The 51,411-nt window shown below is 70.7% G+C and carries 37 protein-coding genes; 17 read left to right on the forward strand and 20 right to left on the reverse strand.

The window, feature by feature from the left end; translation table 11 throughout:
- Positions 1-340: 340 nt before the first annotated feature.
- Positions 341-649 carry a co-chaperone GroES gene (groES, locus tag ACZ5GT_RS34420; RefSeq protein WP_055493212.1) on the forward strand — a complete coding sequence of 103 codons (309 nt, stop codon included), beginning with the start codon at positions 341-343 and terminating at the stop codon, positions 647-649.
- A 116-nt stretch (positions 650-765) separates the two neighbouring features.
- On the forward strand, positions 766-2,388 hold the full coding sequence (gene groL / locus ACZ5GT_RS34425; RefSeq protein WP_469034299.1) for a chaperonin GroEL: 1,623 nt from the start codon (positions 766-768) through the stop codon (positions 2,386-2,388).
- Between the two features lie 74 nt (positions 2,389-2,462).
- On the opposite strand, the gene ACZ5GT_RS34430 is transcribed toward groL, so the two are convergent.
- The 6 genes from ACZ5GT_RS34430 to ACZ5GT_RS34455 all read right to left on the reverse strand — a co-directional run bounded on the left by ACZ5GT_RS34430 (position 2,463) and on the right by ACZ5GT_RS34455 (position 13,890).
- On the reverse strand, positions 2,463-4,673 hold the full coding sequence (locus ACZ5GT_RS34430) for a DEAD/DEAH box helicase (protein WP_469034301.1): 2,211 nt from the start codon (positions 4,671-4,673) through the stop codon (positions 2,463-2,465).
- The gene (brxD, locus tag ACZ5GT_RS34435) at positions 4,670-6,019 is read right to left on the reverse strand and encodes a BREX system ATP-binding protein BrxD (RefSeq protein WP_469034303.1); all 1,350 of its coding nucleotides are present in this window, start codon (positions 6,017-6,019) and stop codon (positions 4,670-4,672) included. Before brxD ends, ACZ5GT_RS34430 begins: the two co-directional genes overlap by 4 nt.
- Positions 6,016-8,745 carry a BREX-2 system phosphatase PglZ gene (pglZ, locus tag ACZ5GT_RS34440; RefSeq protein ID WP_469034305.1) on the reverse strand — a complete coding sequence of 910 codons (2,730 nt, stop codon included), beginning with the start codon at positions 8,743-8,745 and terminating at the stop codon, positions 6,016-6,018. Before pglZ ends, brxD begins: the two co-directional genes overlap by 4 nt.
- On the reverse strand, positions 8,745-12,656 hold the full coding sequence (locus ACZ5GT_RS34445) for a BREX-2 system ATPase PglY family protein (RefSeq protein WP_469034307.1): 3,912 nt from the start codon (positions 12,654-12,656) through the stop codon (positions 8,745-8,747). Before ACZ5GT_RS34445 ends, pglZ begins: the two co-directional genes overlap by 1 nt.
- Before the next feature lie 128 nt (positions 12,657-12,784).
- Positions 12,785-13,258, reverse strand: coding sequence for an ATP-binding protein (locus tag ACZ5GT_RS34450; RefSeq protein ID WP_469034309.1), 474 nt, complete (start codon positions 13,256-13,258; stop codon positions 12,785-12,787).
- 131 nt (positions 13,259-13,389) lie between these two features.
- The gene (locus ACZ5GT_RS34455) at positions 13,390-13,890 is read right to left on the reverse strand and encodes a class I SAM-dependent methyltransferase (protein ID WP_469034311.1); all 501 of its coding nucleotides are present in this window, start codon (positions 13,888-13,890) and stop codon (positions 13,390-13,392) included.
- A 317-nt stretch (positions 13,891-14,207) separates the two neighbouring features.
- Between ACZ5GT_RS34455 and ACZ5GT_RS34460 the strand changes: the two genes are divergently transcribed.
- Genes ACZ5GT_RS34460 through ACZ5GT_RS34475 form a run of 4 tightly spaced genes read left to right on the forward strand, consistent with a single transcriptional unit; the run spans position 14,208 to position 17,474 of the window.
- On the forward strand, positions 14,208-14,891 hold the full coding sequence (locus ACZ5GT_RS34460; protein WP_469034313.1) for an HIT family protein: 684 nt from the start codon (positions 14,208-14,210) through the stop codon (positions 14,889-14,891).
- Positions 14,892-14,911: 20 nt separating this feature from the next.
- Positions 14,912-15,601 (forward strand): (d)CMP kinase, encoded by a 690-nt coding sequence (locus tag ACZ5GT_RS34465; RefSeq protein ID WP_469034315.1) that lies wholly within the window; start codon positions 14,912-14,914, stop codon positions 15,599-15,601.
- Positions 15,598-16,710 (forward strand): thiamine-phosphate kinase, encoded by a 1,113-nt coding sequence (thiL, locus tag ACZ5GT_RS34470; protein WP_469034317.1) that lies wholly within the window; start codon positions 15,598-15,600, stop codon positions 16,708-16,710. The genes ACZ5GT_RS34465 and thiL overlap by 4 nt, the downstream gene beginning before the upstream one ends.
- Positions 16,707-17,474, forward strand: a complete 768-nt coding sequence (locus tag ACZ5GT_RS34475; protein WP_469034321.1) for a hypothetical protein — start codon at positions 16,707-16,709, stop codon at positions 17,472-17,474. The genes thiL and ACZ5GT_RS34475 overlap by 4 nt, the downstream gene beginning before the upstream one ends.
- 14 nt (positions 17,475-17,488) lie before the next feature.
- On the opposite strand, the gene ACZ5GT_RS34480 is transcribed toward ACZ5GT_RS34475, so the two are convergent.
- The 5 genes from ACZ5GT_RS34480 to ACZ5GT_RS34500 form a co-directional block, all read right to left on the reverse strand.
- Entirely contained in the window at positions 17,489-18,043 is a 555-nt protein-coding gene (locus ACZ5GT_RS34480) for an HIT family protein (protein WP_469034366.1), read from the reverse strand.
- Between the two features lie 661 nt (positions 18,044-18,704).
- On the reverse strand, positions 18,705-19,067 hold the full coding sequence (locus ACZ5GT_RS34485) for a hypothetical protein (RefSeq protein ID WP_469034323.1): 363 nt from the start codon (positions 19,065-19,067) through the stop codon (positions 18,705-18,707).
- A 109-nt stretch (positions 19,068-19,176) separates the two neighbouring features.
- Positions 19,177-19,491 (reverse strand): hypothetical protein, encoded by a 315-nt coding sequence (locus ACZ5GT_RS34490; protein ID WP_469034326.1) that lies wholly within the window; start codon positions 19,489-19,491, stop codon positions 19,177-19,179.
- A 119-nt stretch (positions 19,492-19,610) separates the two neighbouring features.
- Positions 19,611-20,057, reverse strand: coding sequence for a hypothetical protein (locus tag ACZ5GT_RS34495; RefSeq protein ID WP_469034329.1), 447 nt, complete (start codon positions 20,055-20,057; stop codon positions 19,611-19,613).
- 37 nt (positions 20,058-20,094) lie between these two features.
- Positions 20,095-21,198, reverse strand: a complete 1,104-nt coding sequence (locus ACZ5GT_RS34500; RefSeq protein WP_469034332.1) for a hypothetical protein — start codon at positions 21,196-21,198, stop codon at positions 20,095-20,097.
- Positions 21,199-21,467: 269 nt separating this feature from the next.
- Here ACZ5GT_RS34500 and ACZ5GT_RS34505 point away from each other — a divergent pair, with 269 nt between their 5' ends.
- Complete coding sequence (locus ACZ5GT_RS34505; protein ID WP_469034368.1) at positions 21,468-22,286, forward strand: helix-turn-helix domain-containing protein; 819 nt, start codon at positions 21,468-21,470, stop codon at positions 22,284-22,286.
- On the forward strand, positions 22,283-22,489 hold the full coding sequence (locus ACZ5GT_RS34510; RefSeq protein WP_469034334.1) for a DUF397 domain-containing protein: 207 nt from the start codon (positions 22,283-22,285) through the stop codon (positions 22,487-22,489). Before ACZ5GT_RS34505 ends, ACZ5GT_RS34510 begins: the two co-directional genes overlap by 4 nt.
- A 50-nt stretch (positions 22,490-22,539) precedes the next feature.
- Here the strand turns inward: ACZ5GT_RS34510 and pglX are convergent, their stop codons facing one another.
- Positions 22,540-26,319 carry a BREX-2 system adenine-specific DNA-methyltransferase PglX gene (pglX, locus tag ACZ5GT_RS34515; RefSeq protein WP_469034336.1) on the reverse strand — a complete coding sequence of 1,260 codons (3,780 nt, stop codon included), beginning with the start codon at positions 26,317-26,319 and terminating at the stop codon, positions 22,540-22,542.
- Positions 26,320-26,674: 355 nt separating this feature from the next.
- Here pglX and ACZ5GT_RS34520 point away from each other — a divergent pair, with 355 nt between their 5' ends.
- On the forward strand, positions 26,675-27,115 hold the full coding sequence (locus ACZ5GT_RS34520) for a hypothetical protein (RefSeq protein ID WP_360749087.1): 441 nt from the start codon (positions 26,675-26,677) through the stop codon (positions 27,113-27,115).
- A gap of 3 nt (positions 27,116-27,118) precedes the next feature.
- On the opposite strand, the gene ACZ5GT_RS34525 is transcribed toward ACZ5GT_RS34520, so the two are convergent.
- Positions 27,119-29,338 (reverse strand): tetratricopeptide repeat protein, encoded by a 2,220-nt coding sequence (locus ACZ5GT_RS34525; RefSeq protein ID WP_469034342.1) that lies wholly within the window; start codon positions 29,336-29,338, stop codon positions 27,119-27,121.
- A gap of 339 nt (positions 29,339-29,677) precedes the next feature.
- Here ACZ5GT_RS34525 and ACZ5GT_RS34530 point away from each other — a divergent pair, with 339 nt between their 5' ends.
- Together ACZ5GT_RS34530 and ACZ5GT_RS34535 are read left to right on the forward strand one after the other, a co-directional pair.
- Positions 29,678-32,578 carry a putative dsRNA-binding protein gene (locus ACZ5GT_RS34530; protein ID WP_469034344.1) on the forward strand — a complete coding sequence of 967 codons (2,901 nt, stop codon included), beginning with the start codon at positions 29,678-29,680 and terminating at the stop codon, positions 32,576-32,578.
- A 463-nt stretch (positions 32,579-33,041) separates the two neighbouring features.
- Positions 33,042-33,869, forward strand: a complete 828-nt coding sequence (locus ACZ5GT_RS34535) for a hypothetical protein (RefSeq protein WP_469034345.1) — start codon at positions 33,042-33,044, stop codon at positions 33,867-33,869.
- 1,074 nt (positions 33,870-34,943) lie between these two features.
- Here ACZ5GT_RS34535 and ACZ5GT_RS34540 read toward each other — a convergent pair.
- The 3 genes from ACZ5GT_RS34540 to pglW form a co-directional block, all read right to left on the reverse strand.
- Complete coding sequence (locus ACZ5GT_RS34540; protein WP_469034347.1) at positions 34,944-35,576, reverse strand: RloB family protein; 633 nt, start codon at positions 35,574-35,576, stop codon at positions 34,944-34,946.
- Positions 35,530-36,891 carry an AAA family ATPase gene (locus tag ACZ5GT_RS34545; protein ID WP_469034351.1) on the reverse strand — a complete coding sequence of 454 codons (1,362 nt, stop codon included), beginning with the start codon at positions 36,889-36,891 and terminating at the stop codon, positions 35,530-35,532. The genes ACZ5GT_RS34540 and ACZ5GT_RS34545 overlap by 47 nt, the downstream gene beginning before the upstream one ends.
- A gap of 97 nt (positions 36,892-36,988) precedes the next feature.
- A complete protein-coding gene (pglW, locus tag ACZ5GT_RS34550; RefSeq protein ID WP_469034354.1) occupies positions 36,989-41,401 on the reverse strand; it encodes a BREX system serine/threonine kinase PglW in 4,413 nt (1,470 codons plus the stop codon).
- Positions 41,402-41,632: 231 nt separating this feature from the next.
- Here pglW and ACZ5GT_RS34555 point away from each other — a divergent pair, with 231 nt between their 5' ends.
- On the forward strand, positions 41,633-42,520 hold the full coding sequence (locus ACZ5GT_RS34555; RefSeq protein ID WP_469034355.1) for an AraC family transcriptional regulator: 888 nt from the start codon (positions 41,633-41,635) through the stop codon (positions 42,518-42,520).
- A gap of 121 nt (positions 42,521-42,641) precedes the next feature.
- Here ACZ5GT_RS34555 and ACZ5GT_RS34560 read toward each other — a convergent pair whose 3' ends face one another.
- The 3 genes from ACZ5GT_RS34560 to ACZ5GT_RS34570 all read right to left on the reverse strand — a co-directional run bounded on the left by ACZ5GT_RS34560 (position 42,642) and on the right by ACZ5GT_RS34570 (position 44,982).
- On the reverse strand, positions 42,642-43,331 hold the full coding sequence (locus tag ACZ5GT_RS34560; protein WP_469034357.1) for an ester cyclase: 690 nt from the start codon (positions 43,329-43,331) through the stop codon (positions 42,642-42,644).
- Positions 43,332-43,442: 111 nt separating this feature from the next.
- Positions 43,443-44,216: an SDR family NAD(P)-dependent oxidoreductase gene (locus ACZ5GT_RS34565; protein ID WP_360749067.1), complete on the reverse strand. Its 774-nt coding sequence runs from the start codon at positions 44,214-44,216 to the stop codon at positions 43,443-43,445.
- Between the two features lie 97 nt (positions 44,217-44,313).
- Positions 44,314-44,982, reverse strand: coding sequence for an MOSC domain-containing protein (locus tag ACZ5GT_RS34570; protein WP_469034360.1), 669 nt, complete (start codon positions 44,980-44,982; stop codon positions 44,314-44,316).
- Between the two features lie 81 nt (positions 44,983-45,063).
- Here ACZ5GT_RS34570 and ACZ5GT_RS34575 point away from each other — a divergent pair, with 81 nt between their 5' ends.
- Positions 45,064-45,960: a LysR family transcriptional regulator gene (locus ACZ5GT_RS34575; RefSeq protein ID WP_351893961.1), complete on the forward strand. Its 897-nt coding sequence runs from the start codon at positions 45,064-45,066 to the stop codon at positions 45,958-45,960.
- A gap of 134 nt (positions 45,961-46,094) precedes the next feature.
- Here ACZ5GT_RS34575 and ACZ5GT_RS34580 read toward each other — a convergent pair whose 3' ends face one another.
- Positions 46,095-46,424 (reverse strand): WhiB family transcriptional regulator, encoded by a 330-nt coding sequence (locus ACZ5GT_RS34580; RefSeq protein WP_351893959.1) that lies wholly within the window; start codon positions 46,422-46,424, stop codon positions 46,095-46,097.
- A gap of 380 nt (positions 46,425-46,804) precedes the next feature.
- Between ACZ5GT_RS34580 and ACZ5GT_RS34585 the strand changes: the two genes are divergently transcribed.
- From ACZ5GT_RS34585 to ACZ5GT_RS34600, 4 genes are all read left to right on the forward strand, one after another.
- Complete coding sequence (locus ACZ5GT_RS34585; RefSeq protein WP_003948568.1) at positions 46,805-47,416, forward strand: response regulator transcription factor; 612 nt, start codon at positions 46,805-46,807, stop codon at positions 47,414-47,416.
- A gap of 377 nt (positions 47,417-47,793) precedes the next feature.
- Entirely contained in the window at positions 47,794-48,381 is a 588-nt protein-coding gene (locus ACZ5GT_RS34590) for a sigma-70 family RNA polymerase sigma factor (RefSeq protein WP_108013267.1), read from the forward strand.
- A gap of 173 nt (positions 48,382-48,554) precedes the next feature.
- On the forward strand, positions 48,555-50,057 hold the full coding sequence (gene guaB, locus ACZ5GT_RS34595; RefSeq protein WP_469034362.1) for an IMP dehydrogenase: 1,503 nt from the start codon (positions 48,555-48,557) through the stop codon (positions 50,055-50,057).
- A gap of 120 nt (positions 50,058-50,177) precedes the next feature.
- Entirely contained in the window at positions 50,178-51,302 is a 1,125-nt protein-coding gene (locus tag ACZ5GT_RS34600; RefSeq protein ID WP_469034364.1) for a GuaB3 family IMP dehydrogenase-related protein, read from the forward strand.
- Positions 51,303-51,411: the final 109 nt, after the last annotated feature.

Consider the following 51,411-nt stretch of genomic DNA (forward strand, 5'->3'; position numbering starts at 1 on the left):
CCCCCCCCCCCCCCCCCCCCCCCCCCCCCCCCCCCCCCCCCCCCCCCCCCCCCCCCCCCCCCCCCCCCCCCCCCCCCCCCCCCCCCCCCCCCGGCCCCGCAGGCGCCCCCACAGCCCCCCGCACGCCCCCCGCGCACCACGCAATCCCGGCCGACGCGCCGCCGTGATTGGCACTCCGCTTGACCGAGTGCTAATCGCGGTCATAGTCTCGGCTCTGGCACTCCCCCCTGGAGAGTGCCAACAACGCGACGGGCAGGTCCGGCACCCGCGACGACGGATCGACCTGGTCGCCACCTCAGACAGTTAACCCCGTGAGATCTCCGAAGGGGGAGGTCGGATCGTGACGACCGCCAGCTCCAAGGTTGCCATCAAGCCGCTCGAGGACCGCATTGTGGTCCAGCCGCTGGACGCCGAGCAGACCACGGCCTCTGGCCTGGTCATTCCGGACACCGCCAAGGAGAAGCCCCAGGAGGGCGTCGTCCTGGCCGTGGGCCCGGGCCGCTTCGAGAACGGCGAGCGTCTTCCGCTCGACGTCAAGACCGGCGACATCGTGCTGTACAGCAAGTACGGCGGCACCGAGGTGAAGTACAACGGCGAGGAGTACCTCGTCCTCTCGGCTCGCGACGTCCTCGCGATCATCGAGAAGTAGTCCCACCTCGAGCATTCCGCTCTTAGCTGCGCCCCTGGCCCCCGCGACCACACAAGAAGCCGGGCGCCCGGGGCGCAGTTTCTTTCACCTAGATTTCCGAGAGGGCTCACGCTGTCATGGCGAAGATCCTGAAGTTCGACGAGGACGCCCGTCGCGCCCTCGAGCGCGGCGTCAACAAGCTTGCCGACACGGTCAAGGTGACGATCGGCCCCAAGGGCCGCAACGTCGTCATCGACAAGAAGTTCGGCGCTCCCACCATCACCAACGACGGCGTCACCATCGCCCGCGAGGTCGAGATCGAGGACCCGTACGAGAACCTCGGCGCCCAGCTGGTGAAGGAGGTGGCGACCAAGACCAACGACATCGCGGGTGACGGCACCACCACCGCCACCGTGCTGGCCCAGGCCCTGGTCCGCGAGGGCCTGAAGAACGTGGCCGCCGGCGCCTCCCCCGCCGCCCTGAAGAAGGGCATCGACGCCGCCGTCGCCGCCGTCTCCGAGGACCTGCTGGCGTCGGCCCGCCCGATCGCGGAGAAGTCCGACATCGCCGCCGTCGCCGCGCTGTCCGCCCAGGACCAGCAGGTCGGCGAGCTCATCGCCGAGGCGATGGACAAGGTCGGCAAGGACGGCGTCATCACCGTCGAGGAGTCCAACACCTTCGGCCTGGAGCTGGACTTCACCGAGGGCATGGCCTTCGACAAGGGCTACCTGTCGCCGTACTTCGTCACCGACCAGGAGCGCATGGAGGCCGTCCTCGACGACCCCTACATCCTGATCACGCAGGGCAAGATCTCCGCGATCGCCGACCTGCTGCCGCTGCTGGAGAAGGTCATCCAGGCCAACTCCTCCAAGCCGCTGCTGATCATCGCCGAGGACGTCGAGGGCGAGGCCCTGTCGACCCTGGTGGTCAACAAGATCCGCGGCACCTTCAACGCGGTCGCGGTCAAGGCCCCCGGCTTCGGTGACCGCCGCAAGGCGATGCTGCAGGACATGGCGATCCTCACCGGCGCCACGGTCGTCTCCGAGGAGGTCGGCCTCAAGCTCGACCAGGTCGGCCTGGACGTGCTGGGCTCCGCCCGCCGCGTGACGGTCACCAAGGACGACACCACCCTCGTCGACGGCGCCGGCAAGTCCGAGGACGTCCACGGCCGCGTCGCCCAGATCAAGGCCGAGATCGAGACCACCGACTCCGACTGGGACCGCGAGAAGCTCCAGGAGCGCCTCGCCAAGCTGGCCGGCGGCGTGTGCGTGATCAAGGTCGGCGCCGCCACCGAGGTGGAGCTGAAGGAGAAGAAGCACCGTCTGGAGGACGCCATCTCCGCGACCCGCGCCGCGGTCGAGGAGGGCATCGTCTCCGGTGGTGGCTCCGCGCTGGTCCACGCCGCCAAGGTCCTCGAGGGCAACCTCGACAAGACCGGCGACGAGGCCACCGGCGTCTCCGTCGTCGCGCGCGCCGTGGTCGAGCCGCTGCGCTGGATCGCGGAGAACGCGGGCCTGGAGGGCTACGTCATCGTCTCCAAGGTCAAGGAGCTGGAGAAGGGCAACGGCTACAACGCCGCCACCGGCGAGTACGGCGACCTGGTCAAGGCCGGCGTCATCGACCCGGTGAAGGTCACCCGCTCCGCCCTGGAGAACGCCGCCTCCATCGCCTCCCTCCTCCTGACGACCGAGACCCTGGTCGTCGAGAAGAAGGAAGAGGAAGAGCCGGCCGCGGGCCACAGCCACGGCCACAGCCACTGAGCCGCATGCTCACAGGAAGGCCCTGCTCCGGTTGACCGGAGCAGGGCCTTCCCCCTTGTGCGCGGCGGATCCGATCAGCCGTCGGTGCGCACCAGGAACCTGACGTTCTCCGCGAGCAGCGCCCGCGCCCCGTATGTGTCCGCCAGACGGGCGGCGAGGGTGGCCTCCGCGAGCCGTGGGGGGAGCGCCTCCGCGAACTTCAGGCCCCGTACTGCGCGCAGGTCCACCTCGGGCAGCGTCACGCCGTTGCCGGCGTCCGCTGCGGCGGCCCGCCATGTCTGCGGGGTCACGTCGTCACGCAGCCTCACGAACCGGTCGTCGGTGACCCGGTGGGGCAGCACGACGGAGGGGAGGGAGGCGGCCAGTGTGGCGTTCGCCCGGTGTCCGCCCCAGGTCCACCACCGCACGTCGCCGTCCGCCCGGCGGGTGACGACCGTACCGGCCGGGTGCACCACGTCCCGGTGGGCGTCGCGTGCCTCGGCCAGTTTCGCCTGCGCGCGGCGGGTGAGGACGACGGGCGGGTCGGCGCCCAGCAGGACCTCCCGGTCGGCACGGGTCAGGGTGAACGACCGGACACGGTCCGGGCCGAAGCCGTTCCACCTGGCACGCCCGCCCTCGTCCACGGGCTCGACGAAGCAGCGCCTGCGGCGCCAGTCGATGTACGTCACCAGCCAGCTGCGGCCCGCCAGCAGCAGCTTCCGCGGTCCCTCGACCTCCTCGGTGAGCAGGTCCGGGTCGGTGCGGCCGATCTCGGTCCGCCCGCTGAGCACGGTGAACTCCGGTGGCGCGGTGAACGACGCCGTCAGGTTCATGAAGTGGCGGTGCCCGAAACGCCGTTCGGCCTCGGGCCCGATGAACAGCAGGCCGCCGTCCCGGTCCAGGTAACCCTGCTCCACCAGGTGATGCACGATGGGCTCGGCCGCCTTCCCGAAGGTGTCCAGTCCGCCCCACCACTCCTGCCACAGGTTCTCCCCGACCCGGTGTTCCTGCAGGCACAGGGCGAGCACCTGCTGGGCGACCAGGTGCCGCGGTTCGGGAGGCGGGGTCACCGGTTCCACCCAGCCGCGCGACCAGGCGAGCAGCAGGGCCGCCGCGGACAGCAGACCGGTATCGGTGAGGGCGAGGAAGAGGCAGTTGCGGCGGGTCCCGGGGCGACGGCCGGTACGGCCCAGGCGTTGCAGGAACGACGCGACGGTCTGCGGCGCGTCGAGCTGGATCACCCGGTCCAGGTCCCCGACGTCGATGCCGAGTTCCAGGGTGCTGGTGGACACGATCACACAGTCCCGGGCCTCAGCGAAGGCCTGTTCGGCACGCCGCCGTTCGTCCGCGGACAGCGAGGCGTGGGACAGGAACGTGGTGACGCCGCGCAGTCTGAGCTGCTCGCCCAGCTCCTCGACGGTACGGCGGCTCTCGCAGAACACCAGGCGCTTCTCGCCCCGGTGCAGGGCGGCGACGACCGTGGCCGCGTTGGCGACGGAGCCGACGTAGTCCAGCTCGATGTCGCCCGGCGGGGGAGCCGTGGCGGGCCGGGCTGCCGAGGGCCCGGCAGCCGAGGGCCCGGCAGCCGAGGGCCCGGCAGCCGAGGGCGGGGCCGCCGCGGTACCGGATTCGGGGAGCGCGACACCGGGTGCGACGACCTGCCCGGGCCGCCGGCCCCGCCCCGACCCCTGGAGCCAGTCCAGCAGCTCGTGCGGATTGCCGACAGTGGCCGACAGGCCCACCCTCTGCACCGGCCGCCCGACGATCCGCTGCAGCCGCTCCAGCACGGCGAGCAGATGCCAGCCGCGGTCGTCACCGGCGAAGGCGTGCACCTCGTCGACCACCACACTGTGCAGTCCGGAGAAGAACGTGCGGTGGTCCACGTGGGTGCTGACCAGCATCGCCTCCAGCGACTCCGGCGTGGTGAGGAGCAGGTCCGGCCGCTGGGCCAGGATGCGGCGGCGTCTGCTGGTCGCGATGTCGCCGTGCCACAGCTCCGCGGTGCGGCCCACCCAGCCCGCGTACGTCTCCAGCCTCGGGTGCAGGTTGTTCAGGAGCGCCTTCAGCGGAGTGACGTACAGGATGCCGGTGCCCTTCCAGCCGTGCCGCTGGGCCCGGGTGAGCAGGGGGAACGTGGCGGCCTCGGTCTTGCCTCCGGCGGTCGGGGCCAGCAGCACGGCGTCCTGCCCGGACAGCAGCGGCCCGATCGCCTCCTCCTGCAGCGGGCGCAGCGAGCGCCAGCCGAGCGTGTTGACGATGTGGTGGGTCAGGATCGGGTCGAGCAGGTCCAGCGCGTCGGCGCTCACGGCAGCTCCAGGTCCACGTCCCCGGCGCTCGCCGCGGCGTTGCGTTCCACCTCGTCGAGTTCCGTGGTGTTGACCGTGAGCGTGTAGTGGACGCGGGGGTCGAAGTCGTCGAACGTGTCGATCCGGTCGAGTACGTCGGCCACCAGTTTCCGCAGGTAGAGCCGGGGCGCGATGCCCGCCTTGCCGCCGAGCGAGCCGGTGACGGCGCGTGCCAGTTCGTCGAGGTAGGCGTCGTCGGCCCGTCCGGCGACGCGCTCGGGGTGGCGTGCGGTGGCCTCGTACACCGCGCGTACCTTGCGGCCCAGCTCGCCGAGCGAGGCGAGGTCGAAGCCGGGCAGGCGGAGCTGGACGGCCCGCGGGGAGTCGAAGCGCGGGTCCGTGGTGAAGTCCGTGGCCAGCCGCTGGGCCAGCGGTGCCAGGCGCTGCACACCCTGCTGACCGTCGTAGAAGGCGGGTGTGCCGGTGATCACGAGGAACAGGCCTGGGAACCGTCCGGCGTCGATCTCGTCGAGGAGCTGGCGCAGGGCGTTCAGGGACTTCTCCCGTACGTCGCCGCGCACCCGCTGCAGGGTCTCCACCTCGTCGAGGACGAGCAGCAGCCCGGGGTGCCCGCAGTCCCGCAGTACGGTCAGCAGGCCCTGCAGGAAGCCCAGCGCGGCGAAGTGGTCCAGGTCGCCCCGCACGCCGGCGGCCCGCTTGGCCGCCGCGGCCACGGACCGCTGTCCGCCCAGCCACGCGATCAGCGCCTCGGCGCGTGCCCCGTCGCCCGCCGCGACCGCCTCGCGGTAGCCGCGCAGGGCGGCGGAGAAGGCGGGGGTGGTGCGGGCCACGTCCGTCAGCCGCAGCTCCAGCAGGGCGTCCACGGCACGGGCGAGCCCGGCCTCGTCGTCCTCGTCCGCGTCCCCGGCGCCGATGACCTCTTCCTCCAGGGCGTAGAACCAGGAGTCGATCACCGCGCGCAGTGCGGAGGGCGGATGCGTGGACGTGGTCAGTCGTTCGGTGAGCCGGCGGTAGACGGTCTCCAGGCGGTGCAGCGGGGTCTCCGTCTCGGAGATCTGCACCTCGCTCACGGCCAGACCGCGCTTCTTGGCCCGTTCGGCGAGCCAGCGGGCGAAGAACGTCTTTCCGGAGCCGTACTCGCCGCGCAGCGCGTGGAAGGCGCTGCCGCCGCGGGCGACGGTGGACAGGTCGTCGTCCAGGGCATCGGCGAACCGGTCCAGACCGACGGCGAACAGGCCGAGCCCCTGCTGCGGCACGGTGCCGCGGCGCAGGGCGTCGACGACGTCCCGGGCGCGGGCGGCGCTGATCCCGGCGGCGCCGGGCGGGTGGGGAGCCGGAGTGCTCACGTCGGCGTGCCTTCCGCGAACTGCTGCCGGAGCAGCTCCCTGTCGAGGTGGACGGTGCGCCCGGACTCCACGAGCTGGAGCACCGGGTATCCGTCGATGTTGAGCAGACGTTCGAGCATGGTGACGAAGCGCTGGGGGTTGCGTTCCGACCGGCCGGTGGCCGACTGCGCGGCCGCGGCGACGGCGGCCGGCGACAGCTTGCCGCCCGCTTCGAGCAGCGCGTCGAGTGCCGCGGCCACGGCGGCGTTGCCGGGCGCGTTGCGCACGAACTCGCGCTGTGTCTCGTACGGCTTGCTGCGCACGGTCCGCTCGCCGAGTGTGCCGTGTCCGGGCTGCGGGAACAGCCCTTCGGACTGCGGTTGCCGCCTGCGGGTGTCCCTGCCGCGCGGTGCCGCGGCGGGCTGTGGCGGTTCGGCCGTCTCGCCGCCGCGCCACCATGCGGGGGTGGTGTTCTCGGCGGGCAGCGCCGTCCAGCCGGACGGGATCTCGCTGCCGGACGGGACGAACGCCAGGACCGGCACGGTGACCTCGGCGAGTGAGGCGCCTCCGTGGTAGCCGGCCTGGCGGGAGGTGTAGCGCAGGTCGTCACGCCAGGCGGCGGTGATCCGCCCGCTGCCCGCCCGCACGCGCGGTCCGGTCAGTTCCACTTCGCCGGGCTGGGCCGGTCCGGTGCGCCAGCGTGCTCCCTGCACGCCGTCGGCCGGTGTGGGGCCCGCCTCGCGCGGGCTGCGGTCGAGGACGTGCCCGTGGTCGGAGACGAGCAGGACCGGCCGGCCCGCGCCGCGGGCGGCGTCGAGCAGGTCGGCCAGTTTGGCGATGTCGGACGTGCCCCATCGGGCGCGTCCGTTGTCCCGCCCGTCGGCGAGCGCGTCGTCGATGGTGTTGAGGACGACCCCGACGACGGTGTCGTCGTCCTGGAGCGCGCCGAGCAGTTCGGGCGCGAGGCGGTGTCCGGCTGCTCCTTCGTAGCCTCCCTTGTGGAAGAGCCTGGCCGTCCGCCGCCGCTTCTTCCAGAAGGCGGTGAATCCGGCGCGCTCGACGTCCTGGCCGCCTTCGGTGGCGGTTCCGGCGAGCAGGGAGGCCCGGCTGATCCGGGTGACGGTCGGCAGCATGGCGACCGCGGCGAGCCGGCCGGGACGGCGCCCCGTGGGTGCCGTGGGGACGATCTCGGTCCAGTCCCGCCGGTCGAGCCCGGCGGCCAGTTCGGCGGCGACGTCCGCGCTCATCCCGTCCAGGACGAGGATCAGCGGCCGGCCGCCCTCCCGGGCGAGCGGAGCGGCGGCCTCCGTCAGCACGTCCTCGATCAGCAGCGCCCCGTTCGGTGCCTGCTGCGACGCGCTTTCGGCCCAGATGGCGAGGAGCCGGGCGAACCGTTCGTCGAGTTGTCGGCGCCGGTCCCGCACCCGGCCGATGAGCCGGTGGTAGGCCTCCCCGACCGTGCCGTCGCGTGAGGTGTCGCCCTCGGCGAGTATGCCGGTCGCCAGGTCCACCCAGCCGGTGGACTCCATGTGATGGCACACGCTCTGGCCGACCGACTCCAGCGGGGGAAGCGGGGTGTCGAGCCAGCGCAGCAGCCGGACGGCGGTGCGTGCCCGCTCGGTGGACTCCGCGTGGAGCCTGGTGAGCTGGTGGTCCGCGAGGTCGCGCAGCGCGGCCTCGGCGGCGGCTGGGCGGGCGTCGAGCGTGGTGGCGAGGGTCCGCAGCCGGGCCCGGTATCCGGAGGGCAGCAGCCGGTCGCCGGTGAGCAGACCGGTCAGGCGCGCGGTCTCGGCGAGCCGGTCGGCCTGCTCCAGCACGGCCAGCACCCGGGCGCGGGCGTCCGCCCCGGACGGGCCGCCGGCTTCCGCCTGCGCGATCCACCGGGTCAGCACTCCGGTGGCGGCGGCCGCGTACGGCGTCAGCGCGTCGAAGGAGCGCAGGGCTCCGCCGAAGAGGGTGCCCAGGGCGAACCCGGCGTCGGCGGCGGCCGGACAGGCGAGGGCCGCCGAGGCGAGCGCGCCCAGCGGCAGCGCGTCGGCGCCGCGGCCGTGGGCGGCCAGCGCGAGCAGGGTCGGCGCCGCGGGCCCGGCCACCTCCTCCAGCCAGACGGTGAGCCCGGCGCGCTCCTGCTCGGGCAGTTCGGCGAAGCGCCGCGGCCCGGCCGGGGTGCGGCTCCAGTCGAAGAGGGTGTCCGCGTCCAGGTCCGGGGAGTCGTCGGCGGCGTCGCCGAGTCCGACGCGGGCGGCGAGCAGGGCGCGTACGGCCCGGTCGCGGGTGAGGACGGAACCCGTCCGCGGCCAGCCGCCGGGCGGTTCCGCCTCCAGGAGCGCGTCGAGCAGCCACGTCTCGCGCACCATACGGGTGTCGAGGTCGCCGGCTCCGAAGAGCTGCTTGACGATGTCGGCCCGTTCGACGGCCAGCGGCCGGCGGCGGACCGCGTGTCCGCGCAGGTCCCAGCCGAGCTGGTCGGCGGGGACGGTGCCGGTGACGACGAGGACGCCGTCGCCGTCCGGGCCGGTCTCGGCGAGGTGGCGCCGCCAGGCGTCGGCGATGCCGAGCGGCGAGTCCTGGTCGGTGACGCGGACGCGGCGCGTGCTGCCGTCCACCTGCACGGTGAACTCGAGTTCCTCGTCGCTGCCCGCCCACACGGCGTCGACCAGGACGAGGCGGCGGTCCCCGGCCCCGGGCAGTTCCGTCTCCAGCAGCACTTCGACGGCGCGCCGCCCGGCGGCGGGCCGGGCCGCCATCAGCGGGCCTCCCCGGCGTTCTCGGCCCCCTCCGCGGACTCCACCGGCCGCCAGCTGATCTCCACGGCGGCGTCCGGGTGGGCGGTGAGGTAGGCGCGGATGTCGTCGCGGACACCGGCGAGTTCTCCGGCCAGCAGCTCCTCCAACGGCGTCGCACCGGCCGCGGCGACGACCCGGCGTCCCGACCTCGGAGCGCGCGGCGGTGTGCCGGAAGCGTCAGGCGCCTGGGCGGCGGCGGGGCCGGCCTGCGGCACCACCGTGCCGCCCGCCCCCGGCCGCGGGCCCGCGGGGTGGTGGGTCGCCACCTCCGGCTCGCTGACCCGCACGTGCTGCGCGCCCGGTGCGGGCTCCTGCCGGGGCGTGAACGCGGTCTCCACCGCCAGCGCCGCGTTGATGATCGCGTTGGCCTTCTCGCCCGCCTCGCCGAGCACCGGCACCAGCGACCGCTCGAACTCGGAGGCCCGGGCGGTGACGGCGATCTCGTCGAACAGCCGTCGGGCCCGGTCGCCCACGCCGTCCTCACGGCCGGTCAGGCCGCGTACGTTCGTCAGGGCGGGCCAGGCGGCGTCGTCCAGCGCCCGCAGCACCTCGCCGGCGCTGCCCATGGCGGTGTTGAGGTCCCGCTCGGTCGCGGTGAACGAGGCCGACGCCAGCTCGCGCACCAGCGCGGTCGCGTCGCTGCCGTGCCGCGTCAGCCGGGCGAGCAGGCCCGCGGCCTCCCGCAGGATCGCGGTACGCGGCGCGGTCTGCCCCTCAGCGTCCAGACCGAGCAGCGCGGCGTGCCGCTCCAGCGACGCCCGCACCCCGGCCACGTCCTTCTCCCAGGACTCCGCCCGGGCGCGGATGCCTTCGGCGAGCCGGTTGACGTTGCGCGCGTACATGGCCGGTTTGGCGGTGACGCCGAACAGCCGGGCCGCCCGGTCCCGGGCCACCGCGTACTCGTCCTCGCCGGGCAGCGGCTGGGACCGCAGCGACCAGCCGGGCCCGATCTCGTGCAGGGCGGGCGCCTCCCGCTCCGGGCCGCCCTGGTATACCCAGGCCCGGTCGTCGAGCAGCGCGTACGCGGCGATGAGGAGGTTCCCGGTGAGCTTGTCGAGCCCGCCGTGGCCGAGGTCCTTGGTGATCCAGGTGCGGATGTCCTCGACGGCGAGGTCGCCGCGCTGCTTGTGCGCGGACGCGGCCTGGTTGATGCGGGTGCGCCAGTCCTGCCGCATGACGAGGGGGCCGTCGTGGACGGTGCCGAGTTCCAGCGGCTCCACGATCCGCTTGACGGTCTTCAGGTGGTGGCTGTCGACGTTCTGGGCACGCCCGCCCTCGTCCATCGCCCGGGTGATCCACTCCAGGGCCGTGCGCAGCTCGCCGGCCGTCACCGCCTTGCGCTGCCCCTTGGGGTCCGGCCCGAAGTCGGGGTGCTTGGGGTAGAGCGCGGAGAACATGCCGTCGGCCAGGTGCTGCGCGTTCGCCTCGAAGCCCTTGCCGCCCTCCGTGCGGGGCTGCGCGAACTCCGGCTGGAGCGAGAGCACGTGCCGCCCGTCGGGGACTTCCGGGCCGGGGTTGGCGTCGGTGGGCCGGGCCAGCCCGTACACCTCGGCGAGCGCCCCGGTGAGCTGGTCGGTGAGCGTGTCACGGGCCACTTCGAGCTGCCGCCGGACCTTGGCCCGGTCGTCGGGCGGGAAGGTGCCGGTGTAGTCGGCGAGCCGGTCGCGCTCCAGCAGGAAGGTGATCCGCATGAGCCGGCCGAGCTGTGCCTTGCGCTGGTCGGAGAAGAAGTCGGTGAGCCATACGAGGGTCGGGGCGGTCAGCCCGTCCTTCTTCAGCTCTTCGACGCGGTGGAAGTCGTCGCTGGGGTAGTGGTCGCCGTCGTCGAAGGGGTAGTCGACGACGAACCGCACGTTGCCGGACGTGGCCGGGGTGAACTGCTCGTCGGGCAGGTCGGCGCGGTCTCGTACGTTGCCGAAGACGAACTCGGCGACGCGCCGGGTGCCCCGCCAGACGATCTCCTTCTCGGCGACGAACTGCCCGTCCCGCACGCCGATGGCGTCCCACAGCCGGTCGCGCAGCCACACCCGGCGCACGCCCGCCTTGTCCTCCTCGGCGACGGCGTCGAGCAGCGGCTCGATGTCGAGGTCGGACAGGTGCAGCGAGAACACGGGGTCGGCCTCGCCGTCGGAGCGCACCTCGGACGGGAACGCGGCCTGCAGGTCGCGCATGCGGCGCACGACGACGTCGCCGGCGGGCACGGTCCGGGAGCGCACCGAGCCGTGGTTGAGCGCGGCGAGCCGTGCTCCGGTCAGCCGCCGCAGCGCGGGCACGTCGGGGGCGAGCGCGCCCAGCAGCAGTGTCTTGACGAACCGGTCGTCGGCCTGGAAGTCGGTGTGCGTGTCGGAGCCGTACTTGTCCAGCAGGTGGGCGCGCGCCTTGGCGTGGAACTTCACCGCGGCCTCGGACTCGCGCTTCAGCTTGTCGGTGAAGGCGGCGCGGGTGCCGTCGACGAGGACGTCCCACAGGTCGCCCAGCGGGATGAGCCGGCCGACGGCGGCGCCGGCGTTGTGCTGCAGCAGTTGCTGGACGAGTTTGAGGCCGGTGCGTTCGCGCTGGAGCGCGCCGGACAGGGCGACGAGGACGTTGAGCAGCGCCGGGGACAGCGGGTACACGGCCCGGAAGTCGGACCAGTCGGCCTGGGTGGCGCCGCCGCCGTCCAGCAGGATGTCCTTGACCTGCTGGTTGGAGCGGTCGATGCCGGCGAAGGAGCTGTCCAGCACCGCCTCCTTGCCGGGCAGCGGCTTCAGCACCCGCTCCTTGATGATCTCCGGCAGGTTGCGGTCCTCCAGGTCGACGGTGTCGAATCGCTCGTTGAGGTATTCGAGGGCCTGTTCCATCGCCTTGACGTCGGCGCCGAGCACGTCGGAGCCGACGAGCTGGGACAGGTCGCGCTGACGCGAGATGAACGACACGATCGGCACGGGCCGGTCCGCGTCGCCCGACTCGATCAGCTTCACCAGCTTCTGGATCTCGCTGTTGACGAAGGTGCGGTCCCTCATGTGGGCCTGGAGCCACAGCACCAGCTCGTCGAGGAACAGCACCACGCCGTCGTAGTGCAGGGCGCGGGCGTGCCTGCTGATCGCGGCGAGCCCGGTCTCCAGCGGCACATACTTGGCCGCGTCACCGTGCGCGCTCTCCGCGTACGACCGCATCGGCCCGCTGAGCAGCGCGGACACCAGCCGTTCGCGCCGCTGGTCCCCGGCGGGCGCGGTGAAGGCGTCGTCCAGCTCGCCGGACGTCCAGGCCCCGCCCGCGCCGATCACCTGCAGCTCGTCGTCCTCGCCGTCGTCGGGGCCGCCGGGGTCGGCCGGGAGCAGCCGCACGAAGGCGTCGTCCCCGAGCTGCTCCCGCATGCGCCGGGCGTCCGCCAGCATGGCGTCGGAACGGAACACGATCGGGGTGGGCGCCTCCGGGTGCCGCTCGCGCACCGCCCGCACGTACCCGCCGAGCAGGGCCTCGTCCAGGTTCGCGGCGCCCACGAGGTGGTAGGGCACCATCAGGAACCGCTTCCCGCGCAGCCAGTCGTCGTGCTCGGCGACGACCTCCCGCAGCCGGGGCTTGGTCCGCACGGACGGGTCGTTGTTGAGGACGGCGTGCAGCACGGTGAGGAAGTGGCTCTTACCGGCGCCGAAGGAGCCGTGCAGGTAGGCGGCGTAGGAGGTGTTCTTGCGTACCGCGCCGCGCACCAGGTTCAGCGCCTTGCGGAACTGCTCCTGCAGCTGCGGGGTGACGACGTACTCCTCGACGCGCCCGGCGGCCCTGCCGGTGAACCCCTGGGACAGCTCGACCTTGAAGTCGCCGGCGTAGACGTCCTCCTTGATGTCGAGCACGTCTCTCAGTACGACCGTCTCGCCCGCGCCCCTGGCCATCGACTGCTCCCGCTCCCCGTGGTCCCCGTGTGTCCCTTGTACGTCCCATTCATCCTGCCAGGTCGCGGCGGGCGGCTGGGGCGGTCTGCGGGGAGTGGACCGGTGCGGGAGCGCGGGCCGGGCCGCCGCTACGGCGCGCCGGGCGCCGCCACCACCGCCCACACGGTCTTGCCCGGCGCACCGGGCCGCGGGGCGATGCCCCACTCCTCGGCCAGTGCGGCGACCAGCGCGAGACCGCGTCCGCCTTCGTCATCGGGCAGGCCGTCCCGGACGGGGGCGGGGTGCCGCTCCCCGCGGGCGTCGCTGACCTCGATGCGGATGCGGCCGGTGACGCGGAACCGCGTCAGACGCAGACTGGCGTCGCGTCCGGGCACGCGGCCGTGGGTCGCGGCGTTGTTGGCCAGTTCGGCGACGATCAGTTCCACGGAATCGTGCACGGCGGTCCGGTGGCGCCAGCCCCAGGCGTCCATCTGGCAGGAGGCGAGCCGGCGGGCGAGCCGGGCACCGCGTGGGGACGCGGTGAAGCGGAACGAGAGAACCGTCTGGTCGGCGAGCGGGAGCGGCAGCGTGGACCGCCGCTCCTGGCGGGGGGACGTGGTCATGTCCCGAAGATCCCGTGGTGAAACCCCCGCTCACCAGGTACGACACCCCCACGGTGGCGCTCTGTGGGGGCGACGGGAAGCTCTGCCGGGGTTGTCGGGGTTGCCCCCTGGCAGGCGCGCGCTTCGCCCGGTCAGAGCCTGGCCCGCAGTAGCAGCACGCTCCACGAGACCCCTGGGCGTCGCTGCAGGTCCGGCTGCTCGCGGACCATCAGTACGTCGAGTCCGGCCCGGCGCGCCAGCCGGATCGTCTCGGACAGGGGAACATCGAACATACGCCGCCCGGGTGGGACGGGACCGTGCCGAAGGGTGATGAGCACGCGCCCCGTCGGGGACAGCAGCGACCGGACGCGCGTCATGGCTGCCTCCCGGTCTCCGTGCTCCAGGTGCATCCATACGGCGACGATCAGCACGAGGTCGAAGGGTCCGTGCACGCCGGGGAGTCCGGGCAGTGCGCTGTCGATCCAGGTGAGGGGCGCGTCCGCGTGCAGTCGCTGTCCGATCTCGCGGAGTTCGGGCGTCGGTTCGACCGCCACCACGTCGTGGCCCAGTCCGGCGAGCGCCGCCGCGTCCCTGCCGGACCCCGAGCCCAGGTCGGCGACCCTGGCGGGAGGAGGCGGAAACAGGGGGAGCATCTCACCGTGGACATTTTGGAAGGAGATGCTTTCGTACTGGCGCGCGAGATCTTCGGCCGCGGCGCCATAGCCCGTCGTGCCCGCGGGGGAGAAGCGTCTACTCTGTTCTGGACCCGCTGGGTGGTTTCTCTCAGCCTCACGCATTACTCACCATCCATGCAGAAGACAGAGCCGAAAAGACGCAGACAATCCGACGTACATTGTTTCAGTCAACTTCGACGAGCGACAACCTTTTTACTTGTGTGCCCCTGCGGCATCCTGTAAAGTCCTCCCGACTTTATTCTCTCCTCGGCTGAGCCCTTGGACAAGGGGTAGGCATGGAAAGCGGACTCCGCTGTGTCGATTCGGAATTCTGCGAGGAAATCGCAGGTGCGCCGGACACCACTTTCTCGGCGATTTACGGGGGCGACCCGCCGAGCCGTGTCATCTGGGAAACCTCGCGGTTCCGCCTCATCGCCGACATGTCTCCCCTGTGCGCCGGTCATCTGCTGCTTCTCCCGGTCGAACATTATCTCAGCTTTGCCGAGTTCGTCGATGTGCGTCATGGTGAACTGGCGGCCGTGTTCTCGGTCTTAAAGTCCTTATATCGAAGTGCCTTCGGACCGCTTACGATACTTGAGCACGGATCCTCCGCCGCCATGCGGACACGCGCGTGCATTTCTCACGCGCATTGGCACATACTGCCCGTCGATGGTCATCACGTCGATTCTCTGATGGCTGCGGACGGGCTGCCCGCTGTTTCCCTCGCCGGCATCAAAGGCCTGGCGGCCCTGCGGGGTGAGCCGTATTTTCTCTGCGCCCATGAGGGCGAATACAAGGTGTACGACGGGCATACCCCCATGCGCAGCCAGTATCTGCGCTCCGTCGTCGGCCGTCTGCTGGACATCCCCGACCCGCTCTGGGACTACGCCCTGGTCGTCCGCAAGGAGCTGCTCCGCGAGACCATGACGATCACCAGGAGTTGGCGGGACGCCCTGCCGGCCGTGGGGACGTCATCCTGAGCACATGTGGAGGGCGGCACGTGCCGCGCATTTCGATTTCCATCGACGGACCCACGGCCAGTGGAAAAACCACTCTGGCCACACGTCTTGCCCAGTCCGTCGGACTGGCTTTCCTGGATACCGGACTCACTTATCGAAGCCTGGCCTATGCCCTCTCCCGGGAGCCGGCGGAGAGCCTGCGAACCCGGCTGCACTCCGCTCTGGAGCACCGGCCCGTCGTGTACGACAGGACCGGAGAACCGGTGCAGGACCACGCCATTCTCCTGCACGGCAAGGACATCACCGAGGGGATCTGGGATCAGTCCCTGGACAGCAGACTCAAGACGGTCGCGCAGGATTCCGCCTGGCGCGAGGAGATCCTGCGCATGCATCAGGCCATCGTCGAGAAGCACGGCGATGTCGTCGCCGTCGGCAGAGACGTGGCCATGACTCTCCTGCCGGCGGCGCGTCTGCGGATCTACCTGACCGCCAGTCTGGCCGTGCGCAGGGAACGGCGGCGTGCGCAGTACCGCGACCGGAGCGACCGCTCCACGGCGGTGGGCCCGCCCACGCAGCGCGACGAGGAGAACCGGGCCGCCGTCCGGTCGCTCCCCGACTCCATCGAGATCGACACGACGTATCTTCCCGCTTCGGCGGTGTCCACATGCGCCCTGAACAGGCTGAGGAACACCTCGGCGCCAGTACTCGGAGAAAGGTGCGATGAATCATGACCTCGCAGGAACCGGTCTACTCGGACGAGCCGACACGGGTGAAGCAACTGGTGAGTGAGTTCTTCAGCGGCCAGTCCGGAGCCGATGTGGGACCGGGCGGACTGGACGTGGTCCTGAGCATGGGCGCGGACGTGCGGGACGACTGCGCGGTGTACGACATCGGATCGCCGGTGACCCTGGTCGTGGGATCGGACTACATTCGCGGCCCGAAATTCATTCTCCATGAAATGGGCCTGTTATCGGACTTCGACATCGGCTATTACCTGGCCGCGGCCAATATCAGCGACATCGCCGCCATGGGCGCGACACCCATCGGCCTGCTCAGCGTCGTCCGCTACCCGCACGAGCTGGACGATGCGGGGTTCCGGGAGGTCATGGCCGGAATCCATCAGGCGTGTACCGATTCCGGAACCCTCAATGTGGGCGGCGACATCGGCAACGCCGAGCGCGTCATCCTCTCCGGAACCGCCCTGGGCGTCTGCCGGCCGGGCAAGGTACTCAAACGGAGCGGCGCCAGGCCGGGAGACCTCCTCTGTGTCACGGGCGCCTGCGGCCTGCTCGGAGCCGCGGTCGCGTATTTCCCGAAGCAGGACTCCTTCCTGCCCCGCAGGCTTCCTGCGGACGCGGCGCGGAGGCTCCTGGACAGTTGGCGAAGGCCTCGGGCCCGCGTCGCCGAGGGACGCGTCCTGTCCGAGAAGCCGTTCGCCACGTCGTGCCAGGACACCTCTGACGGGCTCAAGGCCACCATCGAGCAGATCATGCAGGCCAGCGGGGTGGGCTTCCGCGTCACGGAGCGGGACGTTCCCGTCGACCCGGCGGTGCGCATGGTCGCGGACCTCATGCGGGTCGATCCGCTGGCTCTGACGATGAGCGCCTCGTCCGACTTCCAGTTGGTCTTCACCCTTGCCCCGGATGATCTGGAGGCATGCCGCGCGGAGTTCACCGCCATGGGGCTGGAATTCTTCGTGATCGGCGAAGCCACCGACGACGGAGAGGCGTGGGCGGTGAGTGACGAGGGAACGCGCCCGTTGCCCGGGGTGGCGTGGAAGCACCAGAAGTCCGACGTCAGCCTGCTGGCCTCCGGCTCGTCCGACCCGCAGTCCAGATGAGAACGCTGACCGCCAAGTTCCTGGACCGATCGATACTGCTCGGGGCATCCCTGGCGCTGATAGCCCGGCAGTACGACCTGCCGAGCCAGCAGTTCTGGGCCGACGCGATGCTGAACCATCCGTACGTCGTCGTCACGCTCGTCTGCACGGTCGCCCTGTTCGGCGCCCTCACCCCCTTCCAGAGCTACGCGGACCGGCAGCGGGTGGGGCGCCGGGTCGTCGTCCGGCAGCAGGTGCTGGCGCACTTCGGCAAGATGCTGGCCGTGGCGCGAAACGCGCAGCCGCCCGTGGACACGGGTGACCTCGGGCTGCACGTGTGGCAGATCCAGCGGTCGCTTCGTCATCCGCTGCGGGGGTACCTGCGGCGCACCGTCACGTATCGCCTCGGAAGCACCCCGGCCACCAGGTCCTTCGCGCCGACCAAGGGGGTGGGCGTAGTGGGCCTCTGCTGGAAGCGGAACGAGGAGGTTTCCTTCGACGTGCGGGAACTGGCGGACCGGCTGACGGACCGACAGGAGTTCGAGCGGTACCGGGACGCCCGGGGCGCCGACGCGGTGATGGGCCTGACCTGGCCGGAGTTCCGGCGTGTCGCGCACCGCGGGGCGGTCTTCGCGAGCCCGATCAGGAGTCGCGGGGGTGACTTCATCGGATGCGTCAGCGTCGATGCCCGACACGGCCACGCCGCCATGGACGTGGATGACTTCTGGCACGAACTGAACTCGTTGTGCTCCCGTATCGGGCAGGACGACTTCGACGTCCTGTGATCCGGCCGTGGATCTCAGCGTCGGCCGGTATGAGCGTCGGTGAGCTGCCTCAGCCCGGGTTCCTCGTCGGGCTTGGCGGCCCAGAGGTCCGGCTCGCAGTTCGGGACCGCCTGCCGGATTCCGCCACGAGGATCAGCGACATCCCCGAAGCGCCGGGGGATCAGGTGGATGTGCAGGTGGTCGACGGTTCGTCCGGCCGCTCGCCCCTCGTTGACGCCGATGGTGAACCCGTCGAGGTCGCCGTGTTCCTCCGTGAGGCGTTCCCGCGTGGCGAGGATGAGGGCATAGGCGTCCTTGACCTCTCTGGGGGTCAGCTCGAAGAAGGACTCCACGTGGCGTTTGGGAACGACCTCCACATGGCCCGCGGTGGCCGGGAAGTTGTCATAGCGGACGTAGAACGTCTTGTTCTGCTGCAAGATTCTGTTCAGATCGGGTTGGTTCCGCCGGCAGAAAATGCATGCGGAATCTGTCTCCGCCGAACTGCGTCGAATCCAGTGGCTTAACCTTCTGAAGAGCGAGGGCAAAATTCCTTCGGTGTCCGACCGTTTCTGGTCCATCGCTCGCTCCATTCTCTCTGAGGTCGACTCCGTGTAGCCGCGCACGCACCATGATGTCGCGGCAGACGGGCTTGTGGGGTGTTGTTGGGAACTCTCGTCGCACAGCCCCGGGCGCCCCGTCCACAGTCATGCACTTCATCAAAAATCGGGCGATGGTGATGAGTTTGGGTGGACTGATGGTTAGCACCTCGAACGGTAGCGAAATCCTCGGCGGTACGCTAGCCGTCCTCCACGCCTGACACGGTGAGGCGTGGGTGCGAGCAGGCCGCACGCTCAGAAAGTCCTACCGGTGCGTTTCGGGGACCGGGAGCCGAGCCGGCGATCGCTGCGGTGCGGACCGGCTGGTTGCGGAGGCGACGGTATCGCACGAAAAGGGGTGGGATGGCCCGAGGAAGGGAACGTGCGGCGCCAGTTCACTCACAGGAGGCAACCGGTGCCGTTCGACGCCTGTTTGACGTGCGTCGGGCCTGCTCTGCGGCTACGGTTCCCTCTCCGGCCGGCAGGCATCCGATGTCATCATGGCGCGCACCGTGCCGGACGTGGCCGGTCCGCGACGGCTCGCGGAGAGCGGCGAGGCGACCGGACGGGAAGGGCGGGACGAACTCCGGCTCCGCGCGCAGGCCGGCCGGCGGGTGGCCGGCGTGCTGGAACCGGCGCTTGCCGAAGATGGCGGTCAGACAGGCGAAGGCTCGTCCGGGGATGGCCTCACGCCCAGGCAGGCAACCAGAGTCTCCATCGCAGGATCGGTGAAGATCTGGAAGTAGTAGCCGCCGTTCGGCCGGTCGTCGACGTATCCCGTCAGCAGGATTCCTCCCGGGTATGCGCGGAGGTTCTCGACAGCCGCGGCAAATCCAATGGAAGGCTGGCCGGTCTTCTGGAGCGTCCGCTCTCTGCGGGCGTAGAGGGAGACCAGGCGCATTTTCGGCGACTGGTCCGGCCACAGTTCGAATTCTGCGCCCTGCGTCAGGGCATCGGCGCACTGCTGCGCAACTTGGCCGCCCGTTCGGAGCAGGCGCTGCAAAGTCTTACGTTCCATGTGAACTCGCTGTCGGTGTTTCCGTCGTCGCGGCGTCCGGGGCCGGACAGCGACGAAGGCAGCGGTCAGGCATCATGCCCATCAGCTGAGAACGCCCGCCCCCTGGCCTTCAGGGCGTGCCAGGAAATTCCATCACGCATTCCCTGACCAGGTCGCAGAAATTCGAGAGATCCTGCTGGTCGGCCCCACGCTTCACGGCCCGTTCGATCTGCCACTCGGTGAACAGGGGAGCAAACCAGAGGAGCCTGACGAAATCCTGGTGCAGAGGCTCGCCTTCCGGGACCTCGATGGATTTCAGCAGATCGATGTACCGCTGGGCGAGCTCTGCGTCGAAGTCTCCTGCCCTGAGCTTCCCCAGCGGCCCTTGATCAGGATCCCATGCGAGGCCGAGCGCCTCCAGTACCTGGGGGTCGGAATGTTTCACTCCCGGACTCCAATGATCGCTTGTGAGGCAGTGACGGCACAGTGTCTCGTCGCCGACGGGCCGGAACGGCCCGGAACCCCGCGTCCGGCGTGCGCACCGCCCCTGCTGCTCCTGTCACCTCATACCCGGTCCTCCTCGCCGGCTTGGGCAAGGATCCGCCGCAGGACCGGCAGGTCGGCCGCCTCGTCGCGCCGCAGCCGCCCGCGTCCGTCCGCGTCGAGGTCGGCGGGCCGGACCACGACCAGCCGCAGCCCGTGGGCGGGTATCTCGGTCTCACGGCGCGCGTCGTACAGGGCGCGCTGCTCGCCCCGGTGGACACCGCTCACGGTGAGCCGGTCCGGCTTGTCGAAGTGCGGTACCGGCCGGTCGTGCTGGAGTTCCCGGTACTCGACCACCAGCCGGTGACCGGGCCAGTACGCGTCGACCGGCAGCCTGACCCGCCTGCCTCCGGCTCCCGGGTCCCCGAGCAGCCAGTCGAACCGGTGCTGTGTCAGGGCCGTTTCGCCGAGGACCCGGTTGCACAGGCCGATGACGTACGCCTCGTCGCTGTCGTCTCTCGCTCCCATGACGCGCATCCTGCCAGGGGCCTCTGACAACGGGGAGTCACGCGGGGACCGGGGGCAGCGGTGCGGGCAGTGCGCGTCGACTACGTTCGGCCGAAGGGGTGTTGAGGCAGTGACGGCACAGTGTCTCGTCACCTACCGGCCGGAACAGCGTCGGTTGCAGGTGGTCGCCGGCGCACTCACGGGTGCCCGTCAGGCGGGCGGAAAGGCGCGGGGACGGATGGGGGCCACGCTGTCCGGCGTCGGGGGTGTGCGGGGGTGACGCGACGGCTGCCGGTGCCGGTGCGGGCGGTGCCGGGGGCGGTACGTCGCGCAGGAGGTGCCGCAGCAGGCCGCCGGGACGGTGGACGGGGGTGCCGTCGTCGGGCAGGCCGCGCAGGATGTGCAGGCGGACGGCGGCGGGCGGGTGGCCGGCGGCCAGCCAGCGGGCGGTGAGATCCGTCAGCTCGGCGTGCATCGCGCGCGGGATGTGCCGCAGGTCGGGGGAGAGGGCGGGAAAGGCGTCGACCAGGGCGCGGGCCTCGTCGAGGTGGGGGAGCGGGGGATCGGGCTGGTGGTGGTCGTGGTCGTGGCCGTGGTCTACCGCCTCCTGGGCTTGCGGGGAGTCCGCGGCTTGCGGGGCTGGCGAGGGGTGCGGGGCTTCGGGGGCTTGGGCGGCATCGGGTGCGTCCTCGGGGGGTTCGGGGGGTTGGTGGGAGGTGTTCCCACGGGTGTTGCGGTAGGGAAGACCGTCGGTGAGCCGACCAGTCCGCTCACCGGCGATCGGGTTCGGGGCACTCGGTGCGACCTGCGGCGCTACGGGCATGCGGGCGAGGAGCTTGGCGGCTTCCCCGGGGCTCAACGGTACGTTGGAGACGAGCTGTTGGGTGACCCAGTGACCGCCGGGCCCCTGGACGCGCCGCTCGTGCACGAAGCCTTCGTCCTTGAGCTGGCGCTTGGCCCGGGTGAAGGCGCAGCCTCCGATGCGGGCGCGTTCGGCGGTCCGGGAGAGTGATTCGCGGGCGCCCTCGGGGAGGGAGAGCTGCCAGGTCAGGAGGCGGACGGCGTCGGAGGACAGCCGAGGGTGCCGGATGAGGTCGTGGGAGAACTGCGTGAAGGCGCGCGGGGGCGCGATAAAGTGCCGGTAAATCACGGTGGAGTCCACTTCCACTGGTGGTTCAGGCCCTCGCGGACGGTTGCAGCCGTCGCGGGGGCCGTTTTGTGTGGTGCGCTGAGGCGACCGTAGCGCACGCAAAGTGTTCGCGTGAGCGCTATCCGTGAAGAACGGTTCCTGCGGGGGCCTGTCACTCGTACGAGCCAACTTGTCCCTGTTCGGGCGCCCTTGACGCACGGGTGTTCCTAGCCTGCGGGAAGGGTGGACGGTCGGTCCGGCGGCGGGAGGCGAGGGACGTGGACGTGGGTGCGGACTCGGGCATGGGCGGCGCGGAGCCTGACTCCAGCGGGGATTTCCTGCGCTGCTTCGGCCGCCAGATGAAGCTGCTGCGGGAGGCGGCCGGGCTGACGCAGGCGCAGTTGGGCGAGCGGGTCGGGTACGGCGAGGCGCAGATCGCGGCGGTGGAGCAGGGGCGGCGCATTCCGAAGCCGGAGCTGATCGACGCGGTGGACCGGGCGGTGGGGGCGCGGGGTGTGCTGGCGGCGATGAAGGAGGAGGTGGCGAAGGCTCGGTATCCGTCGTTCTTCCGGCGGTACGTGCAACTGGAGGCGGAGGCGGTTGAGCTGCATGCCTACATGAACCATGTGGTCAAGGGGCTCTTGCAGATCGAGGATTACGCGCGGGCCGTCTTCCAGATGTGGCGTCCGTTGCTGAGCGAAGAGGCGATTGAGCAGGGCGTCGCCACGCGGATGGAACGACAGAGGTTCTTCGCGCGTCGGCCCGCGCCGCTCCTAAGCTTCGTCATTGACGAGCACGTGCTCAGGAGGCCCCTTGGCGGGCGAGAGGTTCAACGAGGCCAGTTAGAACAGCTCTTGCTCTACGGACACGAGCGCAACGTCGAGATGCAGGTCATGCCGCTGGACCGGGAAGAGCATGCCGGGCTGGCCGGACCGTTCACGTTGATCCACCTGGAGAATCAGCGCAGGATGGCGTACGTGGAAGTGCAGGGGCTGAGTTCCTTGCACACGGATCCGAAGAAGGTCAGTTCGCTGGAAGCGACGTACGGCGTTCTCCGAGCGCAGGCGTTGACCCCCCGTGAGTCACTGGCCTTCATCGAGAAGCTGTTGGGAGAGCTATGAAGGCAAGCAGCCCCGAGCCTGCCATCCAGCAACTGAGCTGGTTCAAGAGCAGCTACAGCGCGGGTGATGGCGGCGACTGCGTCGAGGTCGCGGACGTCGGCACTGCCGTACTGATCAGGGACTCCAAGCGGCCGGAGAAGGCGATTCTCTCCGTCAGCGTCGATGAGTGGACCGCGTTCGTGCGGATGGCCGCGCGCGGCTGATGTGTGGTGAGGGAGGGGCGGCCGGTTGGTACAGCCGCCCCTCCCTCATGTCACTCGCTCTTCTTCCGGCCCCGGGTCTTCTTCTCGGGGCGCCAGTTGGTCAGGTCGGAGTCGGACAGACCCCGGTCCGTGCGGCCGGAGTCGAGGGCGGCCTGGAACTCCTCGGCGGGGTTGCCTTCCCACTCCTCGTCGTACTCGCCGTACCACTGGTGTACCCAGGGCATGACCTCGCGCAGCCCGGCGAGCAGCGGGACGAATCGGGGGTCGTCCTTGGCCCAACCGCCGCTCTCGACGCGGTTGGTGAGGAGTCCGACGAGGGCTTCGGCCTGCTCGCGGTGGTTCCAGCCGGCCCAGCCGAGGAGGAGGGAGGGGTCGGAGTCGAGGGAGGCCCCGGGGTAGGAGATGAAGCGCTCCTTGGGCACGTCGAGCTTGCCGCGGTTCGACCAGTAGGAGTGCTTGAGGAAGTCCGCGCCGGTGTACTTGGGCGGCACGTTGATGTCGAGCCGCTTACCGGTCCGGTCCTCCTCGCGCTGCTTCTCCCAGACCTGCTCCCACTGGGCGCGCTTGCGCAGACCGGAATCCTTGTAGCGGAGGGCGGCCAGGTATGGCACGTGCTCGGGCTCGATGACGGCGGCCAGAACGGTGGCGAGGGAGGCGTCGCGCTTGCCGAGATGGTCGGTGGCGTAGAGCTGGGCGACTGCCTGCACGTCCGGGTCGTGGCGGATGGCGTCGGCGAGTTGGTTGACGGTGAGCGGACGCGGCACGGTGAACCCGTCCTGCTCCTCGAACCACAACTCCTCGCGCTCGGCGGCGTCGAGCAGCCAGTTCCGCAGAGCGACGGCCTCGCGCTTCTCCCAGGGCTCGGTGGACCAACGGCGCTTGTACTCGGGGCGCTCAATAAGCCGGATGTCCTTGTTCGCCTCGATGAGGTCGATCCGCGCCTGGACAACCTTGCGGTAGGCTTCGGGCCAGTGGGCCGGAATCTCCGTGGCGGGCGTGGAGCCGTGCCGCACGAACCACGCGGTCTCGGCCTCCCCGGCGGCAACCTTCCGCGCGAGCACGATCTCGAACGCCCGCTGTCCGAGGGCGACTTCGGGCGCTTCGGTGGTGGTTGTTCGCGTGACCTCTTCGGCCGTGAGTAGCCCGTAGGCCCCGTAGACGGTCCAGTCCAGCTCCTCTTGTAGCGCAATCATGCGGCCACGGATCTGCTCCTGCGCTTGGCGGGCTTCGTTGAGGGCTTCGCGGGTGGGGATGGCGGCGTGGGCGAGGACAGATAGCTCATGTCTGGCTGACTCCTGGGCCAGGGTATCGAGCTCGCGGGCAAGGGGAACGGGGAGCTGCTGCGGCAACGGGAATTTCTGGAGCTTCGTTGAGCTGAATTGATAAAAGCGCTCCCAATCCTCACTCGTGAATCCGCCGCCCTCGCCCCGAATTCCTTTGTCGTGACTCACCTGTTTCATCCAGAAGCAAGCAGCCGAGGAATTCAACAGTCCCAAGAGCTCCAGATGCTGTTCCTCGGTGGCCTCCTTCGGCAACTTGATGACCGGTGCGGTCTGCTTGAAGACCTTCCCGCCCCGATCCAGCACGAAGTGATTATGCGTGGCCACTTCACCGTAGGTGATTGATAGTTGCGTTTTGTATCGCTCGCCAACCCATCGGTACCAAGTCCACCACGGCTCATCCGACTCGGCGCGCGTCTGGCCGCCAAAGCCTGTTGTCGATCCGAGAACGGTGCGCATGGTCCACAAGTGGCGTCCCCAGGCGGAGTCGGAGTCATAGGGTACTGGCTCTTGTGATGCGCTATAAGGCACGAGAGCCGGTACTTCTGCAGCGATGCCCCAGTCGCGTACCACGTCTCCAGTGATCAGTCGTCGCCCAAGCGGAGTGGCGTCCGGCCGCTGCCTGAACCACGGTTCGGACAGGAAGAACACCTCATCCTGACCAGGGAAACTGGCAAATCCGATAGGGCGGTCAAGCGGATCGCCAAGGGTCCTTTGGTTCTTTCCAAGAATGGCCATGACATCCGAGGCTCCCCCGCCAGAAAGACTCCACGGGAACTCGGCGAACGCCGACCGGGATGCGTCCGTGACGCTCACCCACTCAGACTCGCTCCCCGGCCGACCAAGCTGCTCGGTGATCGCCGTCCACACCAGCCCCTTCGCCGCGTCCTCCGGCTGGCTGGGCTCACCCCGAACGCCGAGCACCGCGCGGATCCGATCAGCCTGCCGCGACTGGTGGTTGCGCCCGGCCAGTATCACCGTCGGCGTCCCGTGTCCTGGAATGAATGCGCCCGAGGTGTCGATCACGTGGGTGAGGGTGACCCCCTGGAAATCCCTCTTCTGGCCCGACTTGGGGTCCTTGTACAGCCGTCCCCCATGGAAGTACGCCTCAATGAGGACCTTGCCGAACTCCCGCTTCATGAACGAGTTCGAGGTGATCTGCCCGGTGAAGCCACCGTCCCGTTGGTCACCCTCCGCGCGGATCGCCAGTTCGAAGATCCGCTGGGCGAAGGGCACCGACAGCGCGTACTTTCCGGCGCAGGAGAAGTAGGCGTACCGGTAGTTCTGGTTCTCCTGGCTGTCCTTGACGGTGATGTACGGCGGATTTCCCACCACCACGTGGTACGACCCCCGCCCGAGCAGGTCCACCTCCCGGGCGTACAGGTCCACGTCCTCCGTGCGGTAGTAGAAGGGCTCGTTCTCCGCGAACAGGGTGTCCAGCGCCTCCGTCACCGTCTCCGCGCCCCGCCCGTGCAGCAGTGAGTCCGCGACCGCCACCCGGATCGGCAGTTCGGGCGCCGCGCTCAACTCCCGTACGCCGCACGCCTCCAGCGCGGCCACCAGAAGCCGGAAGCGGGCGATGGCCACCGCGAACGGGTTCTTGTCGGCGCCGTGGACGGACTCCAGGGCGCGCCGGACGAGTACCCACTGCTCGGTGCCGGGCTCGGCGTCCCGCCACTTGGCCAGCAGGCGCCGGAAGAGGCCCAGCAGGAAGTGCCCGGAGCCGCACGCCGGGTCGATGGAGCGCAGCCCCCGCACGACCTCCGTGCCGTCCGGGCCGTCCGCCCACAGCTCGCCGCCCCAGCCGTCGGGCCGGTGCTTCCAGGCGGGGGTGAGGCCGAACTCCTCCACGGCCGGTTCCAGCGTCAGGTCGAGGATGAACTCCTCGACGAACACCGGGGTCTGGAGCAGCGCGTAGGTCTTCCGGGCGTGCTCGGACAGGTCCTGGTAGAGGTCGCCCAGGAACCGGGTGTCCAGCGCGGGGTCGGTGAAGTCGTGGACGATCTCGCCGTCGGCGCCGCGCTGCCGCCAGAACGCCAGCAGGGCGGACGCGGCCTCGTAGGAGGGCTCCACCTCGTACAGCGGATTGTGCGCGCGGTCGAACAGGCCGGCGGCCGTCGGGTGCGCGGCGGCGAGCGCGTCGAAGGCCTCGAAGAGCCAGTCGCGGTCGTTCTTCTGCGGGTGGCGGCGGAAGAAGTCGTCGTGCCGGTCCTGCGCCTCCGCCAGCCGCTCGCCGGGACCGGCCAGCCACGGGTCGGGGATCAGGCCGTTGTCCTCGGCGAAGCGCACGAACACACACGCCAGCACCCACGCGGCGGCGATCTGCACGACCCGCTCGTCCCGCCACGTCTCGTACATCGCGGCCGTACGCTCCGCGGCGAGGGCCCGGTCGTACTCGGCGCGCAGCGCGGCCCGGAACTCCGGCTCGCTGTCGGTGCGCTCCCGCAGGTCGTCCTCCAGCAGGCGGGCCTGCGCCTGGAGGTCCTTCAGCAGCCGCACCCGGTCCAGTGCGGCCCCCGGCCCCCGCGTCCCCTCCGCCGTCACCGCCACAGCCGTACCTCTCATCCTGCTCGCCGGCCCCGCGACCACCGCGGACGCGCACCGATTCACCTGCGAACCCCCCGGGCCCACCGCCCCATCCTGCCAGGCGGGACCGCGCCGCCTCACCGATCGCTTCCGCCGCATCCGCTCACGATGCGTTCACCTGCGGTCACGCCTGCCGGACGATCACCCGGCATCACCCGTCCCGGCGGTGCGGTGCCCTGGCCGGACAGGCGTGGGTCATGCGACGAGCACCGGCGACTTCCGCGCTGCGGTGGAGTTGTCCGGTTCGCTCCCGGCCGGCCGGGGAATGGCCCTAGCGTGTGGGTGGGGTCCGGACGGATGACAGGGGTGGGGGAGCGCGATGGAGCCGATTTCGATGGTCCTGCTGGCGGCGCTGGCCGGCGGTGCGGGGGGCGAGGCGGGCAAGCAGGCGTGGTCCGGGCTGAGAGAGCTGGTGCGCCGCCCGTTCCACCGTGCCGACGACGCGCCCGCGGCCTCGTCCGGAGAAGCGGAACTGGCGGCGCTGGAAGAGGCACCCGGACCGGAGCCGGCGAACGCGCTCAGCACCGCCCTGGCGGTCCGGGCGGCCCTGGACGCGCAGTTCCGCACCGCCCTCCAGCAGTGGCACGAGCAGGGCAAGCTGGTCCGGATCGGCGACAGCGAGGAGAACAACATCATCAGCGGCGGCACCTTCCATGCCCCGGTGCTGCAGGCCCGGCACATCTCCGGGACCTCCTTCACCACCGCACCGCCCCCGCCGCCGCCCTCCACCCCGCCCGGTACGGCGGCCCCGCAGGACTGACCGTCACGCTCCCGGACGCCGGCGGAACCGCCCGAAACGCCGCCACCGGCTGCCGGTCCCGGCCGGGGCATGTGGTGGGGTGCCGGGCGGCGGCAGGGCCCGCGCGCCGTGCGCCGGGGCCATCCGGGCCGCCTCCTCCGTCAGGCCGAGGGCCGTGTACGCCGTGACCAGGTTGTCGACGACCTCGGCCCGGAGGCCGTCGTCCCCCACCTCCTCGGCCAGGCCGACGGCCTCACGCAGGACCTCGACGGCCCGGTCCCGGTAGCCGAGGCTCCACGTCGCGCAACCGTAGACGTTCAGTGTCGAGGCCAGCCGCACCAGGTTCTCGTGCTTGCGGAAGTGCTCGCTCGCCCGGTTGAGATGGACCAGGGCCATCGCCGGGTCGCCGAGAGCGAACAGGGCCGAGCCCTGGCACAGCAGCGCCTCCGCCTCGGAGATCTCGTCCCTGAGCGGAATCCAGAAGCATCTCGCGGCCTCCGCGCTGAACTTCGCGGCCTCCTCGAACCGCCCCAGCCGCAGCAGAACGTCACCGAGGTCCTTCAGGGCGTGCGCCCTGCTGGTCATTGCCCCGCCGCCCTCCTCCTCCAGCCGGTCCACGGCGCTGCGGAGGATCTCGACGGCTTCCGTGTACCGGCCCTGGCGGGCGAGTGCCGTGCCGAGGTGGCTGAGCGCGGCGTTCTCGCGGAACCTCTCACGCACCTTCCGGAAGCACTTCACCGCGCGGCGCGCCGCGTCGGCCGCTTCCTCCAGGCGGCCCTCCTCCTGGAGGGCGAGGCCGAGGAGGTCCCAGGCCATGCCCGTCAGCTCCACCTCGCCGAGGCCCTTCCCGGCCACCACCGCCCTCTCCAGAAGAGCGGTCCACTGGCTAAGGACACGGCGCAGTCGCAGGTAGCCGCCCAGTACGACGGGCAGCGTGACCGAGAGCCCGTAGTGTCCGTCCGCCTGGGCCCGGGCCGTCGCGGCCAGCAGGTTGGCGTACTCGTCGTCCAGCCACTTGATGCCGGCGCTCGTGTTCCCCAGGAAGCGGGTCAGCGGGCCGTCGTTGCTCATCGCGACGAGGTCGTTGAGGTTGAGTGCGGCGGCAGCGGCCGTCTCCACGTAGTAGGCGTTCAGCCGCTGCTCCGCCTCGGCGAGTTCCCCGGCCGCGTCGGCCGCCGCCCGCTCCTCGGCGAACAGGCGGACCAGGTCGTGGAAGCCCCAGCGGCCCCACCGCGGAGCCTCGATCAGGTGCGCCCGGGCCAGCGACTCGAGCAGCCGGTCGGCCACCACGTCCGCCAGCCGGCCGGCTGCCTCGGTGGAGATGTCCGGACCCGGGTTGAGCGCCAACAACCGGAACAGCCGAGCCTGTTCGGGAGGCAGCCGCTGGTAGGAGAGGTCGAAGGCGGCCCGGACGGTGCGCTCGTCCCGCGACAGGGCGTCGAGGCGGCGATGCGCCTCGGCCAGTTCGGCGGCGAACTCGGACAGCGGCTTGACGGGGAGGTCGGCCAGCAGGGCCGCCGAGATCCTCAGCGCGAGCGGCAGGTGGCCGCACAGGTCGGCCGTCCGCTCGGCGGAGGCGCGGTCGCCGTCCACCCTCCCGTCGTCCCGGCCGAGCACCCGCCGCACGAGCTCGACCGCCGAGTCCGTGTCGAGGGGACGCAGCACCATCCTGGCCTCGCCGAGCACCAGTTTGTGGCGCGAGGTCACCAGCGCGGCGTGGTAGTCGTCGGCGGGCAGCAGCGGTTCGGCCTGCTCCTCGCCCGACGTGTCGTCCACCACGACGAGCAGACGCCGTTCCTGCTCGGCGTAGGCCGCCAGCACCGAGCGGTAGAGCCTGGTCAGCTCCTGCTCGTCGTTCGGGATGTGCTCGGGCGGTATCGCCAGCGCGCGCAGCACCTGGGCGAGGGCCTGCTGGGGCGAGAGCCGGTTGCGCTCGTCGTAACTGTGCAGCTCGACGAAGAGCACTCCACCGGGGAACCGGCCCTCGTCCTTCCACGCCCGCCAGGCGGCCTCCACGGCCAGCGCGGTCTTGCCGACTCCGGGCATCCCGACGACCGTCACCACCGGGGACCGCTCCAGGTCTCCGACGACCGTGGCGAGTTCGTCGCCCCGGCCGGAGAACACCCGGCCGCGCCTGGGCAGCCCGCTCAGCGCGGGGGTGATCTCCCGCGGGAGGGTGATCTCCACCCGCTGCCCCATCACGACCGCGCCGAAGAATATTCCGCCGCTGATGTGGTTCCCCACTCGGATCCCCCCTGTCCCCCAGCCACGCTAGGGCAGCGTGAGGGCAGCGCACGACCGTTTCGGCGAGGGCCGCGGGCGGTCGGCACAGCGGCAGGACGCGGCAGCGCGATGAGCGCGCGAGGCCGGTCCGCCGAGTCTCGCTGAAACCTCCCCGAACCGGTCGGCAGAGACATACGCTGACCTGGGGATTCCGCCGGCCTGGCTGAGGCTTGGATCTGTACGGCGGAACGGAGGGGAACAGCGGGCCGGGGGACAGCCCGTCCGTGCGAGGCCGGGGAGCGGGCAGAAGCCGCCCGTCGGCACGCCGGACGCGCCGTGCGGCCCGGGACCGGGAGGGGCATGAACCGCTGGGTCGGCATCGTGTCGCTGCGGGACACCGCGGCGCCGACGCCCGTACACCGGATCGCGCTGGCCATCGAGGCCGCGCGGAAACGCACGTCGTACAGCCTCGGCGGCCGGCAGGTGCCGTACGAGCGGATGCGCGCCGCGCTGCGGCGGGTCGGCCAGCGCTACGCGGCCGACTCGCAGTGGGACAGGTGGTCGTACTGCATCGACCTGGCCGGCGACTTCTTCGACGGTGGCGGGCACGTCGGCGAACTGCCCCGCTGGCTGACCGGCGAACTGCGGGCCGTACTCGACGCCGACGACGTACCGGCCGGCAGACGCGCCCGGCAGCACAAGCCAGAGGCCACGCGGGCCGGGAGTCGCAGATCCGGGTCGTCACGGCCGCCCAAGAAGGCCAAGCCCGCCGCACCCGCCCGCACGGCGCCCGCCCGCCCCGACCGCACGGGGCACCGGCCGGCGCCGGAGCCGCCGCCGCGGCCGTACATCCGCGTCCAGCGGCCGCGCGCCGTACGGGATGTCGTCCCCGCACCGCTGACGCAGCCGCCCGCAGCTCTGGTGGGCACGTTCGGGGACGTGGTGTGTGCCGCGATCAGGGACGCCGCAGGGGAGTGGGACGCCGGGCCGGAGACGGTGGCCTGGCTCGGGCTGGCGGCATCGCACCGCAGCCACCTCTACGAGAGCGGGCTGGCCGAGACCGCCGTGACACAGCACGTCCTGGCCATGCTGGACAAGCTCGGCCGGAGCACCCTCGACGTGATCCTCGTCGACGCCTACGTCGCGGATCACGAACCGGAGAAGGTCGGTGTCCAGTCGAGCGAGCACCACCGGCGCTCGGCGGCCGCCCGGAGGGCCCTCGGCACATGGGCGGCCGGGCGCGGCCTCGTCCGCATGGGGGCCGGCGAGGCCCAGCAGCCGGCACCCTCCGTCGCGGAAAGCATCGCCAAGCAGATCCTCGGCGTGCTCAGCCTCACCGGCGCACACGACACCGCCCGGCGGCTGGTCGATACCGTCTGCGCCGGTATCGACAGCGCTCCAGGCGACGTCGGCGGCGCGGACCCCACCACCGCCGCACAGACCCTCTTCGACCGGGACGGGCTCACCTACGACTACACCGAGCAGGGACCCGACCACAACAAGACGTTCGTCGCCACCGCCCGGCTCCGCGACGGCCGCACCGCACACGGCAGCGGGCCGTCGAAGAAGGCCGCGCGGGCCGCGGCCGCCCGCGCCCTCCTGCGCGGCCATCCGCAGGCGGCAGCGCCCCGCGGCGGGCAGGCCGCCACCCCACGGATCGCCGTGCCGCCGCAGCCTTACCGCAACGCCCCGCTGAGGTACCGGGACGCCTTCGCCGACCTGACGGCCATGTTCGAACTCGACGGCCGGCGCGCCGCGGGACTGCTCGCCCAGGCCCTCACCCACGCGTCGTACGTCTACGAGAACCAGGAGGAGGTCGCCGCCCACCGGCAGCGCGACAACCACCTGCTCGCCCACCACGGCTCCGTGGTCCTCAACCACCTGGCCCGGCACACCAGGACACGCCAGGTCCTGGCCCGGGGACTCGTGCCCGACGAGGACGAGGCCCGCATCCACACCCCCGCCAACGAGGACACCACCCGGCTCGGCACCGCCCTCGTTCTGAGCGAGGCCGTACTCACCGGCCGTGGGGAGACCGGGCAGCGACCCGGCACCGTCGCCGACGCCGCCCAGGCCGTCGTCGCCACCGCCTGGCGGATCCACGGACCACGACTGCTGCACCGCAGACCCGCCCTGCTCGACGACTGGCTCGCCGGGCTCCAGCACCAGCACGACCCGGTCACGGCCCTCAACCAGCTCATGGTCGCCTTCGGGATGACGTACGTCTTCGAACACGAACTCACCGGCCCGGACCACCTGCAGACCTTCACCTCCACCCTCGTACTGCACGACGCACGGGGCCGCGTCCACCGGTGGACCGCCCAGCCGGACAGACCCTGCTCCAAGTCGGACGCGGACAAGGTGACCGCCCGCGACGTCCTCGACATCCTCTCCGCGCCGGCCGAGGACCTCGTCGACACGCTTCTCCCGGCCGAACGGGACCTGCTGCGCTACCTGCTGCGCGCCCAGTTCGACGGACTCGGGCCGACGAACGCCCGCCAGCGCGCCCGGATGGCCGGCGGCGGCCTGCTCGGCACCGACCTGCTCGCGACCGGAGACCTCGACGCCTTCCGCGCCTGGGCCGCACGCGTCGGCTCTCTGCTCGGCCCCGCGGACACCGCCGTACCCGACACGCTGCGCGAGCTGTACCGGCAGATCGTCCACGACACGCGCTCCGGTCCCAGCTCCCTCCTGCGCCGCATGGCAGCCGACCAGGGAACCGACCACACGGCGACGGTCCGTCGCAACGCGGCCGAGACGGTACGACGTGCCGCCCGCACCCGCCCGTGGGGTGCCTCCGTCCGGGACGTCGTTCAGGACTGGTGGCGTGACCAGGCGCCACGGACCGGGGTCACGGTCCGGGACGACATGCGTCAGGAGAGCTTCCTGCCCCTCGCGGCCCAACTCGCCGCGCTGCGCGAAACACTGGGCTGGTGCGGTGAGGCGGCCGAGGCGGCGAACACTCCGATCGACGTCGAACTGACCATCCAGGACGGCACCCTGCACACCTGGATCGGTCTGCACGGCGTGGACGCCAGGACGACCTGCGACGACTTCGCCCGCCTCCTGTCCCGCACCCTGCCCTGCACCGACTGCCTCGTCGACGACGACCACGTGCTGCTGAGGCTGCACGGCAGGCCCGACACGGAGTCCCTGCCACCGCTCGCGGAAGCCGGCGTGGACGCCTACCTGAGCGGGGGCGAAACCCGCCGGCCACCCGCCACGGCGCTTCGGGAAGAACCAGAGGAAGAGGCCACGTGACCGGCCTCCGCAACGGTGTTCCCTTGTCGAAGACGGTGTGGCACAGCGGGCCGGGCAGATCGTTGCGGCCGTTGTAGCAGAGGGCGACCATTCCGGCGGTTGTCGAGTACGCAACGGTGCGGTGGATCATCACACCGTTGATTGGCCCCAGGGACCCACGAGGTTGGGGTGCGCGTCTTCCACGACCGCATCTCCTCTACCTCAAGACCCGCCCCCTTCAAGGTAGTCAATGCGGCAGAAGCGGTCAGCGGGGTTGCCATGGAAGGTTCCTCATTCTCCCCCGCGCCGTGCGCATAAGACTACGGCGCCGCCCTGTTCCCAAATTAAGGAAATTAATCCCCATAACCCCACCTAGGCCGCTACGATGCTCTGTTGAGCGTCCTGCTTGTTTAGCAGTCAAGCGCTGTCCGCGCTTACTTGGTCATCAAGCAACCGGTGTGACCACAGGATCGACGGAGGGCATGTGAAGAACTGGATGAAGAGGTACTGGACGAAAGCACTCCTCTTGCTGTTTTCCAGCTTCCTTGGTGCCGCCGTATTTGCCACATCGGTAAAGGCGGGAGAAGACGACTATGACAATAAAGAACTTATGTTGCAACTCGGCAGTGTCGCCGCCTTTGTTGTCGTCCTTGTCACAGCCGCCGACGCGGCACTCAACGAGCGAGAGAAAGAGAAAGCTCGCCAACAAGTAGCTCGCGCCGCGCGCACGCTGGGCGTCACCTACAACAACACCCTCCTTCCTCTATCAACGGCTCTGGGGGAATTGGCGCAACAATATTCTGCTGCCTTCTCCAGCTCGGGAGCGCCAATACCCCCAGCGCTGGCAATGACTCAAGCTGCCCAATGGACGACGGTACGAACAGCTGTTCTGACTGGTGCAGCAGTGCTTACGGCTGACCCAGATTCTAGCTCTGGCCTTCCCAGGGCTCGCTGCTCGTATTACCGGCTTAAAGACCCGACCAAGCACGAGTTTGAACTGGAGGACTGGGCCGGCGCGTCGCCGGGCCCTCGGACGGATATTGACGGAGCTGCAGGATCCCATCTACTGCACGACATTCTGGAAACGAAAACTCCTTTTCATGTGGGTGCGGCCACCGGGTTGGTAAGTCGAATCGACCCGTTCAGCCCCAAATACAAGTCCGTTATCGCCGTAGCGGTCGCCGCTGGCAGTCGAGAATTTGGCGTACTCATCGTTGATGCCCCCCAGGCCACTGATCTCATTGTGGAACACGTCGTACTGATGCAGTCAGTGGCCGGGCTGCTCGCCGCAACCCTCGCCCTCGCGAAGTGAAGGGATCGCTTAAATGGCTGGTCGCCCCCCAGGCCCGACCCCTCCGGATCCAATCCCGCCAGACCCGGCTCCTCCGGACCCAGTTCCTCCGCCCCGAATGTCTCGCTGGCGACGCCTACGCATTATGGCAGTTGCCATTATTTCGCTTGTGCCGGAATTGCTTCGACAAGTGCGGCGAGCCCGGCAACCACACCCCCCGCCCCGCCCTCGCCATAACCGAGAAATCGTCCTGGCGTTGGAGACTGCGCACCGATACGAGCGGATGGGGCGTGAAGATTTTGAAGCACGCGTAGCGGAGGAAAGCGGAACGTATGGTTGGGAAAACCTGTGCATTTCGGTGATAGCGTTGGGAGGGGTGAGCTCGGCCATCCTGGTGCGCCGCGCTGGGTATATTTCGTACAGTTTCTATCTGTTCGGAATTTCGGTGCTCTGTGTTCTTTGGGTAGCGGTTCGATGGAATATTCGCAGGCGCCGAAACCGCAATCCCTGATAATGCCTTTTGTTGTCCCATCTGTGCGACCGCTGCGGCCACCACAATCTCCACGATCATAGGAGCAATCCGGGCGGTAATTGCTGGGCAGCGCAGAGCGCGAGCTTCGGTGCGCTCCTTCTCTTTCGCTTCGCGGATCTCCTCCAGGTCCTGCTCGACCGCGCGGGGCCGGATCTCGTCTGCGCGCCGGTCGGCGGCGTACGGTCCTTGGTGGCTATCTCCGCCAACCGGGCCGTGAACTCGCGGCAGGATTCGAACCTGCGCACACGGCTCCGGAGGTCACTTGGTAGTCGGGCAACACGGCAGCTCACGGCCCTGCATCTGGCAGACCAGGCGGGACAAGTCGAGGCTGATCCAGGATGCGGGCGGGAAAGGAGCCGCGCGAGACCAGCGGCAACTGCCCGTTCGGTCCGGAGATCTTGAGCTGCCTGCCCTGGTGAGCCGCGACCTTGACGGTCGAGGAGCCGGCGGAGGTGAGCGGGATTAGCTGAGCCAGCTCGTCCCGCGCGATCCCGGTGACCACCTCGTTGCCGCAGACAGAACGGCGACTGCCCTCCCTCTCCGGTCAACAGTGCGTTGATGAATCAATCCTGCCGATGCGCCGGAACGATCTCCCGGACCAGCCGCCACATCCCGCTCGACGGATTCGTCTTGGGCTCCTCGCCCTTCTTCGCGAGCTTCCTCGCCCGCTCGACGGCGTCCCGCCACCCCGCGCGGTAGCGGCGGAAGTCGAACTCGCGGGCCGCCTTGCTGTAACCGGGGTGGTGGGCGATCAGGTGGCGCTCGGCCTGCGGGTATCCGGCGATCTCCGCGAAGTGGTCGCGGTGGTGGAGCAGGAGCCACAGTTCGAAGCAGGGATTGGAGAGGGCCACCTCGACGCCTTCGTCGGCGGCCAGCCGCAGGGCCTCGTCCAGGTGGGCGAACTCGTCGACGTCCAGGACGCACCACGCCTGGTGGTAGTGGTCACCGGCCCGGTCGCGTTCGCCCACGGTGTGCCGCACCACCGACACCGGGTCCTGGTCACAGATCTTGATCTTCACGTCGACGGCGCGGTTGTCCACGGACGCCAACAGGCCGCGTAAGTAAGCCGGTTCCGTGTTCTTCGCGCCGCAGACCACCAGGACCGGCGGCAGTGGGTCCCGGTGTGCGGGCCTGCGCCGGAGTGTGGACTCACGCCTCGGGGTCTTCCGCCCGTCCGGTTTCGGCTGTCTCGCCACCCGCTCCCCCTCGCCCGGCAATCGCCAACGCGAAACTATCGTCGATCACCGGCACCGCGCCGTAACTTCCGCTCAGATAGCGCCGCTCCCGGTTCTCCTCCGAGCGTGGCCGGAAATCGGACAGCGGGTAGAGCGAGGTCTCCCCGAACTCGTTCTTCGACGCGAACCAGATCTGGTCACGCTTGAGGATGTCCTCACCCGCCTTCCGGCCGAGCAGGCTCGCGTCATGGCTGGTGAAAAGAAGCTGAGCCCCGTGCGGATTGCGTTCCGGGTCCTGGAAGAGACCGACGAGGAAGGCGCTCAGCCGGGGGTGCAGACTGCTGTCGAGCTCGTCGACGACGAAGGTACCGCCGCTGCGCGTCACGCGTTCCAGGGCGAGAGCGTATTCCACGATCACTCTTGTGCCGAGGGACTCGGCGGAGAGAGGCAGCTCGAATGACCCGCTCCTGCCCGTGTGCTGTAGCCAGAGCTCGTGATGCCTTACGGAACGAGGTCTGGGCGGTGCGTCGTAGATCGGCTCGCCTGTCTTGATGTCCAGGGAGAGTTGCCAGGATCCCGCATCCGCCAGGACACCCTTGTCCACCACTTCGATCCGGAAGTCCTCGATGCCGAGGTCGGCAGCGCGCAGCAGATCCCGGAGATGCGGAACCTGTCTGCCGATGTTCAACCGCTGGGCCAGATGCCTGGCAAGCCAGTGCGGGTCACGAAAGGCCGTACCAGTCGCGGGGCCGCCAAATACCAAGTCGCGGCGGAACCATTGATACACGGGTTCGACCGCTGTGAGGGCTGCTTTGGCGCGCGCAGCCATGGAAATGAAGAGCGCGTTCGGCGCCGTCACCTCCGCCACGGTGTGCAGTGCCTTGGCGTCGCGTTGCGAGCTGCCGACGCGGAACGCCTCGCCGTCCCGTTCGAACACCACCCGTTTGCGGCCCTCGGGGTAGGCGTACAGCCACTCGCTGCGGACGCTCTCGTCATCGACCTCGAAGCCGTAGGCGTAACGGACTCCGAGCACGTTGAGATCGGCGACGTACCAGGAACACTCCGAGGGCGCCACGGTGTCGAGCAAGAAGGGCTGCCTGCGCATGCCCTCGCCGTCCTCCGCCATGAGTGGAGACCGCCTGACCATGTTCGCCATGTACCGCAGCGCGTCCACCACGTTCGACTTGCCCGCCGCGTTGGACCCGAAGATGCCCGCCACCGGCACCGCCTGCCAGGACGTCCCCGGAGGCCGGTCGCCGTCATACACCGGATGGAGCTGCCATTCCAGCTCGTCCCTGATCGACCTGTGGTTTGACACCCGGAAGTTGAGAAGCATGCGCACCCCCTTCCGAAAGCATCCTGCCAGGCTAGTCTCACCCGATTCTGTGCAAGTGAATCGCCGGTAAAGACACTTGGCAAGCTGAATCGGGCAATCAGGAGGGTGAACCGGCCGGCTGCAGGCTCTTCAGGAAGAGTCCGTCCAGCACCTCCCACTCGCTGGCCCGGTCCACCACCTCCACCGTGCGGCCGTCCAGCGTGGGCGTGGCCCGCGCGTCCTCGGCCGGCAGCAGCAGCCACAGGCCGTGCGGGGTGTCCGCGGGCCGCCGCGCCGACTGCTGCAGAGCCGCCAGCAGTTCCCTGCCGCCCGCCTCCCAGTACCGGGCGATCAGCCCGGCCTCGTGGACCAGCAGGACGGTGCGCGGCCCGGACCGCTCCGCGAGGTCCAGCACCCGCTGGCGGACCCGCTCGGCCGCCAGCCGCGTGTACGAGGCGAGCGCCGCGCCCAGCGTGCCGGTCGCCGCGTACTTGGCGTCCGCCTTCAGCAGCGCCTGCCAGCGCACCGACTGCTCCTCGGCCAGTTCCTTCAAGGCGTCCAGGAACAGCCCGCCCAGCGACACGGCGGTGACCTCGTACCGCTCCGCCAACGCCGGCGCGACCCCTGGCAGCTCCGCCCCCCTCAACGTGAGCGCCAGGAACCCACCCCGCCGCCGCGCGTCCGCCAGCCGGGCGGACAGCACCTCGCGCGGGTCCCGGCCCTCCGCGATGCTGCCCTGCGCGGCGGCGTACAGCGAGCCGGTGCTGGTCAGCACCGAGGAAGACAACGCCGGCTGGCTGGCCGTGCCGTCCTTCGGCCGCTGCGGGACGAAACGCCGCCGCTCCTGATCGTGGACCAGCGGGAACCCGGCCTCGGTCAGCGCCTCGCCCAGCTCGACGTATGTCGTCTCGTCCAGCACGGCCAGGCCCGGGAACCTCGCCCGGACCCGGGACAGCAGGTCCGCGGTGGTGATCCCGGTCTCCGGGCGGACCCCCGCCGGCGCCTGCGAGATGCGCAGGGCACGCGCCAGCGACAGACCGAGCGGGAACAGCTCCAGCCGCGGGGACACCGCGACGTCCTGCGCCATCGAGGCGGCCAGCTCCACCAGCCGGGTGTCGGCGAGCGGAGGCATGCCGTCCGGGGCGGGCACCGCGCGCAGCTCCCGCAGCACCGTCGTCCGGCCGGGCAACGGATCACGCCCGGCCAGTTCGGCCGCCCGCAGGCCCAACTCGGCCGCGTAGTCGGCGAGTTCCGCAGGCGTCGGCTCGTCGGCGCCCGGCTGGTCCTCCAGCGCGACGACGACCCGGCCGACCCGGCGCTGCACGGCAAGGCGGGGCGGCGGCTCCCCTTCCGTGCCGGGCTGCGCTTCGTCGGGACGTTTGCGGATCTCCGTCTCGACGGCCGCCCGCACCACCGCCAGCGCCTTGGCCTGGGCCTCGGCCGGATCCTCGGTTCCGGCGCCGTGCCGGGCCCGCAACTCCGACGCCAGTTCCTCGGCCGTCGAGACCCGGTCCCGGTCGGTCAGGATCGCCACCAGTTCGTCGCGGACCTTGCCCAGCCATGGCAGTCCTGCCCACTGCTCGACCGCGACCTGCACGTTCTGTGACACGGTCGGCTGGCTGATGCCCAGCGTCTGCGCTATCGCACTCTGCGCCGGCCACGGCTCCAGCGCCTCGCCGGTCTCCAGCGCACCCGGGAGCTGAAGCGTCGCACGGACGACGTCGGAGCGGGGCCGCGTACGGCGCTTGCCCTCCGGCGGCGTCAGACGCGCCGCCAAGGTGTCGACGGACTCCAGCACCTCCTCCGGAGCGTCCGGAGCGAGCGTCAGCGGCCTCTGCACGGTCGCGCGCCGGCGCAGCGCCTGCGTCCACTGCCGGTGGCGGCGGTTCAGCTCCTTGCGGATCGCGTTGCCGGCGCCGCGTGCCCGCGCGATGTGGTGCGGCGGAATATTGAGCAACTGCTCGACCGTGTGGGCCTTGAGGCTCTCGGCCACCGCTACGGCCCGCGGGGAAAGGCCCGCGGCTGCGAGCGGAGTCTCCAGGCCCGCGGCCTCGGCGGCCTGCTCCCGTGCTTCCTCCAGATCCTCCGCGCTCATGCCGACCGTCGCGGGAGTGGTGGCCGGGCGCGCCGCGTCCGCGGTGCGGAAGACCTGCCGCCACGCCTCCTGCAACTGCCGCAGGCTGTCGTAGCGTTGCTCCACGTCCCGGTGCAGGGCCCGTTCGAAGAAGCCCTTCAGGCCCTCGCTGAGAGCGGAGGGGAACAGCTCGGCCGACACGTGCAGCTCCGCGTCGGGCACCATGCGCGGATCGCCCTGGCCGTCGCCCCACACCGGCCGCTCCCCGGACGCCATCTCGTGCAGGGTGACGGCGGCGGCGTACCACTCGGCGTGGTCGTCGTACCGCGAGCGGCCGGCGCTGCCGAGGAACGGATCCAGATACGCCCGCGTGCCCGCGTGCAGGTCCTGGTCCGGGGCGTCGGCCAGGGAGAAGTCGAACAGCATGAGCTGCCAGGAGCCGTCGCTGCGCTTGAACAGGCCCAGGTTGTCGGGCTTGACGTCCCGGTGCCGCACCCCGCGCGCCGCCAGCGTGTCCAGGGCGTCGAACAGGTCGTTGCCGAAGCGCTCCAACTGGTCGTAGCCGAGCGGGCCCTGGTCGCGCAGCCGCGAGCCCAGACTGACCGGCTCACGGTCGTCGGCCGCGCGGTAGCCACCCGCGTACTCGATCTCCAGGATGGTGTGGCCCGCGAGTTCGCGCGGCTCGGCGAGCAGCTTCACGATGCGCCCGCCGCCCACCTCCTTCAGCGCCTTCGCCTCCGCCAGGAGCCGGGCGTCCTTTTCCTGGTCCAGCGCGACCTTGAAGACACGCAGGGAGTCGTCGCCACCGTCGTCGGCGGTGCGGCGGACCAGCAGGGCGCGGGCCGTCGCACCGGTGCCGAGCACGCGGATCACCGTCCAGGCGCCGTCCAGGGGCTGCCCCGGCTGCACCGTGAGGGGATCGGCCTCCGGCCGGCCGGACGGCTGCGGAGCCGCCGCGTCCGTCTCCGCGGCGGCCAGCAGGTCCAGGAACTCGTCGACCGACGCCGGACGGTCCCGCACGTCGGCGGCCGTGGCCCGGAACACCAGGGCGTCCAGGGCGGCCGACACGGAGTCCGAGACGGCATAAGGGTGCAGCCCTTTGTCGCCCTGCAGCCGCTCCAGGAGGGAACTGCGGCGATCGGCGGGCGGTCGGCCGGTGAGCAGCAGGTAGGTGAGCGCACCCAGACCGAACACGTCCAGGTCGACGGGATCGGCGAACTCCTGGTCGGTCTCCGGCGCCAGGTACACCTGCGCCGTGTCCGCGATGAGACCCGTGTCCAGGGGCGTGTCACCCAGCGAATGGAGAGTGGTCTCGAAGTCACGGGCCGCGGTCTGCCAGTCGGCGATGCGCAGTACCGGGTCACTGCCGTCCTCGCGGGCCGTGACGTAGACCGACCGCGCCGACAGTGCCCGGTGGTAGAGGGACCGGTTGTGCGCGTAGCGCACGGCCTCGGCGAGCTGACGGACCAGATCGAGGCGGACCAGCGGGGTGAGCAGGCCGCCGTACGCGTCGAGGTAGGCGTCCAGTCGCAGGTCGGATTCCCGGTGGCGGAACAGGATGGCCGGTCCGCCCTGGTGCTCGCGGATCTGCACCGCCTGCACGATGCCGCGATGGTTGATGCCCTGCAGCACCTGGTACTCGCGGCGGGCCGCACGGTCCAGCTTCGCCCGTTGTTCGTCCGACGCGGCGGCACCGGCCAGGTATATACGGACACGGCCGCTCTCCTGAACCAGACCGTCGTCCCGCACGGCCAGCCGGTCCTCCCAGCCGGGACCAGCGTCCAGGGCCCGGGGGGCGAGCTTCCAGTCGTCGCCGAAACGCAGGTGGGCCGTCGAGTGGCTGATGCCCATCCGCTGCATGAGCTGTTCCAGGCGCTGGCTGATCACCGGTGTGATCCGCCAGCTCTCCCGCTCCGGCGGACGGCCCAGCAGGTCGTCCCAGACCTTCGGCAGACCGCTCGCCCCGTCGTTGCGGCCGTAGACGGAGGTGCGCTGGAACTCGTCCAGTTCGCTCACCAGCGCCGGGTCGTGAAGGAAGACGGCGGGCTTGATGAAGGGGACCTGCCGCGGATCCATGCCGAGCGCGCGGGCCGCCCGTTCGAGCTGACCCTTCAGCTCCTTGGCCTTCAGGTCGGTCAGGTGCAGCGGATTGCGGAGGGTGCGTACCCGGTCGCCGTGGAACTGCCAGGTGTCACCGTGATTGACGACGCGGCCGGGATGCCCCTTCAGTTCCAGCAGGTACAGCCCACCGGGAACGGCGATCAGGACGTCGCACTCGTTGATGCGCCCGGAAGCCCCCGTGAACTGGAAGGTCGCCCACGCACGATACGGCTCTGTCTTCGGCATCAGCGCCCGGAGGTGATCCAGGCCCTCCTGCTCCCACCGGAAGCCCGATCGCCGTGGTTGGAACCAGCGCTCTCGCGGAGCAGGAGCCGTCGGCTTGGGGACAGCGTGCACCGAGCACCTCCGGACGGAAACGGCACTGAACAGCAAGGGGGCCCCGGCCAGAGACACACGGGGCCGACTCCATTGGGACAGACCGAGAATCCTAGTCGGCGCCTCCGACAATCCGACCATGCCGGCCGTGGACGGAGGCCTGCGGCACCCGACCGGAGCGGGCACAGGATGTCGGGTGCGGCAGGGTCGGTCCTTCCTAACGTCGGTGATCGAAAGGGAAGGAGGCCGGAGTTGCTGGATCGGCTGAACCAGGCGATGGAGTACGTCGAGGATCACCTCGACGGGCCCATAGAGGCGTCCGTGTTGGCCCGGATCACGGTCACGTCCGAGTACCACTTCAGGCGGCTGTTCTCGTCGTTGGCGGGGATGCCGCTGTCGGAGTACGTCCGACGCCGGCGGCTCACCGTCGCGGGGGCGGAGGTGCTGGCCGGGGAACCGACCTTGCTGGAGATCGCCGTCCGCTACGGCTACAGCTCGGGGGAGGCATTCGCCCGGGCGTTCCGCGCCGTGCACGGCGTCGGTCCGGGCGAGGCCAGGCGTACCGGCGCGGCCCTGAACTCGCAGCCCCGGCTGTCCTTCCGCCTCACCGTCGAAGGGAACAGCACCATGCGATACCGCATCGTGGAGAAGGAAGCATTCCGGGTCGTCGGCAAGAAGGCCCGGGTCCCGTTGATCTACCACGGCGCCAACCCGCACATCGCCGAGCACATCCGGAGCATCCCGCCGGAGACGATGCAGCGGATCGCCGGTCTCTCGGACCAGGACCCGGAAGGCGTGGTATCGGCGACCGTGCGCCTGTCGGACGGCTTCGAGGAGGGCAGCGAACTCGACTACTACCACGCCGTGGTGACGACGGCAGCCGAGCTGCCCGAGGACCTCGACGTGCTGGACTGCCCCGCTGGCACCTGGGCCGTGTTCGAGAACACCGGGCCGTTCCCGCAGGCGCTGCAGCAGATGTGGGGTGACGTCGCCGCCCAGTGGATGCCGTCCAACCCGTACGAGTACCGTCCGGGACCGGAGATCCTGCGCGCCCGCCCGACTCGGCACGACCCGGAGCAGTCCGACGCGCAGCTGTGGATCCCGGTGACCCGCACCACGGTCAAGCCGACGATCAGCTGATCGGAAAGAAACGGCCTGGTCGGCGCCGAAACCGACCGACCGCCTCTGTCGGCCCGGGACCGGATGACGCCCCCGCTCCGGCTGCAGCAATGCACCGGGCGGGGGCGTCCCCCTTCGCGGGCTACTCCCCGAGTACCCCCAACTGCTCCAGCAGTCCCGCACGGTCGTAACTCCACCAGCTCTCGCGGATCCGTCCGTCCCGGAACCGGTGCCACGTCGTGCCGGTCATGGCGACCTGCTGACCGGTGGCCGTGATCCCCAGGAACTCGCCCTGGTGGGTGCCGTGCCAGGACCAGCGCGTGCACACCCGGTCGCCCTGCGCGATCTGGTCCTCGACCGTGAAGGAGAACTCGAAGGCCCGGCGCCACCCGGCGTACTCCTCGCGCGCCGCCCCCAGCCCGGTCTCCCGCGGGTTCGCGGGATCGTGGCCGGCGTAGTCGTCCGTGAACCGCCCGAACAACGTCTCCGCGTCGGCCCGCCCGGCCTCGGCGAAGAACCGCCGCGCCGTCGCGAGGTCGAGTTGCTCGTCCCGGACGACGTCCAGGCCGGTGAACGTCGGCACGTCCTCGCAGAGGGCGACCATCTCCCGGAAGATCCGGCCGGTCTCCGGGAGCCCCGAGCTCCGCATCGCCTCCTCGTACGACGGGAACTCCACGATCTCGACGAAGTGCGACGCGTCCGACCGGTCCTTGCCGATCAGCGCGTGCGTCGCGGTCCGCTCGCCCCCGGTCTTCTCGACCCAGGCGTCCATCAGCCGGTTCATCTCGTCGAACCGGCTGGTCCGGCAGTCGATGAGCTGTACGAAGGTCATGGTGCCGCCTCCGGCCCCCTGGGTCCGGCCCGGTCGGACAGCACCATTCTTCCCACCGGTCGCCGTGGTCGCTACCGGACGGTCGCTACTGGGGGCCGTACCCGCGCCCGGTCACTGGGGGCCGTACTTCCGACCGGTCTTGGAGGAGATTCCGCCCAGCAGCGCCCGGGGCGTCACCTTCACCAGGCCCATCAGTGCCTTGTAACGCGGATCGGGGATCGACAGCGACTTCCCGTGCGCCAGGTCCGCCAGCGCCGCCGCGACGAGTTTGTCCGCGTCCAGCCACATCCAGTTCGGGATGTTGTCCGTGCCCATCCCGGCCCGCTGGTGGAACTCCGTGCGCACGAACCCGGGGCACAGCGCCATCAGCCGTACGCCGCTGCCCGCCAGGTCCTTCGCCGCACCCTGCGTGAACTGCACGACCCACGCCTTCGACGCCCCGTACGTCCCGCGCGGCACGAAGGCGGCCACCGAGGCGACGTTGACCACGCCGCCGCGCCCCCGCTCCCGCATCGCCTCCGCCGCCGCCGACGTCAGCCGCAGCACCGCCTCGCAGTGCACCTTCAGCATCCTCAGCTCGTCCGCCATCGACACGTCGAGATAGCGGCCCTTGTTGCCGAAGCCGGCGTTGTTGACCAGCAGGTCGACGGGGTTCTTGCGGTCGGACAGCCGGGCGGCCACCGCCTCGATGCCGTCGTCCGTGGCGAGGTCCGCGGTCAGGACCTCCGCCTCGATGCCGTGCCGGTCGTGCAGTTCGGTCGCCTGCTCGCGCAGCCGCTCGGTGTCGCGCGCCACGAGCACCAGGTCGTGCCCGTCGGCCGCCAGCCGACGTGCGAACGCGGCGCCGATGCCCGCGGTCGCTCCAGTGATCAGAGCCGTTGTCATGGCCCAAGCGTAGTTACCCGGACCGCGCGAGTCCGCTGTCTGCACAGGTCCCGGCGGTGGTGAAGCACCCGCGAAGAGGGCGATCACTGATGGCTCGTCAGGTCTGCTGCCGCGCGGTGTACGCCCGCGCCGCCTCCACCGACTCCGGGTGCAGCGCGTCCGCGGCCGCCAACAGCCTTGGCAGCAGAGCCCGTTCCGTCGTCACCGCGCGGAACTGCAGGGCCACCGTCACGTCGTGTCCGGGCCGGTGCGCGATCTCGACCGGGTCGCCGGCGCGGATCTCGCCGGGCTGTATCACCCGCAGATACGCCCCCGGCGCACCCTTGAGTGTGAACCGCTTCACCCACCCCTTCTCACCCAAATGGCCCTGAAAGGTGCGGCACGGTATCCGCCCGCAGGTCACCTCCAGCACCACCTCCGGTCCGACCTGCCAGCGCTCGCCGATCAGCGCGCCGGACACGTCGAGCCCCAGCGTGGTGAGGTTCTCGCCGAACGCGCCGTTCGCCAGCGGCCGCCCCAGCTCGCGCTCCCAGTCGTCGAGGTCCTCGCGCGCCACCGCGTACACCGCCTGGTGGTCGCCGCCGTGGTGGCGCGTGTCGCACACCGCGTCCCCGGCGAGCCCGCTCGCCCCCACGCCCTTGGGTCCCGGCGCGGCCACCCGCACCGGCCCCTCCGCGGGCCGCTTGTCGATGCCGGTCAGCCCCTGCGGCTGGTCGGTGTAGGGCACGGGCCGCGCCCGGCCGACGTTGACGGACAGAAGCTCCATGACCGCACGGTAGGCGAAGCGGGGCCAAAGCGGCGACGCATTATTCGGCGCCCGGCCAAAGGACCGCTTATCCTCGGCGGTGTGCTCGAGGCTCGTCATCTGCGTGTACTGCGCGCCGTCGCCACCACCGGCTCCTTCTCCGCCGCGGGGCGCGCGCTGGGCTGCACCCAGCCCGCCGTCAGCCAGCAGATCAAGGCCCTGGAGGCGTCGGTCGGCACCCCGCTGCTCGTCCGCAGCGGGCGCGAGATGCGGCTGACCGAGGCCGGAGAGGCGCTCGTCCGGCACGCGGGCGGCATCCTCGCCGGGCTCACCGCCGCCGAGGAGGAGGTCGCCGCGATCGCCGGGCTGCGCGCCGGGCGCGTGCGGCTGGTGTCCTTCCCCAGCGGCAGCTCCACCCTCGTCCCGACGGCGCTCGCCGCCCTGCGCGCCGCGCATCCCGGCACCCGGGTCTTCCTGGAGGAGGCCGAGCCGCCGAAGTCGGTCGAACTGCTGCGCCAGGGCGACTGCGACATCGCGCTCGCCTTCCGGTACGAGGGTGCGCCGGGCGCGGAGGAGTGGGACGACCTCGTCGTACGGCCGCTGCTGACCGACCGGCTCGTCGGCCTGGTGCCGGAGCGGCACCGGCTCGCGGGCGCGGAGTCCGTCGGCATCGGCGAGCTCGCCGCGGAGCCGTGGATCGCCGGCTGTCCGCGCTGCCGCGGGCAGCTGGTCGAGGTGTGCGAGAGCGCAGGATTCACCCCGCGCATCGACTTCGCCACCGACGACTATCCGGCGGTCGTCGGCCTGGTCGGCGCCGGCCTCGGCGTGGCCGTGCTGCCGCAGCTCGCGCTGGAGGCCGTACGGCCCCGGCACGCGCGCGTGCTGACGCTGGAGCCGGCGGTGCGGCGGGAGATCGTCGCGCTGACGCTGCCGGACCTGGCACAGGTGCCGGCGGTGGCGGCCACGCTGGACCAGCTCGCGCACGCGGCCGTCCGGTAGCCGGGGTCCGGTGGGCGGGGTCCGGTGGGCGGGTTCCGGTGGCCGGGTTCCGGTGGCCGGGGCGAGCCACCGGGGGACAAAAGGATGGGCACGCGTACGCGTACCCATCGTGCCTTCCTTGCAGAAACGTTCCTTCAGTTGTTCGAGACGCTGTCCCCGCCGGTCGCCGACGCCGATACCAGCCGGTTGCGCGCCCTTCCCATGAGTTCTTCGCGCTCGTCCTCGGTCAGGCCGCCCCACACGCCGTACGGCTCGCGCACGGCAAGCGCGTGCGCCGCGCACTGCGCGCGGACCGGGCACCTCATACAGACCTCCTTGGCCGAGTTCTCACGAGCGCTCCGGGCCGCACCGCGCTCACCCTCAGGGTGAAAGAAGAGCGAGCTGTCCACTCCGCGGCAGGCGGCCAGGAGCTGCCAGTCCCACAGGTCCGCGTTCGGTCCGGGAAGGCGGGAGAAATCTGCCATTACATGACCCCTTGTAGCCGTTCTGAGCGGATACGGTGGCGATGACCGCACAACTACGATCTAAGGAGATGAAAATATGACTCATTGCGAATCTAGTCGCAGACACCTGGAGATGGGAAGAAAAGGGTCCGAATGGGGCATGGTGCGCGGCGAAACGTGGTGAGTCCCTCGCGCATGTCTCCAACGTGTCCGGCCCCTCACGTAGAGTGCCGAAGATGGCACACGGCCCCGTAACTCTTTCGAGTGACCGTCGTTGAGAAGGCGGAGGCGGTTGGCACCGCAAGTGCTCGGGCAGGCGTCCGAGCCGGTCGACCGCACAGGTGACGATTCGTACCAGCCTGGAGGCTCAAGGTGACGTGCATCAGCTGCGGAGGGCGGCCATGACATCCGTCCTCGTCTGCGACGACTCCCCGCTCGCCCGAGAGGCGCTCCGCCGCGCGGTCGCGACCGTGCCCGGCGTCGAGCGCGTGACGACCGCGGCCAACGGCGAGGAAGTCCTCCGCCGCTGGGGCGCCGACCGCTCGGACCTGATCCTGATGGACGTGCGCATGCCCGGACTGGGCGGCGTCGAGACCGTGCGCCGGCTGCTGTCCGCCGACCCCGGCGCGCGCATCATCATGCTCACCGTGGCCGAGGACCTGGACGGCGTGGCCCTCGCGGTCGCCGCCGGCGCCCGGGGCTACCTGCACAAGGACGCCTCGCGTGCGGAGCTGCGCGCGACCGTCACGCAGGCCCTCGCCGACCCGACCTGGCGTCTGGCCCCCCGCCGCCTGCGCTCCGCCGAGATGGGCGCCGCGCCCACGCTCACCGCGCGTGAGATCCAGGTGCTGGAAGGCATGAGCCACGGCCGGTCCAACGCGGAGATCGGCCGAGAGCTGTTCCTCTCCGAGGACACCGTCAAGACGCACGCGCGCCGGCTGTTCAAGAAGCTCGGCGCCTCGGACCGGGCACACGCCGTGGCGCTCGGCTTCCGGTGGGGTCTGGTCCGCTAGGACACCCCGTGCACAGCAGTCCGTCAGGACAGGCCGTGCACAGCAGTCCGTCAGGACACCCCGTGCACAGCAGCGGGGGCACGGACACCCCCGCCTGCCGCCGGGTGGGCGATGCGGGGCGACTCGAGGGAGTCCGGACGCGCGGCACGCGTCCGCACCTCCTCGAATCCGCTGCGCGGAGGGGGGCTGCCGGGTGCCCGCTGCTCGTTTCGGCGCGGATGCCGCATCCTTGAGATGTGGAGTCTTCCGGGGACGAGTCGGTCGAGCGGAAGGGGAGGGCGCAGGGGATGAGTGCCGGCGCACCTGCTCATAACGCTTCGGTGCACAACATCGGGCGCGGTGCCGCGGACCGCGCGGCCGCAAGGCACCATGGACCGATGCGCGAGGACGAGGCGGCGGGCGCCGCGGGGGCGATCGGTGCGCTCGTCCACCGTGCCGTCGACGGGGACGAGCAGGCCACGCACGACCTGCTCGCCCATGTCCACCCCCTCGCCCTGCGCTACTGCCGCACCCGGCTGTCCCGCCTGCCCGGCGACGCGCGCCACTTCGTCGAGGACCTGGCGCAGGAGGTCTGCGTCGCCGTCCTCCTCGCCCTGCCGCGCTACAAGGACACCGGGCGCCCCTTCGAGGCGTTCGTCTTCGCCATCGCCGCCCACAAGGTCGCCGACCTGCAGCGCGCGGCCATGCGGCACCCCGGTTCGACGGCCGTCCCGTCCGACGAGATGCCGGAGCGCCCGGACGACTCGCTGGGCCCCGAGGAGCGCGCGCTGCTCAGCAGCGACGCCGAGTGGGCCAAGAAACTGCTGGCCAACCTGCCCGAGAACCAGCGGGAACTGCTGCTGCTGCGCATCGCGGTGGGCCTCACGGCCGAGGAGACCGGCCAGATGTTGGGAATGTCACCCGGAGCCGTGCGCGTCGCGCAGCACCGGGCGCTGAGCCGGCTGCGCGCCCTCGCCGAGCAGTAGGCGCCTCTCAGTTGAACAGGCGGTGCGCCACTTCCGTAGGAAAAGACGAGCCGCTCCCGTAGGAACATACGAACATACGAAGCCCATGCGGGCCTCAAACCGTGGAATGGGACAGCCGAGCTTCCCGTTAGCATGGACATCCGCACCGAGCAAGGCCATTTGGGGAAGGTGTCATGACTGCCAACGTCGACGGAGTGCCCGGAAAATTCGCGACACTCGGGCTGACCTACGACGACGTGCTGCTGCTGCCGGGCGCGTCGGACATGGCACCCGACGAGATCGACACCGCCTCGTACGTCTCCAAGAACGTGCGGGTGAACATCCCGCTCCTGTCCGCCGCCATGGACAAGGTCACCGAGTCGCGCATGGCGATCGCGATGGCCCGCCAGGGCGGTGTCGGCGTTCTGCACCGCAACCTCTCCATCGAGGACCAGGCCAACCAGGTCGACCTGGTGAAGCGCTCGGAGTCCGGCATGGTGGCCGACCCGATCACGGTGCACCCGGACGCCACCCTCGCCGAGGCCGACGCGCTGTGCGCCAAGTTCCGCATCAGCGGCGTACCGGTCACCGACGGCAACAAGAAGCTGCTCGGCATCGTCACCAACCGCGACATGGCCTTCGAGACCGACCGTTCGCGCCAGGTCCGCGAGGTCATGACGCCGATGCCGCTGGTCACCGGCAAGGTCGGCATCTCCGGCGTCGAGGCCGTGGAGCTGCTGCGCAAGCACAAGATCGAGAAGCTGCCGCTGGTCGACGACGAGGGCGTCCTCAAGGGCCTGATCACGGTCAAGGACTTCGTCAAGGCGGAGAAGTACCCGAACGCCGCCAAGGACGCCGAGGGCCGTCTGCTGGTCGGCGCGGCGGTCGGTGTGGCCGGCGACGCCTTCGAGCGCGCCCAGGCGCTGATCGAGGCGGGCGTCGACTTCATCGTCGTCGACACCGCGCACGGTCACTCCCGGCTGGTCGGCGACATGATCGCCAAGATCAAGTCGAACTCCTCCGTCGACGTCATCGGCGGCAACGTCGCCACCCGCGACGGCGCCCAGGCGCTCGTCGACGCGGGCGCCGACGCCATCAAGGTCGGCGTCGGACCCGGCTCCATCTGCACGACCCGCGTCGTCGCCGGCATCGGCGTCCCGCAGGTCACCGCCATCTACGAGGCCGCGCAGGCCGCGAAGGACGCCGGCGTGCCGGTCATCGGCGACGGCGGCCTGCAGTACTCCGGCGACATCGCGAAGGCCCTGGTCGCGGGCGCCGACACGGTGATGCTGGGCTCGCTCCTGGCCGGCTGCGAGGAGTCGCCGGGCGAGCTGCTGTTCATCAACGGCAAGCAGTTCAAGTCGTACCGCGGCATGGGCTCGCTGGGCGCCATGCAGTCCCGCGGCGACCGCAAGTCGTTCTCCAAGGACCGCTACTTCCAGGAGGGCGTCGCCTCCGACGAGCAGCTGATCCCCGAGGGCATCGAGGGCCAGGTGCCCTACCGCGGCCCGCTCTCCTCGGTCGTCCACCAGCTGGTCGGCGGCCTGCGCCAGTCGATGTTCTACGTCGGCGGCCGGACCGTCCCCGAGCTGCAGGCCAGGGGCAAGTTCGTGCGGATCACGTCGGCGGGGCTGAAGGAGAGCCACCCGCACGACATCCAGATGACGGTCGAGGCGCCGAACTACAGCAGGGCGTGACGCACTGGGCACGCATGCGTGAGGCACTCCGAGGGCGGTCCCGGGACATCCGGGGCCGCCCTTGTCGTGCCCGTCGGCGATACTGGAAGGGCTGCAACGCATCAGGGAAAGGCCACAGACGTGACTGAGATCGAGATCGGGCGCGGCAAGCGCGGCCGCCGGGCGTACGCCTTCGACGACATCGCCGTCGTCCCCAGCCGCCGTACGCGGGACCCGAAGGAGGTCTCGATCGCCTGGCAGATCGACGCCTACCGCTTCGAGCTGCCCTTCCTGGCCGCCCCCATGGACTCGGTCGTCTCCCCGGCCACCGCGATCCGCATCGGCGAGCTCGGCGGTCTCGGTGTGCTCAACCTCGAGGGCCTGTGGACGCGGTACGAGGACCCGCAGCCGCTGCTCGACGAGATCGCCGGGCTGGACGCCGACGTGGCGACCCGCCGCCTCCAGGAGATCTACGCCGCCCCCATCAAGGAGGAGCTGATCGGCGCGCGGATCAAGGAGGTGCGCGACTCGGGCGTGGTCACCGCGGCCGCGCTCTCCCCGCAGCGCACCGCGCAGTTCTCCAAGGCGGTCGTCGACGCGGGCGTGGACATCTTCGTCATCCGCGGCACCACGGTCTCGGCGGAGCACGTCTCCAGCGCGGCCGAGCCGCTGAACCTGAAGCAGTTCATCTACGAACTCGACGTGCCGGTGATCGTCGGCGGCTGCGCCACGTACACGGCGGCCCTGCACCTGATGCGCTCGGGCGCCGCGGGTGTGCTGGTCGGCTTCGGCGGCGGAGCCGCGCACACCACGCGCAACGTGCTGGGCATCCAGGTCCCGATGGCGACGGCGGTGGCGGACGTGGCCGCCGCCCGCCGCGACTACATGGACGAGTCCGGCGGGCGGTACGTGCACGTGATCGCGGACGGCGGCGTCGGCTGGTCCGGCGACCTGCCCAAGGCCATCGCCTGCGGCGCCGACGCGGTGATGATGGGCTCCCCGCTGGCCCGCGCGACGGACGCGCCCGGCAAGGGCCACCACTGGGGCATGGAGGCGGTCAACGAGGAGCTGCCGCGCGGCAAGAAGGTCGACCTGGGCACGGTCGGCACCATCGAGGAGGTCCTGACGGGCCCGTCGCACACCCCCGACGGCTCCATGAACTTCTTCGGCGCGCTGCGCCGGGCCATGGCCACGACCGGCTACAGCGAGCTGAAGGAATTCCAGCGCGTCGAGGTGACGGTGGCGGACTCCCAGCACAGGCGGTAGCACGCACGGCGGGGGGGGGGGGGGGGGGGGGGGGGGGGGGGGGGGGGGGTTGGTGGGGGGGGGGGGGGGGGGGGGGGGGGGGGGGGGGGGGGGGGTGGGGGGGGGGGGG

The sequence above is a fragment of the Streptomyces sp. NPDC031340 genome (genome assembly GCF_055569945.1).

Coding starts and splice junctions, on each gene's coding strand:
- groL (WP_469034299.1), top strand. CDS start 766: ATGGCGAAGATCCTGAAGTTCGACGAGGACGCCCGTCGCGCCCTCGAG.
- pglZ (WP_469034305.1), bottom strand. CDS start 8,745: ATGGCGGCCCGGCCCGCCGCCGGGCGGCGCGCCGTCGAAGTGCTGCTG.
- ACZ5GT_RS34445 (WP_469034307.1), bottom strand. CDS start 12,656: ATGGCCAGGGGCGCGGGCGAGACGGTCGTACTGAGAGACGTGCTCGAC.
- ACZ5GT_RS34450 (WP_469034309.1), bottom strand. CDS start 13,258: ATGACCACGTCCCCCCGCCAGGAGCGGCGGTCCACGCTGCCGCTCCCG.
- ACZ5GT_RS34455 (WP_469034311.1), bottom strand. CDS start 13,890: ATGCTCCCCCTGTTTCCGCCTCCTCCCGCCAGGGTCGCCGACCTGGGC.
- ACZ5GT_RS34460 (WP_469034313.1), top strand. CDS start 14,208: ATGGAAAGCGGACTCCGCTGTGTCGATTCGGAATTCTGCGAGGAAATC.
- thiL (WP_469034317.1), top strand. CDS start 15,598: ATGACCTCGCAGGAACCGGTCTACTCGGACGAGCCGACACGGGTGAAG.
- ACZ5GT_RS34475 (WP_469034321.1), top strand. CDS start 16,707: ATGAGAACGCTGACCGCCAAGTTCCTGGACCGATCGATACTGCTCGGG.
- ACZ5GT_RS34480 (WP_469034366.1), bottom strand. CDS start 18,043: ATGGAGCGAGCGATGGACCAGAAACGGTCGGACACCGAAGGAATTTTG.
- ACZ5GT_RS34485 (WP_469034323.1), bottom strand. CDS start 19,067: ATGGAACGTAAGACTTTGCAGCGCCTGCTCCGAACGGGCGGCCAAGTT.
- ACZ5GT_RS34495 (WP_469034329.1), bottom strand. CDS start 20,057: ATGGGAGCGAGAGACGACAGCGACGAGGCGTACGTCATCGGCCTGTGC.
- ACZ5GT_RS34505 (WP_469034368.1), top strand. CDS start 21,468: ATGGGCGGCGCGGAGCCTGACTCCAGCGGGGATTTCCTGCGCTGCTTC.
- ACZ5GT_RS34510 (WP_469034334.1), top strand. CDS start 22,283: ATGAAGGCAAGCAGCCCCGAGCCTGCCATCCAGCAACTGAGCTGGTTC.
- ACZ5GT_RS34520 (WP_360749087.1), top strand. CDS start 26,675: ATGGAGCCGATTTCGATGGTCCTGCTGGCGGCGCTGGCCGGCGGTGCG.
- ACZ5GT_RS34530 (WP_469034344.1), top strand. CDS start 29,678: ATGAACCGCTGGGTCGGCATCGTGTCGCTGCGGGACACCGCGGCGCCG.
- ACZ5GT_RS34545 (WP_469034351.1), bottom strand. CDS start 36,891: ATGCTTCTCAACTTCCGGGTGTCAAACCACAGGTCGATCAGGGACGAG.
- ACZ5GT_RS34560 (WP_469034357.1), bottom strand. CDS start 43,331: ATGACCTTCGTACAGCTCATCGACTGCCGGACCAGCCGGTTCGACGAG.
- ACZ5GT_RS34565 (WP_360749067.1), bottom strand. CDS start 44,216: ATGACAACGGCTCTGATCACTGGAGCGACCGCGGGCATCGGCGCCGCG.
- ACZ5GT_RS34570 (WP_469034360.1), bottom strand. CDS start 44,982: ATGGAGCTTCTGTCCGTCAACGTCGGCCGGGCGCGGCCCGTGCCCTAC.
- ACZ5GT_RS34580 (WP_351893959.1), bottom strand. CDS start 46,424: ATGGCAGATTTCTCCCGCCTTCCCGGACCGAACGCGGACCTGTGGGAC.
- ACZ5GT_RS34585 (WP_003948568.1), top strand. CDS start 46,805: ATGACATCCGTCCTCGTCTGCGACGACTCCCCGCTCGCCCGAGAGGCG.
- ACZ5GT_RS34590 (WP_108013267.1), top strand. CDS start 47,794: ATGCGCGAGGACGAGGCGGCGGGCGCCGCGGGGGCGATCGGTGCGCTC.
- guaB (WP_469034362.1), top strand. CDS start 48,555: ATGACTGCCAACGTCGACGGAGTGCCCGGAAAATTCGCGACACTCGGG.